This window comes from Bacillus sp. FJAT-29937 (genome assembly GCF_001509555.1).
Taxonomy (GTDB): domain Bacteria; phylum Bacillota; class Bacilli; order Bacillales; family Cytobacillaceae; genus Cytobacillus.
Genome location: NZ_LMAS01000003.1, coordinates 174,114 through 231,784, shown reverse-complemented (window position 1 = coordinate 231,784; position 57,671 = coordinate 174,114). Strand labels below are relative to the sequence as shown.

The 57,671-nt window shown below is 38.8% G+C and carries 52 protein-coding genes and 3 other annotated features (2 of these 55 cut by a window edge); of the genes, 7 read left to right on the top strand and 45 right to left on the bottom strand.

The genetic code is table 11. The annotated features are described in order from the left end of the window. From AR328_RS07425 to zapA, 6 genes are all read right to left on the bottom strand, one after another. On the bottom strand, nucleotides 1-1,596 hold the 5' portion of the coding sequence (locus AR328_RS07425; RefSeq protein WP_066292634.1) for an AMP-binding protein. It extends 108 nt beyond the left edge of the window; the window shows 1,596 of its 1,704 coding nt (coding positions 1-1,596); it begins with the start codon at nucleotides 1,594-1,596; its stop codon lies beyond the left edge, outside the window. 314 nt (nucleotides 1,597-1,910) lie between these two features. After that, the gene (locus AR328_RS07420) at nucleotides 1,911-2,318 is read right to left on the bottom strand and encodes a DUF350 domain-containing protein (protein WP_066292632.1); all 408 of its coding nucleotides are present in this window, start codon (nucleotides 2,316-2,318) and stop codon (nucleotides 1,911-1,913) included. Between the two features lie 18 nt (nucleotides 2,319-2,336). Beyond that, a complete protein-coding gene (locus AR328_RS07415) occupies nucleotides 2,337-4,691 on the bottom strand; it encodes an endonuclease MutS2 (protein WP_066292628.1) in 2,355 nt (784 codons plus the stop codon). Between the two features lie 67 nt (nucleotides 4,692-4,758). Then, a complete protein-coding gene (gene polX / locus AR328_RS07410) occupies nucleotides 4,759-6,477 on the bottom strand; it encodes a DNA polymerase/3'-5' exonuclease PolX (RefSeq protein WP_066292625.1) in 1,719 nt (572 codons plus the stop codon). Nucleotides 6,478-6,582: 105 nt separating this feature from the next. After that, nucleotides 6,583-7,125: a CvpA family protein gene (locus AR328_RS07405; RefSeq protein ID WP_066292618.1), complete on the bottom strand. Its 543-nt coding sequence runs from the start codon at nucleotides 7,123-7,125 to the stop codon at nucleotides 6,583-6,585. A 3-nt stretch (nucleotides 7,126-7,128) separates the two neighbouring features. Then, nucleotides 7,129-7,392 carry a cell division protein ZapA gene (zapA, locus tag AR328_RS07400; protein WP_066292615.1) on the bottom strand — a complete coding sequence of 88 codons (264 nt, stop codon included), beginning with the start codon at nucleotides 7,390-7,392 and terminating at the stop codon, nucleotides 7,129-7,131. Between the two features lie 126 nt (nucleotides 7,393-7,518). On the opposite strand from zapA, the gene rnhC reads away from it, so the two are divergent. Continuing rightward, nucleotides 7,519-8,460, top strand: coding sequence for a ribonuclease HIII (gene rnhC, locus AR328_RS07395; RefSeq protein ID WP_066292613.1), 942 nt, complete (start codon nucleotides 7,519-7,521; stop codon nucleotides 8,458-8,460). A 36-nt stretch (nucleotides 8,461-8,496) separates the two neighbouring features. Here the strand turns inward: rnhC and pheT are convergent, their stop codons facing one another. The 3 genes from pheT to AR328_RS07380 form a co-directional block, all read right to left on the bottom strand. Next, nucleotides 8,497-10,911 (bottom strand): phenylalanine--tRNA ligase subunit beta, encoded by a 2,415-nt coding sequence (gene pheT / locus AR328_RS07390; protein WP_066292611.1) that lies wholly within the window; start codon nucleotides 10,909-10,911, stop codon nucleotides 8,497-8,499. A 46-nt stretch (nucleotides 10,912-10,957) separates the two neighbouring features. After that, on the bottom strand, nucleotides 10,958-11,995 hold the full coding sequence (gene pheS / locus AR328_RS07385; protein ID WP_066292609.1) for a phenylalanine--tRNA ligase subunit alpha: 1,038 nt from the start codon (nucleotides 11,993-11,995) through the stop codon (nucleotides 10,958-10,960). 55 nt (nucleotides 11,996-12,050) lie between these two features. Then, nucleotides 12,051-12,353: a binding site (T-box leader), on the bottom strand. A 77-nt stretch (nucleotides 12,354-12,430) separates the two neighbouring features. Continuing rightward, nucleotides 12,431-13,183: a TrmH family RNA methyltransferase gene (locus AR328_RS07380; RefSeq protein WP_066292605.1), complete on the bottom strand. Its 753-nt coding sequence runs from the start codon at nucleotides 13,181-13,183 to the stop codon at nucleotides 12,431-12,433. Nucleotides 13,184-13,302: 119 nt separating this feature from the next. Here AR328_RS07380 and sspI point away from each other — a divergent pair, with 119 nt between their 5' ends. Further along, complete coding sequence (sspI, locus tag AR328_RS07375; RefSeq protein ID WP_066292599.1) at nucleotides 13,303-13,509, top strand: small acid-soluble spore protein SspI; 207 nt, start codon at nucleotides 13,303-13,305, stop codon at nucleotides 13,507-13,509. A gap of 51 nt (nucleotides 13,510-13,560) precedes the next feature. On the opposite strand, the gene AR328_RS07370 is transcribed toward sspI, so the two are convergent. Both AR328_RS07370 and AR328_RS07365 read right to left on the bottom strand, forming a co-directional pair. Next, nucleotides 13,561-14,646, bottom strand: a complete 1,086-nt coding sequence (locus AR328_RS07370) for a M42 family metallopeptidase (protein WP_066292596.1) — start codon at nucleotides 14,644-14,646, stop codon at nucleotides 13,561-13,563. Nucleotides 14,647-14,719: 73 nt separating this feature from the next. After that, nucleotides 14,720-15,211 carry a dUTP diphosphatase gene (locus AR328_RS07365; RefSeq protein ID WP_066292594.1) on the bottom strand — a complete coding sequence of 164 codons (492 nt, stop codon included), beginning with the start codon at nucleotides 15,209-15,211 and terminating at the stop codon, nucleotides 14,720-14,722. 137 nt (nucleotides 15,212-15,348) lie between these two features. Here AR328_RS07365 and AR328_RS07360 point away from each other — a divergent pair, with 137 nt between their 5' ends. Beyond that, nucleotides 15,349-15,765: a sigma-w pathway protein ysdB gene (locus AR328_RS07360; protein ID WP_066292592.1), complete on the top strand. Its 417-nt coding sequence runs from the start codon at nucleotides 15,349-15,351 to the stop codon at nucleotides 15,763-15,765. A gap of 1,003 nt (nucleotides 15,766-16,768) precedes the next feature. Here the strand turns inward: AR328_RS07360 and AR328_RS07355 are convergent. The 24 genes from AR328_RS07355 to citZ form a co-directional block, all read right to left on the bottom strand. After that, nucleotides 16,769-17,338 carry a TVP38/TMEM64 family protein gene (locus tag AR328_RS07355; RefSeq protein WP_066292590.1) on the bottom strand — a complete coding sequence of 190 codons (570 nt, stop codon included), beginning with the start codon at nucleotides 17,336-17,338 and terminating at the stop codon, nucleotides 16,769-16,771. Between the two features lie 69 nt (nucleotides 17,339-17,407). Beyond that, on the bottom strand, nucleotides 17,408-17,680 hold the full coding sequence (locus AR328_RS07350; RefSeq protein WP_066292587.1) for a DUF1294 domain-containing protein: 273 nt from the start codon (nucleotides 17,678-17,680) through the stop codon (nucleotides 17,408-17,410). 54 nt (nucleotides 17,681-17,734) lie between these two features. Next, a complete protein-coding gene (gene rplT / locus AR328_RS07345) occupies nucleotides 17,735-18,094 on the bottom strand; it encodes a 50S ribosomal protein L20 (protein ID WP_066292585.1) in 360 nt (119 codons plus the stop codon). Nucleotides 18,095-18,119: 25 nt separating this feature from the next. After that, nucleotides 18,120-18,320 carry a 50S ribosomal protein L35 gene (gene rpmI, locus AR328_RS07340; protein WP_066292584.1) on the bottom strand — a complete coding sequence of 67 codons (201 nt, stop codon included), beginning with the start codon at nucleotides 18,318-18,320 and terminating at the stop codon, nucleotides 18,120-18,122. 15 nt (nucleotides 18,321-18,335) lie between these two features. After that, nucleotides 18,336-18,839 carry a translation initiation factor IF-3 gene (gene infC / locus AR328_RS07335; protein ID WP_066292582.1) on the bottom strand — a complete coding sequence of 168 codons (504 nt, stop codon included), beginning with the start codon at nucleotides 18,837-18,839 and terminating at the stop codon, nucleotides 18,336-18,338. A gap of 151 nt (nucleotides 18,840-18,990) precedes the next feature. Further along, nucleotides 18,991-19,119: a sequence feature (ribosomal protein L20 leader region), on the bottom strand. 189 nt (nucleotides 19,120-19,308) lie between these two features. Next, entirely contained in the window at nucleotides 19,309-21,240 is a 1,932-nt protein-coding gene (gene thrS, locus AR328_RS07330; RefSeq protein WP_066292580.1) for a threonine--tRNA ligase, read from the bottom strand. 45 nt (nucleotides 21,241-21,285) lie between these two features. Further along, nucleotides 21,286-21,509: a binding site (T-box leader), on the bottom strand. Between the two features lie 62 nt (nucleotides 21,510-21,571). Next, on the bottom strand, nucleotides 21,572-22,444 hold the full coding sequence (gene ytxC / locus AR328_RS07325) for a putative sporulation protein YtxC (protein WP_066292577.1): 873 nt from the start codon (nucleotides 22,442-22,444) through the stop codon (nucleotides 21,572-21,574). Nucleotides 22,445-22,649: 205 nt separating this feature from the next. Continuing rightward, a complete protein-coding gene (gene dnaI, locus AR328_RS07320; protein ID WP_066292576.1) occupies nucleotides 22,650-23,579 on the bottom strand; it encodes a primosomal protein DnaI in 930 nt (309 codons plus the stop codon). Beyond that, nucleotides 23,579-24,994: a replication initiation and membrane attachment family protein gene (locus AR328_RS07315; protein ID WP_066292571.1), complete on the bottom strand. Its 1,416-nt coding sequence runs from the start codon at nucleotides 24,992-24,994 to the stop codon at nucleotides 23,579-23,581. Before AR328_RS07315 ends, dnaI begins: the two co-directional genes overlap by 1 nt. Before the next feature lie 80 nt (nucleotides 24,995-25,074). After that, entirely contained in the window at nucleotides 25,075-25,536 is a 462-nt protein-coding gene (gene nrdR, locus AR328_RS07310; protein ID WP_066292568.1) for a transcriptional regulator NrdR, read from the bottom strand. Nucleotides 25,537-25,687: 151 nt separating this feature from the next. Then, a complete protein-coding gene (gene speD / locus AR328_RS07305; protein ID WP_066292566.1) occupies nucleotides 25,688-26,068 on the bottom strand; it encodes an adenosylmethionine decarboxylase in 381 nt (126 codons plus the stop codon). A 302-nt stretch (nucleotides 26,069-26,370) separates the two neighbouring features. Then, complete coding sequence (locus AR328_RS07300; RefSeq protein ID WP_066292563.1) at nucleotides 26,371-27,402, bottom strand: glyceraldehyde-3-phosphate dehydrogenase; 1,032 nt, start codon at nucleotides 27,400-27,402, stop codon at nucleotides 26,371-26,373. Nucleotides 27,403-27,578: 176 nt separating this feature from the next. Further along, nucleotides 27,579-28,178 (bottom strand): dephospho-CoA kinase, encoded by a 600-nt coding sequence (gene coaE, locus AR328_RS07295; protein WP_066294595.1) that lies wholly within the window; start codon nucleotides 28,176-28,178, stop codon nucleotides 27,579-27,581. A 19-nt stretch (nucleotides 28,179-28,197) separates the two neighbouring features. Then, complete coding sequence (ytaF, locus tag AR328_RS07290) at nucleotides 28,198-28,833, bottom strand: sporulation membrane protein YtaF (RefSeq protein WP_066292560.1); 636 nt, start codon at nucleotides 28,831-28,833, stop codon at nucleotides 28,198-28,200. A 147-nt stretch (nucleotides 28,834-28,980) separates the two neighbouring features. After that, on the bottom strand, nucleotides 28,981-29,811 hold the full coding sequence (mutM, locus tag AR328_RS07285) for a DNA-formamidopyrimidine glycosylase (RefSeq protein ID WP_066292556.1): 831 nt from the start codon (nucleotides 29,809-29,811) through the stop codon (nucleotides 28,981-28,983). A gap of 310 nt (nucleotides 29,812-30,121) precedes the next feature. After that, nucleotides 30,122-32,758, bottom strand: a complete 2,637-nt coding sequence (gene polA, locus AR328_RS07275) for a DNA polymerase I (protein ID WP_066292549.1) — start codon at nucleotides 32,756-32,758, stop codon at nucleotides 30,122-30,124. Between the two features lie 279 nt (nucleotides 32,759-33,037). Then, nucleotides 33,038-33,973 carry a protease modulator HflC gene (hflC, locus tag AR328_RS07270; protein WP_066292546.1) on the bottom strand — a complete coding sequence of 312 codons (936 nt, stop codon included), beginning with the start codon at nucleotides 33,971-33,973 and terminating at the stop codon, nucleotides 33,038-33,040. Next, nucleotides 33,970-34,935 carry an FtsH protease activity modulator HflK gene (gene hflK / locus AR328_RS07265; RefSeq protein ID WP_066292541.1) on the bottom strand — a complete coding sequence of 322 codons (966 nt, stop codon included), beginning with the start codon at nucleotides 34,933-34,935 and terminating at the stop codon, nucleotides 33,970-33,972. The genes hflC and hflK overlap by 4 nt, the downstream gene beginning before the upstream one ends. Before the next feature lie 348 nt (nucleotides 34,936-35,283). Next, nucleotides 35,284-37,059, bottom strand: a complete 1,776-nt coding sequence (pnpS, locus tag AR328_RS07260) for a two-component system histidine kinase PnpS (RefSeq protein ID WP_066292538.1) — start codon at nucleotides 37,057-37,059, stop codon at nucleotides 35,284-35,286. 2 nt (nucleotides 37,060-37,061) lie between these two features. Next, the gene (locus AR328_RS07255) at nucleotides 37,062-37,772 is read right to left on the bottom strand and encodes a response regulator transcription factor (protein ID WP_066292534.1); all 711 of its coding nucleotides are present in this window, start codon (nucleotides 37,770-37,772) and stop codon (nucleotides 37,062-37,064) included. A 173-nt stretch (nucleotides 37,773-37,945) separates the two neighbouring features. Continuing rightward, complete coding sequence (locus AR328_RS07250) at nucleotides 37,946-38,422, bottom strand: MaoC/PaaZ C-terminal domain-containing protein (RefSeq protein WP_066292531.1); 477 nt, start codon at nucleotides 38,420-38,422, stop codon at nucleotides 37,946-37,948. Nucleotides 38,423-38,441: 19 nt separating this feature from the next. After that, nucleotides 38,442-39,380: a malate dehydrogenase gene (gene mdh / locus AR328_RS07245; RefSeq protein WP_066292529.1), complete on the bottom strand. Its 939-nt coding sequence runs from the start codon at nucleotides 39,378-39,380 to the stop codon at nucleotides 38,442-38,444. Between the two features lie 126 nt (nucleotides 39,381-39,506). Next, nucleotides 39,507-40,778: an NADP-dependent isocitrate dehydrogenase gene (gene icd / locus AR328_RS07240; protein ID WP_197414440.1), complete on the bottom strand. Its 1,272-nt coding sequence runs from the start codon at nucleotides 40,776-40,778 to the stop codon at nucleotides 39,507-39,509. A gap of 194 nt (nucleotides 40,779-40,972) precedes the next feature. Then, entirely contained in the window at nucleotides 40,973-42,091 is a 1,119-nt protein-coding gene (citZ, locus tag AR328_RS07235) for a citrate synthase (protein ID WP_066292526.1), read from the bottom strand. 712 nt (nucleotides 42,092-42,803) lie between these two features. Between citZ and ytvI the strand changes: the two genes are divergently transcribed. Beyond that, entirely contained in the window at nucleotides 42,804-43,922 is a 1,119-nt protein-coding gene (gene ytvI, locus AR328_RS07230; protein ID WP_066292524.1) for a sporulation integral membrane protein YtvI, read from the top strand. A 47-nt stretch (nucleotides 43,923-43,969) separates the two neighbouring features. Here ytvI and AR328_RS07225 read toward each other — a convergent pair whose 3' ends face one another. The 8 genes from AR328_RS07225 to dnaE form a co-directional block, all read right to left on the bottom strand. After that, nucleotides 43,970-44,356: an FxsA family protein gene (locus tag AR328_RS07225; protein ID WP_066292517.1), complete on the bottom strand. Its 387-nt coding sequence runs from the start codon at nucleotides 44,354-44,356 to the stop codon at nucleotides 43,970-43,972. Nucleotides 44,357-44,368: 12 nt separating this feature from the next. Continuing rightward, entirely contained in the window at nucleotides 44,369-46,129 is a 1,761-nt protein-coding gene (gene pyk, locus AR328_RS07220; RefSeq protein WP_066292515.1) for a pyruvate kinase, read from the bottom strand. Between the two features lie 16 nt (nucleotides 46,130-46,145). Beyond that, nucleotides 46,146-47,105: a 6-phosphofructokinase gene (gene pfkA / locus AR328_RS07215; protein ID WP_066292513.1), complete on the bottom strand. Its 960-nt coding sequence runs from the start codon at nucleotides 47,103-47,105 to the stop codon at nucleotides 46,146-46,148. A 237-nt stretch (nucleotides 47,106-47,342) separates the two neighbouring features. Further along, a complete protein-coding gene (accA, locus tag AR328_RS07210; protein ID WP_066292506.1) occupies nucleotides 47,343-48,320 on the bottom strand; it encodes an acetyl-CoA carboxylase carboxyl transferase subunit alpha in 978 nt (325 codons plus the stop codon). Then, nucleotides 48,314-49,183, bottom strand: a complete 870-nt coding sequence (accD, locus tag AR328_RS07205; protein WP_066292498.1) for an acetyl-CoA carboxylase, carboxyltransferase subunit beta — start codon at nucleotides 49,181-49,183, stop codon at nucleotides 48,314-48,316. The genes accA and accD overlap by 7 nt, the downstream gene beginning before the upstream one ends. A 150-nt stretch (nucleotides 49,184-49,333) precedes the next feature. After that, nucleotides 49,334-49,897 carry a GntR family transcriptional regulator gene (locus tag AR328_RS07200; protein ID WP_066294593.1) on the bottom strand — a complete coding sequence of 188 codons (564 nt, stop codon included), beginning with the start codon at nucleotides 49,895-49,897 and terminating at the stop codon, nucleotides 49,334-49,336. A gap of 69 nt (nucleotides 49,898-49,966) precedes the next feature. Beyond that, nucleotides 49,967-51,205 carry an NAD(P)-dependent malic enzyme gene (locus tag AR328_RS07195; protein ID WP_066292494.1) on the bottom strand — a complete coding sequence of 413 codons (1,239 nt, stop codon included), beginning with the start codon at nucleotides 51,203-51,205 and terminating at the stop codon, nucleotides 49,967-49,969. A gap of 514 nt (nucleotides 51,206-51,719) precedes the next feature. Further along, nucleotides 51,720-55,082 carry a DNA polymerase III subunit alpha gene (dnaE, locus tag AR328_RS07190; protein WP_066292490.1) on the bottom strand — a complete coding sequence of 1,121 codons (3,363 nt, stop codon included), beginning with the start codon at nucleotides 55,080-55,082 and terminating at the stop codon, nucleotides 51,720-51,722. A gap of 197 nt (nucleotides 55,083-55,279) precedes the next feature. Between dnaE and AR328_RS07185 the strand changes: the two genes are divergently transcribed. Together AR328_RS07185 and ytrI are read left to right on the top strand one after the other, a co-directional pair. Then, entirely contained in the window at nucleotides 55,280-55,615 is a 336-nt protein-coding gene (locus AR328_RS07185; protein ID WP_066292488.1) for a YtrH family sporulation protein, read from the top strand. Beyond that, nucleotides 55,612-56,112 carry a sporulation membrane protein YtrI gene (gene ytrI / locus AR328_RS07180; RefSeq protein ID WP_066292483.1) on the top strand — a complete coding sequence of 167 codons (501 nt, stop codon included), beginning with the start codon at nucleotides 55,612-55,614 and terminating at the stop codon, nucleotides 56,110-56,112. The genes AR328_RS07185 and ytrI overlap by 4 nt, the downstream gene beginning before the upstream one ends. A 71-nt stretch (nucleotides 56,113-56,183) precedes the next feature. On the opposite strand, the gene AR328_RS07175 is transcribed toward ytrI, so the two are convergent. Then, a complete protein-coding gene (locus AR328_RS07175; RefSeq protein WP_066292480.1) occupies nucleotides 56,184-57,119 on the bottom strand; it encodes a DHH family phosphoesterase in 936 nt (311 codons plus the stop codon). A 129-nt stretch (nucleotides 57,120-57,248) separates the two neighbouring features. Here AR328_RS07175 and AR328_RS07170 point away from each other — a divergent pair, with 129 nt between their 5' ends. Beyond that, nucleotides 57,249-57,545: a YtpI family protein gene (locus AR328_RS07170; RefSeq protein WP_066292477.1), complete on the top strand. Its 297-nt coding sequence runs from the start codon at nucleotides 57,249-57,251 to the stop codon at nucleotides 57,543-57,545. A 74-nt stretch (nucleotides 57,546-57,619) separates the two neighbouring features. Here the strand turns inward: AR328_RS07170 and AR328_RS07165 are convergent, their stop codons facing one another. Next, nucleotides 57,620-57,671: the final stretch of a CBS domain-containing protein gene (locus AR328_RS07165; protein ID WP_066292473.1), read on the bottom strand. Its footprint extends 1,265 nt past the window's final position; only the last 52 of its 1,317 coding nucleotides appear in the window; the start codon falls outside the window, past its right edge; the stop codon is at nucleotides 57,620-57,622.

The window sequence follows — 57,671 nt, the reverse complement described above, 5'->3', positions numbered from 1 at the left end:
GTAAAGTCTTGGAACTTTGTAAGCTGCAAGATATTTTCGGGCAAACTCATTTAATTCTTCTTTATTTGCGGTTGTTCCTTCTTTTAGGACAATATAAGCTTTGACTGTTTCTCCACGATATGGATCCGGTATTCCAGCTGCTACAACCTCTTGTACGGCAGGATGTTCATAAAGGACTTCTTCTATTTCACGCGGATAAATATTATAGCCGCCAGCAATAATCATATCCTTCTTACGGTCAACCACATAGAAATAGCCTTGATCATCCAAATACCCAAGATCACCCGTTAATAGCCAGCCGTCCTTTAAGGATTCAGCTGTATCCTCCGGGCGATTCCAGTATCCCTTCATGACTTGTGGTCCCTTAACGACGATTTCTCCAACCTCACCGGGCGGAAGAAAATCTCCTGTTTCTAATGACAGAATGGCTGCATCTGTATCTGGCCACGGCACACCGATACTTCCCTTCACACGCGGACGGTCCCAGAGAAAATTAGCATGAGTGACCGGTGAAGATTCAGTTAAACCATAGCCTTCAACAAGCTTGCCTCCTGTTACCTCTTCGAACTTTTGCTGTACCTCTACAGGAAGAGCTGCTGAACCGCTTATACATGAATCAATAGAGGAAAGATCATATTTCGCCAAATCCGGATGATTTAATAGTCCAATATAGATGGTTGGAGCTCCAGGGAACAGCGTCGGCCGTTGTTTTTGAATCGTCTTTAGTGTTGTCTCTACATCGAATTTAGGCAGCAAAACCATTTTGTGAGCTTCCATAACAGATAAAATTAACACCGTTGTCATTCCGTACACATGGAAAAACGGCAATAAGCCTAGAACAACCTCTTGCCCTTGTTTACATTTATAAAGCCAAGCCTTACACATAGACGCATTCGCAACTAGATTGCGATGTGTCAGCATAACCCCTTTTGGAAATCCAGTCGTTCCTCCAGTATATTGTAATAACGCTAAATCTTCTGCGAAATCAAATTCATATTCCTTTAGTTTTTTTGCTGGCTGCTTCAAAATTTCGGTTAATAAATGGTTGCTTCCTTCATGCTTCACATTTACCACAATTCCATATTGCTTCTTTTGTATAAAAGGATAAACTAGGTTTTTCGGGAAAGGCAGGAAATCTTTGATAGCGGTTACAATTATATGCTGCAAATTAGTTTGCGGCTTAACCTTCGCTGCCCTTGGAAACAAAATATCCATCGTAATGATGGCCTTTGCCCCTGAATCCTTCATTTGATATTCAAGCTCCCGCTCCGTATAAAGGGGATTGGTTTGTACGACAATTCCTCCAGCCATTAGGATCCCATAATAACTGATGACAGCCGGCGGAATATTCGGCAGCATAATGGCAATCCTATCACCTTTCTCAATTCCGAGTTCCTGAAGATAGGAAGCAAGCTTTAAAGAGGATTCATAAATGGCTCGATAAGTAAATTCTTTTCCCATGAAATGAATGGCAATTTTCTCTGGATGATCATCAGCCGCTTTTTTTAAATAATCTTGAACAGGCTGATTTGGATATGTCAAAGTTGAGGGTATTTCTTCCGGATACGTTTGAAGCCAAGGCTTATTTAGCAACAATATATTCCCTCCTTCTAAAGTATTAAATCTTTAGAACATTCCAATTGTTCATTCTTATTATAATATAATGAAGTTTACATGACAATTAGAATAATAGATTAATGTATATTTTTAACATGTCCGTATAAGCAATTAATTTTATGTATCAAATACATCAGATCACAAAAAAAATCGCCATATGATTATGGCGATTAGAAAACTATATCGAAAAAACATTAAGCAATAAATAATAAGTAAATGGCACCGATTACAACAAACAACCCACAAAGAATAAATAATACTTTCGCTAATTTCTCCACTTATATCCCCGCTCCTTAAGATAAGCCTGCTCCAATAATATAGGACAAACCTATCGAAATAACCATGGATATGAATCCAACAGCTTTATTATTTTTTTCAATTTCATCATCAATTTTAAATTTCGGTGTAAGGAATTCGAAGATAAAATAACCAGTTAACAATAGAAAGAAGCCGAATACTCCCCAGCTTATCATGGTGAAAAGTGAATCATTTATCATGATGGAATGTCTAAAAATATTGGCAATCCCGAATATCTTTCCCCCTGTTGCCATAGCAACCGCTACATTCCCATTTTTGATTTCTTCCCAGTTCCGATATTTCGTGACCAATTCGAAAACAGCTAAAAATACAATCATACATAAAATGACAACACTATAATAACCCGCTGTTTGTACAAATTGATTTTCCCAAAATTGGTTCATTTCTTCTCTCCCAATCCGTTATTTAAATTCAACAACTGTTACACCTGATCCGCCTTCGCCCGCTTCACCGAATCGGATTTTCTTCACTGAACGGTGGTTTCTTAAATATTCCTGCACACCCTGTCTAAGTGCCCCAGTTCCTTTTCCATGTATGATGGAAACTCGGGGATAGGCAGCCAGCAGTGCATCATCAATATATTTCTCCACACGAAGCAGAGCATTTTCATATCGTTCGCCACGGAGGTCTAGTTCGAGACTAACATGAAAGTCTTTCCCTTTTACAGTTGCCATTGGTCTTGTTTCCACTGGTTTCGGACTCTTAATGAACTCCAAATCCTTTTCATTCACCTTCATTTTCAGGATTCCAATTTGAACTTGCCATTCTTTGTCAGATGTCTTATCAATCAGCGTTCCTTTTTGGTCAAAGCTTAAAACCTTTACTTCATCCCCAGGCTTAAACACATGCTTATCTTTACTTGTCATTTGTTTTTTCGACTTTTTAATTTTCGGCGCTGCTTCTTCCAGACGTTTCTTCGCTTCAATTAATTCGTGCTCTTTAATCTCAGCTGCTTTTTCGATTCGCATTTTTCTTAAATCACGGATGACTTTTTCTGCTTCGGCCTTCGCTTGGTCGATAATAGCTTCGGCTTTTTCTGCCGCTTTTTCATGTAAAGCATCTTTTTGCTCATAAAATTCGATCATTTGCTTTTGCAAATCTTTATGAAGCATTTCAGCACTTCTTAAAAAGTCATTCGCTTCTTCCTTGTCTGCTTCAGCCTGTTTTCTGCTCTCCTCTAACGATGCGATCATATTCTCAACCTGATTGCTGTCTGCACTTATATAGGAGCGGGCTGTATCAATCACATCATCTTGAAGCCCAAGCCTCTTGGAAATTTCAAATGCATTGCTTCGGCCGGGAACTCCTATCAGCAGCTTATATGTTGGGCTAAGTGTATCAATATCAAATTCTACACTCGCATTGATGACGCCTTCCCGATTATAGCCATATGCTTTTAATTCAGGATAATGAGTCGTTGCGATCACTCTTGCTCCTCGTTTATATACATAATCTAATATGGAAATAGCAAGGGCCGCTCCCTCTTGAGGGTCTGTTCCTGCACCTAATTCATCAAAAAGGACAAGACTGTTAAAGTCCACCTTCTTTAGAATGTCTACAATATTCACCATATGTGAAGAGAAGGTACTAAGACTTTGTTCGATGGATTGTTCATCGCCAATATCCGCATATACAGCATCAAAGACAGCTATTTCAGACCCATCTAAGGCCGGGATTTGCAGTCCGGCTTGAGCCATTAGCGTACATAAGCCAACTGTTTTTAGAGTGACGGTTTTCCCGCCAGTATTTGGACCTGTTATTACGATGGTCGAAAAGTCTTTCCCTAATGAAATGTCATTCGCTACTACAATGTCCGCTGGAATAAGCGGATGGCGCGCCTTAAATAAGGATATTCTCCCCTCATTGTTTACCTTAGGCTTTGATGCTTTCATCCGGTTGCTGTATCGCGCTTTTGCAAACATAAAATCTATTTCTGTTAGAACTTCAACAATTGTTTCTAGCTCCGAACCATTTTCCGCTACCTTGCTTGAAAGTTCTATTAAAATTCGTTCAATTTCCTGCTGCTCTTTCACACGAATTCCCTGGAGCTCATTATTTAATTGAACAATCGATTGAGGTTCAATAAATAAGGTTTGGCCAGAAGAACTTTGGTCATGGATAATTCCTCCATAATGCCCTTTGTATTCCTGTTTGACCGGTATAACAAAGCGATCATTTCGAATCGTAATAATGGCGTCTGAAAGCATTTTCTGCGCACTTGAAGAACGAATCATGCTTTCCAGCCTTTCTCTAACCCGGGACTCTTTCGTGCGCAATTGATTTCGAAGAGACCTTAGCGTATCACTCGCACTATCCAATACTTCTCCGTTATCGTCAATTGCATTTTTGATCGTTGTTTCCAAATCAGCTAAGACGATAATACGAAAAACATAGCTGGCTAATATAGGTAAATTCTCATTTTCATCTACGAATTCTTCAATAAATCGTTTAATTTGTCTGCTTGCGTGAACAGTGCTTGCTACTTGTGTTAATTCATGTGGGCTTAGCATCCCGCCAATGATTGATCTTTTGACATGAGGCCGTATATTATATATTCCGCCTAGCGGGACGTTGCCTTTCATTCGAAGCACCTTTACGGCTTCATCTGTTTCTTCCTGCCACTGCTGAACTTCTTCAAAATCGACAGATGGCATTAAATGTTCTGCTTTTCTTTTTCCTAACTCAGATGATACGTGCTCGAGCAATTGTTCCTTTACTTTATTAAACTCCAGCACTTTAAAAATTCTTTCCTGCATGAGGATGTAACCTCCTATTTGAAATGCAAAAGGGTTGCTGAAGCTAGCAAATTGGCTAGCTTCCTATCTATCCCTTATTGTTTAAAAAATCCAGCAGCTCCCCGGTATCCATAGCGTTAAGAACACTGCTTTTCTTAATCCAGCCTTTCTTTGCTGTCGATACACCGATAGACATGTGGGTTAATGTGTCCATCTTATGGGCATCTGTATTAATCACTATTTTCACACCGGCGTCTTGTGCTTTGCGAATATACTGAGGTGCAAGATCTAGCCTGTTTGGATTTGCATTTAATTCCAAGACCGTATTCGTTTCTTTCGCAAGTTCTATTAAAAGATCTATATCTACTTCATAGCCATCTCTTATGCCAATTTTTCTGCCAGTTGGATGTGCGATGATGTCAACGTGCGGATTCTTCAAGGCTGTTTTTAACCGTTCCATTATTTTCGCTTTCGGCTGTGTGAAGGCAGAATGAATGGATGCGATGACGATATCCATTTCCGCAAGCAGTTCATCATCATAATCTAATGTTCCGTCAGGTAAAATATCCATCTCAACACCAGATAAAATAGTTATATCATCGTAGCGTTCATTTAGCCGCTTAATCTCTTCTTTTTGCTTTCTTAAGCGTTCAGAAGTTAATCCATTTGCCACCTTTAAATATTGTGAGTGATCCGTTATGGCTACATATTTATAGCCTCGTGCACGGCTGGCCTCAACCATTTCCTCAATCGTATGGGCACCATCACTCCAAGTCGTGTGCATATGGAGATCGCCATTAATATCGGAAAGAGTGATTAAAGCCAATTCAGCAGAGTATTCATCTACTTCCTTTCCATCCTCCCTGATTTCAGGTGGGATATAAGGGAGCCCGAAATGCGCATAAAACTCCCTTTCAGTTGTAAAAGTGGCAACTTCTCCGGTTTCAATATTCTCTACCCCATATTCACTTATCTTTTCCCCGCGTTCTTTCGCAAGCTGGCGCATTCTTACATTATGTTCCTTCGATCCGGTAAAATGATGAAGCGTAGTGGCAAATTCCTCAGGCTTTACTAGACGAAAATCAACGGATATATCATAGCTATGTTCTAGAATAACTGAAACCTTTGTGTCTCCTGCCGCTATCGTCTCCTTAATAAGTGGAAGGGCTAATAGTTTTTCTTTAACGGCCGCTGGTTTAGTTGTTGCAATGATAAAATCTAAATCCTTAATGGTTTCTCTCATTCTTCTTAAGCTGCCCGCTCGTGAAAAGTTTTCAACCTCATCCATATCATTTAAAATCGATTCGATAGAATCTGCAATCGGAAGCATATAAGCGAGTGGCAGCCGTTCTGGCCTTCCTCCCGCTTGACTTAATGCAGCAAGAATCTTTTCTTCTGATTTTTCCCCAAATCCTGCAAGGGCCCGTACTTGTTTATTCCGGCAAGCCGTCTCCAAGTCTGCTGCATTTTCTATTCCTAGCTCTTTATGCAGCTTCGCAATTTTCTTGCCCCCAAGACCAGGCAATTGAAGCAGCGGAATTAATCCTTTAGGCACTTCTTTCTTCAGATCATTCAAAACAGTCGAATGGCCTAACTCTATATACTCCTCAATGACCGCAGAAGTTCCCTTTCCGATCCCAGAAATTTTTGTAAAATCTTCTATTTCGCTCAAACTCTGTTCATTTGCCTCTAATGCAGCAGCCGCTTTACGGAAAGCAGCTATTTTAAAAGGGTTTTCTCCCTTTAGCTCCATATAGATTGCAATCGTTTCTAAGAGCCGAATAACATCTTTTTTATTAATTTCCATCTACCTGAACACCTACTTTTTTGGAAAACTTGTATTGTGAATATTGTTTCCTATAATAATCAGTTTTTATCTGCTTAAAAAGAAAACTTCTCTGCTTTAGAGAAGTTAAGAAGCTATGTATTCAATCCACATCTCCTTTATAGCCTGAGAAAATATCGGAGTATTATTAACAATTCCTTTTGCCATAAAGGAGTCATTTATGGCATTTTGAATGGCATCTACTGGTACTAATGCTGCTATGTATAATAGAATAAACATGATAAGATATATTTCTATAAATCCTAATATTCCGCCTGCCCAAACATTTAATTGCTTTAAAACCGGCAAATTTGCAACGAAATCAAGCATACTTCCTATCATTTGCAGGACAATTTTTACCGCAAAAAAAATCACGACAAAGGCAATGGCGCGATAGTAGGCATCTTCAAGATTGACTTGATCAAACAGCATTCGCATTGTTGAATTGCTTTGGAAATGTGGGTAAGGAACCCATAAGGTTAATTTAGGGGCCAGCTTTTCAAAATACATACGAGCAACAATAAATGCAATAATAAAGCCGACTAAATGGATCAATTGCAGAATAAAGCCTCTCTTTAAGCCAACGAAAAAACCTATTATTAATAAAATGAGTATGGCAAGATCTAGCATGACTTATTCAGTCCTTTTCTCTTTTAATTCAATTTCAAGCTTTTCTAGACGATCCTTCAGCTTGATATAATCATTAACGGCATTGACAGCCGTTAAAACGGCTAATTTGCTGCTGTCGAGATAAGGATTCTTGGAACTGATTTCACGCATTTTATCATCAACCGTTGAGGCAACAAGACGAACATGGCTATGACTCTCAGTACCGATAATTGTATATTGCTGACCATATATATCTACACTTGTACGGTTTTTTTGTACATCTGACAATCGTCATGCCTCCATTCCTTTAGAATCCTAATCCATATCATAACATGAAACATAAAAACGTGGGAAGTAGAAGCATGTCAAAAAAACACAGAATTTGTAAACGCCTATTGGAAAGGGGCAGAATTTATGAGCAATATTGTTCTGGTTAAAGCTTTAAATGAAATTGCTGAGATGAAATTATATTACCATCGCTTTTTATCAGATAAAAATCCGCCAGGGAGTATCTTTGCCGCGAAAACGCCAACCTGTGCCATTACTGCCTATAAATCCGGAAAAGTATTATTTCAAGGAAGCGGAAGCGTTGAGGAATCAGCCAAATGGGGCGAACCTAACAAACCTTCTAGTTCTATCAAAAAGGAAAGCACACAGTTAAATCACTTGCCTAAAAATATTAGCTCACTATCTGTTATTGGCTCAGATGAAGTGGGGACGGGGGATTATTTTGGACCTATTACTGTAGTGGCAGCCTATGTGAATAAGGATCAAATTCCCTTGCTGAAGGAATTAGGCGTAAGGGATTCGAAAGACTTAAATGATGAAAAGATTGTGGGCATTGCCAAGGTAATTAAAGATATTGTCCCTTATAGTTTATTAACATTACACAATGAAAAATATAATAAACTTCAGCAATCAGGGATGTCACAAGGGAAAATGAAAGCTTTGCTTCATAATCAAGCGATTGGGCATCTATTAAAAAAAATTGCTCCACAAGCTCCAGAAGCAATCTTAATTGACCAGTTTGCTAAAGAGGAAGTGTATTATTCATACTTGAAAAAGGAGTCGGTCGTACAGAGGAAAAATGTTTATTTTAGCACGAAAGCGGAGGGCATTCATCTGGCAGTTGCAGCTGCTTCGATTCTCGCAAGATATGCGTTCATCAAGCACTTTGACAATTTGAGCAAAGCCGCCGGATTTAAAATTACAAAAGGGGCTGGGGCAAAGGTTGATGAAGCAGCTGCGAGGCTTATTCATGAAAAAGGAATTGAATGCCTGCCAGCCTTCGTCAAGCTTCATTTTGCCAATACGGAAAAGGCGAAGCGATTAGTAGCTTCGAAGTATCGAAAATAAAAACTGGGGATGCCGCAAATGGCATCCCCTAGTTGTTTATCCTCTTAATACAGCTCCAGCTTTATCCTTCACTGCCTGTAATACTTTATCATGGGCTTTCACAACATCTTCATCTGTTAAGGTACGCTCAGGATCAAAATATTTAAGCGAGAAGGCAATCGATTTCTTCCCTTCCTCCATCCGGTCGCCCTCGTATAAATCAAATACTTGAACTTCCTTCAATAATGGTCCGCCTGCTTCCGTAATAATACTTCCTAATTCACCGGCAGCCACAGCCTTATCGACAACGAGCGCGATATCACGTGTGATCGATGGATAGCGCGGGATGGCCTGGTAATGTAAAGGCGCGGTCTCCGCTTCTAAAATAGCCTTTAAGCTTAGTTCAAACACATAAGTCTCTTTTAAATCGTATTCCTTTTCCACTGTTGGGTGTGTTTGACCAACAAAACCAGCTACTTCGCCATTTAAGATGATGTCTGCTGTTCTGCCAGGATGCATGCCATCCCGTTCAGCTTGACGATACTCAATTGCCTTATCTAGACCAAGACTAGCAAATAATCCTTCAAGAATTCCTTTCACAACATAGAAATCAACTGGCTTCTTTTCTCCTTGCCACGGATGACTTTGCCATAAACCTGTTATGGCACCAGCAAGATGTTCACGTTCCTCTGGCAGTACGTCCTTGCTTTCAGAAAGGAATACATCACCGATTTCATAAATAGAAAGACTATCATTTTGTCTTGCAGCATTATATTTTAATACATTTAACAGCTGTGGAATGATGCTTAGTCGAAGTGTGCTATGATCCTCACTCATCGGCATCGCCAAGCGAATTGGCTCCCGCGTTTCTAATGCATATTGTGTTGCTTTCGATCCGCTCGTCAATGAATAAGTGATCGCCTGGTATAGCCCTGCTCCTTCAAGGTATCTGCGGACAATTCTGCGCTTATTTTGATAAGCTGTTAGATGACCCGGTGTTGAAGAACCAACTGGAAGAGTAGACCCTAGATTATCGTAGCCATAAAGTCTCGCTACTTCTTCAATTAAATCCTCTTCAATGGTGATATCCCCGCGGCGCGTTGGTGCTGTAACGATAATAGAATCTCCGTCCACATTAGTTTCAAACTGCAGACGAGCAAAAATGTCTTCAACGTCTTTCATTTCTAATGATGTTCCCAGCACACGATTGATTTTATCTATTGTAACAGAAACAACGGCCGGTTCAACTGTAAGTGTATTTGCTTCTGCAGAACCTGCTAATACTTCTCCATCTGCATATTTTTCCAGCAGAAGTGCAGCCCTTTCTGCTGCTGCTCTTACTCTGTTTGGATCAACGCCTTTTTCAAAACGAGCGCTTGCCTCACTTCTTAATCCGTGATCTTTCGATGCTTTTCTGACTGTAGCGCCTTTAAAAAATGCAGATTCAAGAAGGACCGTTTTTGTATCGGATTGTACCTCAGAGTCCAAGCCTCCCATAACACCAGCAAGAGCAACTGGCTCTTTTCCATTTGTAATAAGAAGGTGGTCTGAAGTTAATTCTCTTTTTACTTCATCTAATGTTTGAATGATTTCTCCATCCTTCGCACGGCGAACGAGAATTTGCTTTGACCCAAATCGGTCATAGTCGAAAGCATGAAGCGGTTGGCCATATTCAAGCAAAATATAGTTCGTAATATCAACCACATTATTATGCGGACGAATGCCTGATGCCATCAATCTTCCTTGCATCCATAGAGGAGATGGCTTGATTTGTACATTTTTAATGACTTTTGCAATATATAGCGGGTTATCTTCAGGTGCTTCCACATCAACGCGAATATAATCAGAAGCATTTTCTGATGACTCAGCATGCTCTGTTTCAGGAAGCTTTACTTCTCTTCCTAAAATCGCAGCGACTTCATAAGCAACTCCAAGTAAACTTAAGCAATCAGAACGATTCGGAGTTAAGCCAAGCTCTAACACTTGGTCATCTCGATGTAATAGTTCGATTGCATCTGTTCCAACTTCAGCTCCTTGATGGAATACATAAATACCTTCTGAATATTCCTTTGCCACAAGCTTGCTTTCAATGCCAAGCTCTTGAAGGGAACAGATCATGCCATTCGATTCTTCTCCGCGAAGCTTTGCCTTTTTGATTTTGAAGTTGCCTGGAAGAACGGCGCCAACTGTTGCAACTGCAACCTTTTGCCCTTTATCAACATTGGGAGCACCGCAAATAATTTGCACAGGCTCTTCACCGCCAATATCAACTAAGCATTTATTTAATTTATCTGCATTCGGATGCTGCTCTCTTTCAAGAACATGCCCAACGACAACACCGCGAATTCCTTCATTTAGGATTTCTACGCCTTCAACCTCAATACCGCTTTTCGTAATTCTTTCTGCAAGCTCTGCAGGGGTAACACCTGATAAATCAACATAATCCTGCAGCCATTTATATGAAACAAACATGTTTTATCCTCCTGTATCTCATTTTCTGACCTTTAATTGCTATTATCTATTCATTAATAGAGAATTGTTTTAAGAAACGAACATCATTTGTATAGAAATGGCGAATATCATCGATGCCGTATTTCAGCATGGCAATCCGCTCTACTCCCATTCCGAATGCAAACCCGGTGTATTTCTTTGAATCAAAGCCTGACATTTCAAGTACATTTGGATGAACCATTCCAGCTCCTAATATTTCAATCCAGCCGGTTTTTTTGCAGATGTTACAGCCACTCCCACCGCATTTAAAGCAGGACACATCAACTTCTACAGAAGGCTCAGTGAATGGGAAGAAGCTTGGGCGTAAGCGGATTTCTCTGTCTTCTCCAAATAATTTCTTCGCGAACAATTCTAATGTTCCCTTTAAATCACTCATCCGAATGTTTTCGTCGACAACAAGGCCTTCAATTTGCATAAACTGATGGGAATGTGTAGCATCGTCATTATCACGACGGAACACTTTTCCAGGACATATGATTTTTACAGGACCTTTCCCACTGTGCTTTTCCATTGTTCTCGCTTGTACAGGAGACGTTTGGGTACGAAGAAGAATGTCTTCTGTAATATAGAAGGAATCCTGCATATCGCGAGCTGGGTGATCCTTTGGCAAGTTTAATGCTTCGAAATTATAATAATCACTTTCTACCTCGGGTCCTTCAGCAATCGTATAGCCCATCCCAATAAATAAGTCTTCGATTTCCTCTACGATGCTTGTAAGCGGGTGATGATTACCCGTTTTCACTGGACGGCCAGGTAACGTAACATCAATTTTTTCACCAGCCAATTTTTGTTGAACAGCTGCCTCTTCTAACTGTGATTGTTTTGACTCAATTCCAGCTGCAATTGCATCGCGTACTTCATTTGCAAGTGCTCCCATGATTGGACGTTCTTCGGCAGATAATTTCCCCATGCCTTTTAATACTTCTGTAATCGGCCCTTTTTTTCCTAAATAGGATACTCGAATATCATTTAGTTCTTTTAAATTAGACGCTTGACTGATTTTGTCCAACGCTTCGCTTTGCAGTTCTTTTAAACGCTCTTGCATCTAAAAAATCCTCCTTTAATTCTGTTTTTTTCCAAAATAAAAAACCTCCATCCCATAAAGGGACGAGGTTTTGGATTCGCGGTACCACCCTTTTTAACACAAAAAGCATGTATGAATCGCTTTATGTATTCGCTTCATTCGGATAACGGCAATAAGCCGGAACATCTTTACATCGAAAAGCGGAAGCGGCTCGCCGCTGGAGCTAGACAGTAATCTAACTCAAGAAAGCTTTACAATGGTCCCGATGCCAACTCAGGAGGTGAAATTTCCCTTGCTTTCCCTTTGAAAATGCTCTCAGTCACGGCATCTTCTCCCTGAAAAGTTCGTGCAAGCTACTTTTCTCCATCATTGTTTTATAACAATATAATTTTCCTGTTATTATAGTATATTCTTCACATAGTTTCAAACGATTTTCCGAAAAAAAGCGCCCAATTACTAATTCCTTAAGTAATAAAGCAAAATTCCTGTTGCAATCGCTACATTTAATGATTCACTTTTTCCGTAAATCGGAATGTATAGATTGTCGGTCGTTTCAGCTAAAATCGTTTTTCGTACACCGCTTCCTTCATTGCCGACAATTAAGGCGTATTTCCCCACAGTCTTGATTTCCGTATACTCCTTTGCATTCTCTAATGCGGTTCCGTACACAGGGATTTCTTTCTTTCGTAGCTTACTGATCCAATCCGATAAATTCCCTCTGACAATTGGGAGATGAAAATGGCTGCCTTGTGCGGAACGCAGCACTTTCGGATTGTAGATATCTACACTGCCATCTCCAATAATGACAGCATCCACACCAGCGGCATCAGCCGTACGAATCATTGTGCCCAAATTACCTGGGTCTTGAACTGCATCAATCAGCAAATATTTATCTCCATCTAATTGATCAGAGTGAAACTCAGGCTGACGGCAAATGGCGATGACGCCTTGAGGTGTTTCCGTATCAGATAAACTTTGAAAGATGTCCTTTGTTACCGTTGTCACTGGAATATCCCCATAGTTCCAAGATGGAGGCAATCCTGTATTTTCACTGATTACAATTTCTTCGATCCCGCTGCTAGATAATGCTTCTTCTACAAGATGAAAGCCTTCCACTAATAATGTTTTCGTCTTGTCTCTTTCCTTTTTGGTTAATAGTCTCTTCCATTGCTTCACTTGAGGGTTATTAGCAGAGTGAATATACTTCACACTTCTCACTCCTTTATTTGTTTGCTCCAATTTTCTTATTATAGCCCAATTAAAATACATAATAAATCCAAAAAATGAAATCATAATAACGATTTGAATTTTTGAAAGGAGTGCGGTCAATGAATCTAAACTTAAGAAATGCTATTATACACAATGTTTCAGGCAATTCACAGGATGAATTAAAGGATACAATTGTTGATGCTATTCAAAACGGAGAGGAAAAAATGCTCCCAGGATTAGGGGTATTATTCGAAGTGATTTGGAAAAATTCCTCCGAGCAAGACAAACAGGAAATGCTTCAAACATTGGAAAGTGGATTGAAATAAATAGTTTAAGCGAAAAAAGATGACCACCAACGGCGGCCATCTTTTTCTGCTTTAATTTAGAGTAATTTGATCAACTGTTTCTCTATCAAGGCGCTTAATAACTTCTGAAATTAATTTAACAGCATTTTCATAGTCATCACGATGAAGCATGGCAGCATGAGAATGGATATAGCGTGTCGCAATCGTAATAGAAAGTGCAGGAACCCCATTATGTGTTAAATGAATAGCACCTGAATCTGTTCCACCGCCTGGCACCGCATCAAACTGATATGGAATATTCAATTCATCAGCTGTATCCGTTACTAAATCACGCAAGCCTTTGTGGGAAACCATGGACGCGTCATAAAGAATGATTTGCGGGCCTTTGCCCATTTTGCTTAATGCTTCTTTTTCTGTGATGCCAGGAGTGTCTCCTGCGATCCCTACATCCACTCCGAAAGCAATGTCTGGCTCAATTTTTTGCGCAGATGTGCGGGCACCACGCAGTCCAACTTCTTCTTGAACTGTTCCTACTCCGTAAACAATGTTTGGATGGTCAGCATCATTAAGGGATTTAAGAACGTCAATGGCAATTGCACAGCCAATACGGTTATCCCATGCTTTAGCCAATAACATCTTTTCATTATTCATCACAGTAAATTCAAAATATGGAACGACCATATCTCCAGGTCTCACGCCCCACTCCTTCGCTTCTTCCTTGCTGGAAGCACCGATATCAATAAACATATCCTTAATGTCTACCGGCTTTTTCCTTGCTTCTGGAGAAAGGATATGCGGAGGCTTCGAACCGATGATTCCAGTTACATCCCCTTTGTTAGTCACAATCGTTACACGCTGAGCAAGCATTACTTGTGACCACCAGCCGCCAACGGTCTGAAAACGCAAGAAGCCTTTATCATCAATGTTTGTAACCATGAAGCCTACTTCATCTAGATGGCCGGCAACCATTATTTTCGGGCCGTCCTCTTTCCCGACTTTTTTGGCAATTAAACTGCCAAGTCCATCAGTTGTTACTTCATCGGCATATTCACTTATGTATTTCTTCATGACCTCTCGGGGTTCACGCTCATTCCCAGGAATCCCTTTTGCATCAGTTAAATCCTTTAGCATCGTTAACGTAGCATCTAATTTCGTCATTATTTCGACTCCCTTAATAAGTATTCGGTTTTATTATACTAAAAACATTCCAATAACAAAAAGAAAATACCATTTAGTACCCTTGCCGCTGTCTTTCATAATTAACTTCATTTTTATCAATATATGCTTTCTCTATTTCTTTAGCATTGAAGCCTAATAGCTCCCCTAATTGAATGTAGGCATGAACAAGTTCTTTATAATCCTCTAATGCCTTGCTGTTTTTGAAAATACTTACTAGCTCAAACACATGCAAAAATTGATCACTTATAGAAGTTTTTGCTTCTTTCTGTCCTAAATATTCACTTTCCTGTGAAAAACCGCACTCTATTCCAAGTGAAAGAATAAAATGAACACCATCCACAAACTCTTCTAAAACAGTTTCCCGAGGGGATGAAGGCTTTAAACTCCAAAACTTGAAGCATCTCGTTTCATTCGCAAGTTCTCCTAATTCTACGAGCAGTGCCAGCACTTTACGATCAATTAAATTTTCATTCTGCAGCTGATGCTTTGTTTCAATATGTTCATCCAGTCCTTTTTGCATAGTAAATAATTTTTGATAATTCATTTTGCACCATCCTAATCATTTTCCATTGATTTTTTTAAAAAATAGATATAAAAAAATTATAACAAAATCGTAAAAAGTTGAAACTTTTTTGTAAGGTTATTCGTAATGTAGAGAAAATACAATTGGAGGGGCTTGTTATGATGTGGCTAATACGCTTCCTGCTATTTGCACTTATTATATTTCTCATCTACAGCGTGTTCAAATATTTACTAAATCCGAAACGGAAGCTCGAACTGGCCCATGAGCAAAAACGGTATTATTTCTTAGATGATTCGGACAATGTGCGCAAAAACTTTTTGATTACTTATAAAGGGGTTTTGTTTGAAGGTGAAAAATATTTAGGGACAACTGATAACGCTTTTGAGGTCATCTCTATCTTTATTTGGCCAAGAAACCTCGCCTCACTGAAAGGAATGGTTCGAGAAGATTTACAATTTATCGAACGTAAAGTTTACGAAAATTATCCGAATGCAAAAATCGACTGGAAGAGTCCGATAAAAGAGTTTATGGAAAAGAGTAAGACACCAGAAACACCTTTTAGTGAACACAGCTAAAAAACGTTCGGAAATCTTAAATTTAGATACTCAATTATGGGGTAGTTAGTCCATTATGGAAACTAATTTGCAGACTCTCATCCTTCTGGAAATGGCGATGGTGATTGGTATGTATAAACGGAAAGATAGAGCTTTCATACATTAAGTGTTTTAGTTTTCTATCTAGGTGTTGCTTTTTATTGGTTTTCATTTACTTTTTGGTCTGTTAAAAAAGCGTATGACTAAAAGAGATTAAATACAGTTGGGTTATTGTTTTTATGTTTTTTAGATGGTCAAATCTTTCTTCATTTGCAGTGCCGTTTTGAGTACCAATTTTATTGATCTTTGCTGCTGATACCCACCTCTAGGATTGAGGGGGGCGCACTTATCGGTTTGGGGATAAGGTTAAGCACCTGAGTTGAAAAATAGAAGGAAAAATTCCGCTTATTTAGTAATTATTATTAAAAAAGGCTTAATTAGACGGAGAGATTCCGCCTATTGACTCGTATAATACGAAAAAGGGGGATTTTTCTTTGCATAGTCGGAAATTTTCCCCTTATTTACCCCGAAAAGAGCTCCATTCTGCATCTAACCGGAAAATCTCCGCTTATTTACTTTTGCTGTTTACTCTATTAAGGACAAGGCAACCAAATTAAAATGAGTGAGTTTTATCTCAAAAATCCAAGAGACCCTCATTTTAATGGATTACGGTGAACCGTATCACAAGTAAGTGAGACTTTAAATAAATAAGGGTTTTGTGTTCCTAATAAAAGACTTGCCTATTACTATGGAGAGTTTTACTTTTTCATACCAATAACGATGCCAATACGCCTGTCATATTGGCACGTATTTTAAGAAAAGCACCATAAACGGAACCCTTTCGAATGGCTAATGGGTGCGTTTAGTTGAAGAACGAATTAATAAATGGACTACACATTTTAGATATGTCTAATATGTGTGGTCCATTTATTATTAACTGTATTAACTATCTAACCTAAATATAAAATTTTCCAACGTTTTTTCTTTATACCGCTTTAAAAAATTCCCTCCATTTAATCACAGTCACTTTTTCCCGTAATATGAAAACGAGGACCCCAAGTGAGAGTAAGATGATGAGAATCATAGATGGCGTAAACCTGCTTATAAATTCTCCAAACACTGTGTAAAAAATGGCTAAAGGCAGATTTGTAACCCATGAATTCTTGACATAATCCTGAAAGCTTTTGTTCCGCTCAATTAGACAAAAATTCAGTAAATGATAATGAATAAAGGGGATAAGCCTCAATACAGCAATTTGACCTACACTAAGATTCCGATACTCCCCAAACCAGCGTTTTTTTAAGTTTGATAGTTTCGCATGTGTTTTCGGCATCCGGCTAATAAGAAAATAGAAAAGAATACTGCTTAGTATGAGACCAATTAACGAGAATAAACTGCCAAAAAGGCTGCCAAATAATATTCCTCCCGTTACACATACGAGGGGAACAGGAATAAAGAAAAATTGTCTTAAAATATGAACTAAAATAAAGGCAATGGGAGCTAAAATTCCGGCTGTTTCAATCATCACGAATAGCAATGATAATTGATCACTCATCTTCACTCACCCTCTTATGCTTAAAATCCTTGCTGTCTTCTTTTACAGCTTATTGAGGGGTTCCGGCAGTTATGACAAAATATTAAATGCATATAGAAGGAGACCTATTTCAAGAAAAGATAGCACCGGCAAACCGTATTTAAACTGGACATGCTTTGTTTTGTGACGGAAGGTTTTCATTCCTAGCGTCATGCCAATAGCACCGAAAAAAATAGCTACAAGCCATAATGTATTTTCGCTTATTCTGTATTGATGATTTTTTGCTTTATTCTTATCGATTTTCATCAAGTAAAAACCCGCTATATTAATAATGATAAACAAAGTAATAAATATCTTTAGCATGATTTATACCTCCACAATAGAAAAGCCATCCTCTAATCGAGAATGGCTGATATATTACTTGCTTAAGTTTTGTTTTGCAACTGTTGCTAATTCAGTGAACGCTTTTTCGTCAGCGATTGCTAATTCAGCAAGCATTTTGCGGTTTACTTCGATGCCAGCAAGCTTTAAACCGTGCATTAAACGGCTGTAAGAAAGACCGTTCATGCGAGCTGCTGCGTTAATACGAGTAACCCATAGTTTGCGGAAATCGCGCTTTTTGTTGCGACGATCACGGTAAGCATACATTAAAGATTTCATTACTTGTTGGTTAGCAACTTTATATAATGTATGTTTTGAACCGAAATAACCTTTAGCTAATTTAAGAACCTTTTTACGACGTTTGCGAGTAACTGTACCGCCTTTTACACGTGGCATATGATTTCCCTCCTAATATCGGATATTACTTAAGATTTACTAATAAGAAACGGATGCGTTTGTAATCGCCTGAAGAAACAAGAGTTCCTTTGCGAAGCTTACGCTTTTGTTTTTGAGATTTATTAGCGAACAAGTGGCTTGTGTAAGCGTGGTGACGCTTAAGTTTTCCAGATCCTGTTCTTTTGAAACGCTTAGCAGCGCCGCGGTGAGTTTTCATTTTTGGCATTTGGAATTCCTCCTCTTACTTTTCGTTTTTAGGTGCTAGCATCATGAACATACTGCGGCCATCCATTTTCGGATGTGATTCTACAGTAGCTACTTCTGTGCAAGCCTCAGCAAAGCGAACTAATACACGATGACCAATTTCCTTATGGGTAATGGCACGTCCTTTAAATCGAATCGATGCTTTAACTTTATCGCCTTTTTCAAGGAATTTAATTGCATTGCGAAGCTTTGTATTAAAATCATGCTCATCAATTGTTGGGCTTAGACGAACTTCTTTAACACTGATAATCTTTTGATTTTTGCGAGCTTCTTTATCTTTCTTCTGCTGCTCGAACTTGAACTTTCCATAGTCCATGATACGGGCTACAGGAGGTTTTGCATTCGGTGCAACAAGAACAACATCAAGATTCACTCGTGCAGCAATTTCAAGTGCTTCGATTTTTGACTTGATTCCTAATTGCTCGCCGTTTTGGTCAATAAGACGAACTTCACGGGCACGAATGCCCTCGTTTAACAACATATCTTTGCTAATAGTTAGACACCTCCAAGGTTAATATGCGAACACAACATTTGGGTCAAGAAGGCATTAGACGCCTATTGCACCGGACGAAAGCTACATTCGCAAGAATACATAACATATCTGTTCCAAAGAGACGCAGATCTGTTTAAATCCAATAAAAAAAGTGTGGATGACAACACCCACACTTTACGTACAAAATTTAAACAACAATGTTTACGTAAAACCTGCCAACTGCTCTTTGCGTCAATCAGGTGAGAAGCGGGTGCTTCTTCTTTTCCTCAAATTGTATTCAATTTACCTTAGCAACTATATCACAAAAGATGTTTTCATGTCAAACGTTCATTTCAGTTGCAACGAAGAAAATTGTAACAAAAGTATCCGAAACATGCAATACATTTTTGTGATTTTCCAATAAATGAGCAGAGCATCTCAATTTTTAGAGCTTTAGAATGTCGCTGATATAACCCAATTATCGTTTAACTTCTTCCTTCAATCCAGCAATAAAATCTGTAAATGGAACTGTTTCAGATTTCTGCTCTCCATATTTTCGGACATTGACTGCTTTTTCAGCAACTTCATTATCGCCGACTACTAGCATATACGGAGTTTTTTGCATTTGGGCTTCACGGATTTTGTAGCCAATTTTCTCGTTTCGGTCATCAAGCTCGACACGGAACCCTTCAGCTTTCAGTTGTTCAAGTACTTCCTTTGCATAGTCGTAGTGAACGTCTGGCGAAACAGGGATGACTTGAACTTGAACAGGTGCAAGCCATGTTGGGAATGCTCCTTTATACTCTTCAATTAAGAAGGCAACAAAGCGCTCCATTGTTGACACAACGCCACGGTGAATAACGACTGGACGATGATGTTTGCCGTCTTCTCCGATATAAGATAAATCAAAACGCTCAGGCAATAAGAAGTCTAATTGAACGGTTGATAATGTCTCCTCCTTGCCTAAGGCAGTTTTCACTTGAACATCTAATTTTGGACCGTAGAAAGCAGCTTCTCCATCCGCCTCAAAATAATCAAGACCGATTTCATCCATTGCTTCTTTCAGCATCGCTTGAGCCTTTTCCCACATTTGGTCATCATCAAAATACTTCTCTGTGTCTTGCGGGTCGCGATAAGACAGACGGAATGAATAATCCTCAATGCCAAAATCTTTATACACATCAAGCACCAATTGGACAACACGCTTAAATTCTTCTTTAATTTGGTCGGGACGGACAAAGATATGAGCATCATTCAGAGTCATTCCACGTACACGCTGAAGACCAGATAAGGCACCTGACATTTCGTAGCGATGCATCGTTCCAAGCTCAGCAATACGGATTGGAAGCTCACGATAGCTGTGAATGCCATTTTTGTAAATCATCATGTGGTGCGGGCAGTTCATCGGACGAAGAACAAGCTGCTCATTATCCATTTCCATGACAGGGAACATATCCTCTTGGTAATGATCCCAGTGGCCAGACGTTTTGTATAGCTCTACGCTTCCCATCACTGGTGTATACACATGGTCATAGCCTAAACGCACTTCCTTATCAACAATATAGCGCTCAACGATGCGGCGAATGGTTGCTCCTTTTGGAAGCCATAGCGGCAGGCCTTGTCCCACTTTTTGAGAGTTTGTGAAAAGGTTTAATTCTTTCCCGATCTTACGGTGATCACGTTCTTTTGCTTCTTCAAGTAAGCGCAAATGCTCAGCTAAATCTTCTTTTTTAAAGAATGCTGTACCGTAAATTCGCTGAAGCATTTTATTGTCGCTGTTTCCGCGCCAGTAAGCACCAGCAATGCTGAGCAGCTTAATTTCCTTAAGCTTGCCAGTAGATGGCACGTGAACGCCTCGGCATAGGTCAACAAACTCTCCTTGCTCATAAAGTGTTACTGTCTCATCCGCTGGAATCGCTTCAATCAGTTCCAATTTATATTCATCATCAATTTCCTTAAACAATTGAACAGCTTCATCTCGGCTGACTTCCTTGCGAACGATATCAATGTTTTCATTGATGATTTTTTTCATTTCTTTTTCGATTAGCGGAAGATCTTCTGGAGTCAAGGATTGCTCCATATCGATATCGTAGTAGAACCCGCCTTCGATAACTGGACCTACACCAAGCTTAACATTTTTATATAAACGCTTAATCGCTTGTGCCATTAAGTGAGCAGAACTGTGGCGAAGAACTTCTAATGCCTCTGCACTATCCTGAGTTACGATTTCGACTGCTCCATCCTCCTCGATCGGACGGCGCAGGTCGAACATTTCCCCATTGAATTTTCCTGCGATCGCCTTCTTCTTAAGTCCAGGACTGATAGAAGCAGCGATATCTTCTGTTGTCGTCCCTTTCGGAAACTCCTTTACAGCCCCATCTGGAAACGATACATTAATTAAATCTGACATTGTAAATCCTCCTATTTGGATAAAAATAAAAAAACCCGTCCCTAAAAAAGGGACGAGTTGTTATTAACACGTGGTTCCACCCTACTTCTCATTTCACAGAAATATGCGTAAAATGACTTGTAGCAATTTAACGGCTTGTCACCGTCAGCCCATTTCCGAGCTGAAGTTCAAAGGTGGTAAGCATTCAATTCGTGTTAGGAAGGTTCCAGCCTTGCCTTCCCTCTCTTGAAACCGTAAACGAATACCCATGTCCTTATCATAACTTATACTTATTGCATTTCATATTATGTACGTATTATAGTTTGTTATTTCAGGAAAATCAAGGGCACCTTTATATTTTTTCATCAACTGTATACGTTTGCCTATTTTTATTTTTATAAAATTCACTAGTTGAGCTAATCACGAGTCTTTCCTCAAAAATATTTTGAATTGTTCTCACGAGCGCCTGCTCCTTATCCTCGGTATAAAGATAAATAATGGCAGGTGCAATAGAGAGCAATGGGGCAATCGTAACGGAATCCACATAAACCGGGTGATTGATTAAAAGTCTTCTGTCGATCATATGTGCTAAATCCGTTCGTTTCATTTCTTCATAGTTTTCATTAAAAAAATGAATGCCATCATCAATAAGTAAATGAATGTAGTCTAGCTTCGCTTCTCTCCCTGTTAAGAAATCCCTTAAAGTTTGAATAAACATTTGGTACTCTTGCTCCATTTTATATTCATCTATTGAAATTTCTACATATTTGGCCATCTGATCCATTATTGGCCGTAACCTAAATTTCACAAAGGAATCGAAGGAAAAGTTAATATTCTCATGGAAGATTTCATTAATCGTATTTTTAATATTTCCCTCCATATCTACATTACTTAGAAAAGAGGAAAGGTCCTTCCTATTTCCTTCGAGGATGGAATGAATGATTTCAAGAATTTGCTGCTGTTCCTCCTCGTCCTGATAGTAATAATGTTCAGCTATAATTCTACGAAACCAATTATCTTGTTTACTAGTAATAAACTTATAGAAAACATCTTTGATCATTTCTAAACCCTTTTTCATTTGTGGTTCGATATGGATTCGAACTATATGGTGATCTTCAATTTGAAGAATATTTTTATTGGAAAGTGCGGAAGAAGCTAAATAATATTGTAAGTATCTAAATAGACTTTTAGCATCTTCGGTCTTCTGGAAAGTGATTTCGATCAACCAAATCCCCCCTTTATATAGTATTCTGTTTTAAATGTATATGGGGAATTTGGACAAAATAGAAGTGCTGAAAAGAATTCATATGTATGATGAGGATAATAATTTTACCTTAGGAAAAAAACAGAGCCATCCCGATACAATCAGGACAGCTCCGTTATAATTAAAATGTTTTCCGGCGAAAACTCTTATTCCGCCTTATCAGCATCTAAACTCTGCGGTTCCGTCCTTCCACGACGACTGGTTCCGCTAAATATCTGATCCTCTCTATGATGCGCCGGGCTTTCATTTTCTCTTCTTCTCCTCGCTGGCTGTAGGATAAATGATGCTCCAAACCTTGAAAGTCAAAATTAGAAGTAAAGAAAGTCGGCAGGCTTTCGAGCATTCGAAATTGCAGGATCGGTCCCATGACCTCATCTCTCGTCCAGCTGGACATCGTTTCCGCACCAATGTCATCAAACATGAGGACAGGCACTTTTTTGATCGTCTCAATCTTTTCATTAAGAGTAGAATCAGCAATCGAGCTTTTTAGTTCCCTCAAAAGTTCAGGGACATACACGATCATGGACGAAACTTCTTTTTTTGCCAATTCATTCGCAATAACACCTAGTAAATAGGATTTACCAACTCCAAATTTCCCATAAAAATATAATCCCTTCTGTTTGGAGCCTGGTTTATAATTCATAATAAAAGAAGCAGCCTTCTGTACAGCATCGATTCTTTCATCATCCGCATAAATGGAATCAAAGGAAGCTTCAAGAATGTCTCTTGGTACGTGCAAGCTTTGAATTAATTTTTCATTTTTGCGTTTCTCATCGTCCATAACCTTTCGAGGACATTTGTCGTAATGTAATTCAATGCTTCCTCTTCCTACGACAAGCTTTGGATGGTAGCCCTTCATGAAATTGACACATCCATCTAAGCTAGGACATTTATTGCATTCCTTGCTCTGATTTGAGTATTCATAAAGCTTTACCATGCTTATTTCAATCATTCTCTCAGTTAATTCATCTTGATGGCTTTTGAGAAAGGCCTTTACGTCTGGATTATTTAATGTTTCCCTTCGCTGCATTTCATATCTTTTTTGAAAATCCTCTCTGCCAGCCAATCGTTTTAATGTATCATTAATTCTTTCCATTAGTCAGCCTCTTTTCCTGAACGCAGCTTCTTTAAAGTTTCTTCTAGTTCTCGCTTCTTCAGTTCAAGATCTTCGTCTTGTTTCTTCGTTGAATCTGGAGCAGGGGTACTTATTTCGTCAAACCAGTCAGGAAGCAATTCCGTTCGAATCGGTTTATTTTTTCCTGTATATTTAGCTGATTTTTTCTTCCCATCTGCCCACTCCATATATTGCTTATGCTCATTTTTAGCTAAATCCATCGCAGCTTTTGCCGTCTGAATTTTCTTCCTTGCCCAGTGGCTCGCGATTTTTTCAACATAGCTTTTCGTCATTTTCATATCCGATTTCAACATGACATATTGAATCAGTACATTGACAACCCCTGGGGAAAGCTTTTGGTTAAACATAACACCTTCAATTATTTGCAGATCCCCTTTTGAAGGCTCCGCCCCTCCAGAAAGATCCGTTAACACTTGCCTTGGTGAAGTAATTTCTAAAGCACGAAGCAATTCCTCTTCTTTTGTTTCGGGCTCCTTTATTTGCGTCCGCTGCGCCATTGGCTGTGTTCGATCTACTAATGATGGAAGCTGATCATGATGTTGAAATTGGTACCAATCCCGAGCAGACTTTCTCAACTCTTCTATGTTGATTTCATTATCTTCTGTAATGGCGCTGATGACAATGTTTTTCATTTGGATTGCATCTATACCATACAAAAATGCAAGATTGCTGACCGCATTTTTAACTTTTTTTGTGAAAGCCTCTTTCGGAATCAGGGACTCATTTAATCCAGCTTGAAGAAGCTTAAAATTAAATGTATCAGGAATGATTTGTATACGATCCTGTTCATCTCTTCCGATAAAACTTTTCCCTTCAGAAGCTTGCATCATCTCTTCAGCTTCTGAATCATAAGAAATAGAATCCATATGACTTGTCATAAAAATATCCTGAAATGACTTGGTAACTTCATAGTAATTTCCCTTAGAATCCACCTTATCTTCTGAAAAAAACCGTTTTAATCTCGAATATTGATTTTTACCAATTTTTTTATACAAATATATATTTAACATTCCATCTAAAAAAAATTGTTCAGGAGTTAAAGGCGGGATCAATTCGTAAATAAAGGATCTCGCATCATCATCTTTTTTTTCATAAACCTTCATAAGCCCAATTCCTTCTAGCTTTATACGGGCTTTGTAAATCTCATTTAACCTTAAATCCATGAAATTCATCAGACTGTGATGTGAATTAGAGCTGGACCATAATCTATTTTCTTCCAGTTCCGACCATAATGTCATATATAAACTAAAACAAGTAGATCCGATTAAGGGCTGATACAATAAAGTTAGCACTTTTCGGTCATAATCATGCAAAAGCCCGCTAGCAGCTACTACATATCGATCAATTGGAACCAATTCCTGCCAATGCTGAACCATTTTATCAACCTTTCAATACAATAATAATCATTCACCAAAAAAGAGCTAAAGATTCCTTTAGCTCAAAGAACGTGTCCCTTTTATTCCTTTTCTTTCTTAATCAATTCTTTCAATTCATCAATAAAGACATTGATATCTTTAAACTGCCGATAAACAGATGCAAATCTTACATAAGCGACATCATCGATTTTCGCCAGCCTGTCCATTACCATTTCACCAACAGCTTCACTTTGAATTTCAGAGACACCATTACTGCGGAGTTCCTTTTCAACACTGGAAGTAATTTCTTCCAGCTCTTTCAAGGCAACAGGGCGTTTTTCACAAGCCTTAATAAGGCCTCGTAATATTTTATCACGGCTAAATTCTTCCCTTGTTCCTTCTTTTTTGACGACAATAAGCGGAATTTCCTCAACCTTCTCAAAGGTCGTGAACCGATATCCGCAGGCTTCACATTCCCGTCTGCGCCGAATAGAACGGTAGTCATCAACAGGACGAGAATCAAGTACACGTGTATTGTTATTTTGACATGAAGGACATTTCATTCAATCAGCTCCGGATTCTTTTCATTCAAAATGCTCGGGTACTTTTATTGTACTATTTTTTAGATAAAAGCCCAATAGTAATGAGTGAGAAAATGGGCAAATAAAAAGAGGTGTATTAAATACACCTCTGGATTTTCATGCCTTTTTGTTATTATAAAGCATTAGCTTGCGCTTGTTTAACTTGAACTGGACCCATCCCGCGTGGAATTTCGATATTCTCACACGTTTCTGCACCTAACGCCTCTGCAATGTAGTTCGCAGCAATGCTAGGGTCAAGATCACCACACGTATATACATCAATACTGGCATAACCATGCTCAGGAAAGCTGTGAATAGTTAAATGCGATTCAGAGATGATAACAACTCCGCTCACACCCTGTGGTGCAAACTTATGAAATGCCACCTCTCGGATTTCAGCACCTGATTTCAATGCTGCATCTACAAAAGTACGCTCAATAAAATCCATATCATTTAACTTTTCAAAATCGCATCCCCATAGTTCTGAGATTACGTGACGACCCATCGTTTCCATATTCAAATTTCCCCCTTTAACAATAATAATGACATTCTACATTTCCAGATAACTACCACGGGGGAAAGTTAGTCCAAAGAGGTCCTAACCCTTTAAGTAGCCACTATAAACAAAATAATAGAAGTTCACGAGGACTAGTATACTTTGTTTATTTTCTTTTTGCAATACAGTTCTATAAATTTGTTAAAGGGTTATCTTTTTCCTCTCTTATAATATGGTCCTTAAGAGGATACATCCGATTTTGCAAATAAATTAGGCATACCGAAATTGGCATGCCTAATAAAGCTGCAAGACGAATTTCTTTAACCTACATTTACTGCAGATGGTTTAAGAAGCTCCTGTGCAACATATTTTGTTAAGTCGACAACTCGGCATGAGTAGCCCCATTCATTGTCATACCATGCTAAAACTTTTACTTTATTCGTTCCGATAACCATTGTAGATAACCCATCAATGATAGCAGAATGCGGATTTGTGTTAAAGTCGATTGAAACTAACGGCTCATCAGTAATATCTAAAATTCCGTTAAGTGCGCCTTGGGAAGCTTGTTCAAATGCTGCATTGACTTGGTCAACCGTTACATCAGATTTAAGATCCACAACAAGGTCAACTAGAGAAACATTTGGTGTCGGCACACGTAATGCCATTCCATGAAGCTTGCCTTTTAGATGTGGAAGCACTAATGTTAACGCTTTAGCTGCACCTGTAGATGTTGGAATAATCGATTGTGCACAAGCACGTGCACGGCGTAAATCCTTATGCGGATTGTCGATATTGTTCTGGTCGTTCGTATAAGCATGGACAGTAGTCATTAATCCATTTTCAATGCCAAATTGTTCGTCAAGTACTTTCGCAACCGGTGCTAAGCAGTTAGTTGTGCAAGATGCATTTGAAATAATATCATGCTCTGCAATGTTTAAAGATTCTTCGTTCACACCCATTACGATTGTCACGTCTTCGTTTTTCCCTGGAGCTGTTAAAATAACCTTCTTAGCACCAGCTTCTAAATGAAGAGCTGCTTTATCACGAGAGTTAAATTTACCTGTTGCTTCAATGACAATATCAATATTTAATTCTTTCCAAGGCAGTTCCTGCGGGTTACGATTGCTTAATAATTGTACACGCTTACCGTTTACAATAAGAGCGCCGTCTTCTGGAATAACTTCCCCTTCAAATCGGCCGTGATTTGTGTCATACTTAATTAAATGTGCCAATGTTTCAGCTGGGTAGCTTGCATTTACTGCAACCACATCAAGTTTATCATCAAGAATGGCTTTTCTAAATACCATTCGTCCAATTCTTCCAAAACCGTTAATTGCAATTTTCGCTTTCATTTTACGGCCCCTTCCGCATAAGTGTTATACTTTATATCGTATTCATATGTAATTAGTATAACATATTAATAGACATTTGTAATGATTAAAGTGTGGAAAATTAATGTTTTATAATTCTGATTAATTAACCTATTACTCATGATTAACAATTGCAAAGAAAAAGAGCCCTTAAGGCTCTACATAGCATTCCATTTTTTCAATATTTCTATAAGCTGCTTCTCTGTTTCCGCTATAGTACCATTATTATTAATCACTTCATCAGCAAGCTGAACCTTATCCTTAAGAGGCATTTGCGAGTTAATTCTTGCTGTCGCATCTTCTTTGGAGAGATGATTGCGATTCATTAATCGTTCTAATTGAACATCCTCATCCACATACACTAAAATCGTTTTATCAACCATATAGGCAAGCTTGCTTTCGAATAATAACGGAATGTCAAGAATGACTAGTTTTTCCCCTTCTTCAATGGCATGATCTTTCTTCAGCAACATTCTTTTTCTAACTGCAGGATGAACGATGCTGTTAAGCTTCTGGCGCTGCTGTTCATCATGAAAAATGATAGATCCTAGCTTTCCTCTATCAATCGACCCGTCTTCAAGCAGGACCTGACTCCCAAAATGGGCAATGATCTCATTATAGGCTTCTTCTCCTTTTTCAACAGCTAAGCGTGCTTCTGCATCTGCATCAATGACTAATGCTCCTTTTTCAATTAAGATGGAGGAAACTGTGCTCTTTCCACTTGCAATTCCTCCAGTCAGGCCAACAACTATAGACATCTCATTTCCCTTTCTTGTGTTATATTTTCCAAATCCCAATTAATATTAATAATATCCCCGGTACAAAGGAAAACTTCTGTATCCAATCACTTTTTGAGAAAACGGCCCCTACTTTTAGGCCCAGATATACAAACAGTGAACTCATGACAGCCACTGCTATGGCTAAATAATACGGTGAGTAGCCTAACATAGCAGCACCAAACCCAGCACCGAAAGCATCAAGGGATAGAGCAACCCCAAGCATTAGTGCTTCAATCCCCGTTATCGTGCCCGACTTGTCAAAATCAGCAGACATTGGTTTTTGTAAAATTTTAATAACTAAACCAAGCGATTTAATTTCAAAATTGACAATCGTTTTTTCGTGTGGCAGAACATCCTTTGACTTTTCGGAACGTAAAAATTGAAATAGTACCCACGCCCCAAGGACGATAAGAATAATTCCACCAATACTTTCCGCGAAAGCAGGTGAGAAAAAACTAATAATGAAACGGCCGATTGTCATCGCAATCACTAATGCAATTGCTGAACAGCAAGCGATGATTCCAATTGATTTCAATGGTATTCTCATTTTTCTTAATCCATAAGTTAATCCTACACTAAAGTTATCTAGACTAACAGCAAATGCTAGTATAAGAAGTGATATTGTATGCATCATTTGGATAGGACTCCTCCCTCGTAGCAACACGTATCCTGTTGCTGCCCATCAATCGCTAAGATAGTATATGGGAGAAGCCTATCCATTGTTATTGAAAAACTTTTTAAGAACTTGGGAACGAAAAACTCGCCAGTATTGGCGAGTTTTTCAGTCTTTTTTTTGACATGAAGGACAAAATACAGTTCCTCGACCGCCGGAAATAATTCTTTCAAGCTGACTGCCGCAAACTTTGCAATCTTCCCCTTTTCTGCCATACACTAAAAGCTCGAGCTGAAACATGCCAATTTGACCCTGGGAGTTAATGTACGACCGTATTGTACTTCCCCCTTTGTCAACAGCTTCAGACAAGGTAGCTATTATTTCTTTATGAAGTCTTGTTAATTCAGAATTTGTTAAAGTGTCAGCAATTCTCTCCGGATGAATCCCTGCCCGGAATAATGCTTCATCAACATAAATATTGCCGAGACCAACGACTACCTTTTGGTCTAGGAGAACGGCTTTAATATTTCTTTTTGTCTTTGAAAGTTTCTCAGCTAATTCTTCCTTTGTAAATCCATCAGAAAAGGGTTCTGGACCTAATTGAGAAAGGGGAAGACGAGTAAATTCTTCGCCCTTCAAGTATAGATGCATCGTACCAAATTTCCGGACATCCTTATAGCGAAGTTCAGTTCCATCTGTGAAATGAAAAATAACATGAGTATGCTTATCCACTTCATCCGTTTGCTGAAAAAGCCCGTATTTTCCTTCCATTCGCAAATGGGATATGAGCGCAAAATCCTTCGTATAAAGAATAAGAAATTTCCCTCTTCTGCCTGTCCCGGTAAATGTCTGCCCGACCAATGCATCCTTAAACTGTACAACTTCTTCCGGATGCTTTACAATCTTCGGCCAGAAGACTGATACATGGTCAATCGTCTTGTTCATAATTAATTCATCCAAAGTTCGGCGGATCGTTTCCACCTCTGGCAATTCAGGCATCGAACCACCTCCTGCTTTTTAATGCTTATCTATTTGTCTAGCACCAGCGCTTCCGCTCTTCTATTTGTCTAGCTCCAGCGCCTAGCCCCTCGAGGTCACAAGCCAATCCTCCCAGAAAGGAAAGACCACCTTTCCTGGAGGCTCGTCTTGTGCTTGTCGGGGCTGGACAAGGCGCTTCCGCTTTTCTATTTGTCTAGCTCCAGCGCCTAGCCCCTCGAGGTCACAAGCCAATCCTCCCAGAAAGGAAAGACCACCTTTCCGGGAGGCTCGTCTTGTGCTTGTCGGGGCTGGACAAGGCGCTTCCGCTTTTCTATTTCGCATCAAACCATGTAGGCCCATAAGAGTAATCGACCTTTAATGGCACTTTTAATTGAATGGCATTTTCCATTACTTCAGGGACGATTTTCTTTAATTTCTCAATTTCATCCTCTGGCGCTTCAAAGATTAATTCATCGTGAACTGAAAGCAAGAGCCTTGAATTCAGGTTTTCTTCTTTTAGACGATTGGCCATATCAATCATTGCCTTCTTAATAATGTCGGCAGCACTTCCTTGTATCGGCGTGTTCATCGCAGTGCGTTCGGCAAAGCTGCGAAGGTTAAAGTTTCGGTTCGTAATTTCCGGCAAGTATCTTCTGCGATGCAGCAGGGTGGATACATAGCCTTTTTGTTTCGCATCATATACGATATCTTCCATGTACTGTTTCACACCTGGATAGCTTTCTAAATATCGATTAATGAATTGACCTGCTTCTTTTCGTGTTATTCCTAAACTTTGAGAAAGCCCGTAATCACTTATGCCGTATACAATCCCAAAGTTAACTGCTTTTGCATGGCGTCGCATATTCGAAGTAACTTCCTCTGCCGATACGTGAAAGACCTCCATAGCGGTAATTGTATGAATATCCATATCATGGTTAAATGCATCAATCAGCTTCTCGTCACCAGCAATATGAGCAAGTACTCTTAGCTCGATTTGCGAATAATCAGCTGCAAAGATTATCCAGTTCTTTTCAGAAGGAATAAATGCTTGGCGAATCCTTCTTCCTTCCTCCAGTCGGATAGGGATATTCTGAAGATTAGGATCTGTTGAGCTTAACCTTCCAGTTTGAGTAAGAGCCTGATTGAATCTTGTGTGAACTTTCTCGTTATCTTTATTCACAATTTTTAATAAGCCTTCAATATACGTAGACTGAAGCTTTGCAAGCTGGCGATAAAGGAGGATCTCCTTAATAATTTCATGATCCTGCTCAAGCTTTTCAAGGACATCGGCAGAAGTGGAGTAACCCGTTTTTGTCTTTTTAAAAACAGGAAGACCTAACTTATCAAATAAAATAACTCCCAGCTGTTTAGGCGAATTAATATTAAATTTTTCTCCAGCTAATTCATGAATACGCCCTTCAATATCAACTAGCTTCGACAGAATCTCATTGCCCATTGCCTCTAGCCGCTCAAGATCCATTTTGATCCCTGTCGATTCCATATCAGCTAAAATAAGAGAAAGCGGCAATTCCAAGTCATAGAATAGTCCATCCTGATGATTTTCTTTAAGCTCCTGATCCAGCTTATCGTTCAAGGATAATAGGGCATCAGCCTTTCTAGATAGATGCTCCGCAAGCTTCCGCTCCTCAGGGATGCTTCGCTTTGCACCTTTCCCATAAAAAGCTTCATCTGATTGAATGGAAGTATAGCCATGTGCTTTTGCAATAGAGCTCACATCTTCAATCGTTTCAGATGGATTGATTAAGTAGGCGGCAATAAGTAAATCAAATGTAATTCCTGATAAATGGATTCCATGATGACGCAGGGAAACCTCAGATCTTTTTCCATCGTAAACGATTTTCTGTTTACTTTCGTCTTCAGCCCATTGTTTAAAAATCGGGGATGCAATCGCCTTCTCAGCTGAAATAAAGAATATTCCTTTTTCATTTCCTACTGAAAATCCAATAATATCAGCATAATGGTAATTATCTTCTAATATTTCTACATAAAAAGAATTGACGTCAGAAAAAATATCCTCTGTTATCTCTTCAACGATCGTAAACTCTATTTCCTCTAAATCTCCTTCTTCAACACCGTCCGAGTCACCAAGCTTGTCTAATAAAGAGTTAAACCCAAGCTCTTTATAGATTTTGATAACCTCGTCTTTTTCAAATCCTTCATATTCAATTTCATTCAGTTGAATGTCAATCGGGGCTTCTCTTGTAATTGTGGCGAGCTCTTTACTCATTATTGCCTGGTCTTTAAATTCCTCCAGCTTTTCCTGCAGTTTTTTCCCGCCTACTTTATCGATTGATTCGAGCAGGTTTCCCAATGTTCCATGCTCTTTTAATAATTTCAAAGCTGTTTTTTCTCCGACTCCTGGAACTCCAGGAATATTATCCGAGCTGTCTCCCATTAATCCTTTCATATCGATAATTCTTTCTGGTGTGATTCCATACTTATCAGCAATGTGAGCTGGGGTGTATTCCTCTATATCGGTAATCCCTTTTCGGGTAATGGCAACCGTTGTTTTCTCTGAGCTTAACTGAGTTAAGTCTTTGTCTCCTGAAATCACCTTTACTTCAAAGTCATCCTTCTCTGCCTGAAGTGAAAGTGTTCCGATAATATCATCTGCTTCATAGTTTTCCAGTTCATATCTTGGAATCTGATAAGCATCCAGCAGCTCTCGAATGAACGGAAATTGCTCTGATAATTCGGGTGGCGTCTTTTGTCTTCCGCCCTTATATTCACTGAAAGTCTTATGGCGGAAGGTTGTTTTTCCTGCATCAAACGCAACAAGAATATGAGTAGGTTTTTCATCTTCCAGTATTTTTGATAACATCATCGTAAAGCCATAAACTGCATTTGTATGTATGCCTTTATCATTATTCAGCAGCGGCAAAGCAAAAAAAGCCCGATAAGCAATGCTGTTCCCATCAATTAACACTAATTTTTTCTTCAAGTTCATTCCACCTCTTTTTTACCATTCACATAAAAAAACCGTTATTTCCTTTCTTCATTTTACCATGAGCAAACAAAGAAAGAAAAATAACGGTTCTTAATCAATTTCGGCTCGGCGAAATTGCGCCCAGATTTTTATCGAGCTGGCTCGATAATTTCCCCTAAAAAATCGAAAGGCTCGCCGGAGGCTTAACTTCATTCAGCTGGAGTTTGAATTACCACTGAACTAGATACCTTTTTTCATTCATCCCCATTTATAGAAATGGCAGATTAATGCTGAATGAAGTTAATTTGTGTAGCCCATCAGTAATCGGGCATATGGTGAATCTGATGGCAGAACGATAACCGTTTCGCCATTAACAGTCTTTTTATAGGATTCTAATGTTCTGTATAAGGAGTAGAAGCTAGGATCCTTTGAAAATGCCTCATTATAAATTTTCGCAGCTCCTGATTCCCCATCAGCTCTAATTTCCTCTGCATCCGCCTGTGCTTTTGCCAAAAGCTCTCTTACTTGTTTATCCGTATCAGCGATGATCCGGTTTTTATTGGCGTCTCCTCTAGATAAATATTCCTGTGCTGTTGATTCACGTTCAGATATCATCCTCGTATAAACCGACTGTTCGTTTTCAGTTGGCAGGTCAGTACGTTTCATTCGCACATCTGTGACCACAATCCCGTAATTATCCTTTGCCAAAAGCTCGTTTACCTTTTCCGTGATTCGATCATTTAATGACCCGCGGGAGGATTTCTCATCATTTATTATCTCTTCATAATTTAGCTGACCAAGCTCTGTACGAGTAGTGGAATAAATAAATTCCTCCATTCTTGTTTCAGCACTTTCAAGCGTTCTCGCATTGGCAATCATCTTCTTCGGATCTTCAATTCGCCAAACCGCATAGTTATCTATAATAATTCGCTTTTTATCTTTCGTATTAATTTCAGCCTCTGAAACATCATATGTTAGCTGATATTTGGGCAAGGTAGAAACACTTTGGATAAATGGAATTTTATAGCTTAATCCAGGCTCACTTTCAATTCTGACAACCTCGCCAAATTGGCGAATCACTTTATACTCTCCCTCTTTTACAATAAAGAGGTTACCAAGAATGATGCCAATAATTATTAGCAAAATAACTAGGAAAATACCGCTTTTAATGTAGTTTCGCCATTGGGTGTTTCTGCCGCTGCGCTCATTAATATCAATTACATTGTTATCACTCATTGTTTATTTTCACTTCCTTCCTCTGTTTGTACAGGCTGTTCTTTCTCAAGAGGCCTGATTGGGAAGTATTTCAATGTGTTTCCATCATCGTTCATAATATAAATTTCTGCATCTGGAAGAACTTGTTCAAGTGTTTCAATAACAAGTCGTTCTCTTGTAATGTCTGGATTATTCTTATATTCTGCGTAAATTTTATTGAATACAGCTACGTCACCTCTTGCCCTTTCAAGCCGCGCTGCTTTTTCCCCTTCCGCTTTAAAAATTAACGCATCCTTCTCACCTTGTGCTTCATTCATTCTTTTATTTACATACTTTTTCGCTTCGTTTTCTTTCGTATTGGCCGTTTCTCGCGCATCGGTCACATTTGTAAATGCCTTCCGAACTTCATCATTCGGCAGCTCTACATCTTGAAGCTTTACAGCCAAAATAGATAAACCAATATCATACTTATCAATTAAAGAGCTTAATAAATCTCTTACATCTGCTTCAATTTTTGCCTTTCCTGATGTTAAGGCATCATCAATTTTGGAATTTCCAATAATACTCCTTAAAGAAGCAGAGGTTGCATCATATAGAATTTCTTCTGGATTATTTGAATTATATAAGTATTTTTCTGGATCGGTAATTTTCCACTGTACAACTAGATCAGCGAGGACGATGTTTTCATCTCCTGTAATCATTTTGGTCTCTTCCGGAAAATCCTTCATCTTTCCGTCTTTTTCTTCAAATCCAAATTGAAGACTGAATGTTTCCTTTGAAAGTTTCTCTACGCTTTGAATTGGCCATGGCAATTTGAAATGGAGACCAGGTTCTGTAATTCCTTCCTCCACTTTCCCAAAGGTTAAAATAACAGCTTGATCGGATTCATCCACCGTATACCAAGTAGTTAAGGCGGTGATGCCCAAAATAATAATAAGCAGCACGAGGCCAGTTACTGTATAAATTCTTTTTAAGCTGACCATACTCTCTCCCCTTCCTGTTACACTTTCTTTACAATTAATACGTCTCATTTACCTAAAAGTTTCATATAAATAAAGAAAAGTTTAAGCGCCTCGGTCACCCCCGACAAGCACAAGACGAGCCTCCCAGAAAGGCGCTTTTCCCTTTTTGGGAGGATTGGCTTGTGACCTCGAGGGGGTAGGCGCTGAAGCTAGACATTGCAAAAAAGACGAAAGCGGGGTATGCTTTCGCCTTTTTTGTCTTCCTTTGGATGAAGGGGTTCTTCATACATGATTCTAGCAAGCAAATATTAAGTTAACATTTGCTAATTGTAAAGAACATGTAAAATAACCAATCCCCTTCTTCATCCATCAATGACCTTTAGGAAATTTCTTATTCAGTTCAATAAAAAATGTTGTCCCTTCCCCTATCTTACTTTCAACGGAAACATTTCCTTTATGCGCTTCGACTAAATGCTTGACGATAGCTAACCCTAAGCCTGTTCCACCGGAATTCCGGCTCCGGGCTTTATCGACACGATAGAATCGCTCAAATATTCGCGGGATTTCTTCCCTTGAAATTCCGATTCCTGTGTCCGCTATTTTAATGAAAACCTTTGATTGAGATTCTCTTAATGATATTGTAACACTTCCGCCATTTGGCGTATAGGTAACAGCATTACTGATTAAATTCAAGAAAATCTGTTTGAGTCGGTCGGCATCACCCTCAATGAGGATTGGATCGTTTTCTTTCTCGATCCTTAAGCTAATTTCTCTTTCCGAAGCTTTTTGTTCTAAAATCGCGATCACTTCTTCAAGAGTATCGGCAATATTGTATGGCAGAATAGACAGATTGAAATTTTGCTGCTCAATCTTCGATAAATCTAATAAATCGTGAACAAGAGACTGCAGCCGGTCGCTCTCCTGCAGAATAATTTTCAAAAACGCTTCTAATGATTGCTTATCCCCCATTGCACCATCTAAAAGTGTTTCAGAAAAACCTTTAATGGACGTAATCGGCGTTTTCAATTCATGTGAAACATTTGCAACAAAGTCCTTCCTTACTTGCTCAAGCTTCTTAATATCTGTAATATCATGAAATACTAAGAGGATGCCTTTCCACACATCATTCTTTCCGATAATTGGCACTCCATATACTTCAAAATATCTCCGTCCGCTTTCTAATGGAATTATTATTTGCTTCTTTACCTTCTCTTCAGTCATAAATATTTCTTCTATTAGAGAAACTATTTCGCCATACTTCATTACTTCATAATAAAGCTTATTCATATACTCAATGGGATTTACATTGAAAATTTCTTTATACGTTCGGTTAAGCATACTGATAAATCCTTTGCCATCAATCAATATCAAACCGCTTCCCATATTTTCTATAAGAGCTGATAGCCGGTCCTGCTGCATTTCTTGAGTTTTTCTCATCTCTTGCAGATTTCTGGCCAGCTCATTAATTGAAGCACTTAGCATACCGGTTTCATTATTATGATCTTCATATGTACGAGCGCGGTAATTTCCCTTCGCCAGCTCCATCGCTGTTTTCGTTGCAGCCTCAATTGGTTTTGTATATCTTGCTGTCATTTTTGATCCTAATAATAAAATGACAAGAAAGGAAAAGCACAAAATGATCGATAGCAGCTTCCATATCTCTTTATAAACATTATTTATTTCGGTCATATGGGTACTTAGAAAAATATAGCCCTCTTTTTTGCCTGATAGCAAGACGGGATTCCAATAATAATGTAAATCGTACACTCCAGTATCTTTAACTAAGTGATGACTCACATTCTCATAAGTAATCATTTCATAAATAATCGATTGATGCTGCTGATTACTCAAATAATCCTTTAATGGGCCACTATCATGAATAATGGCACCAAACATATCAACAATAGTTACTCGTGCATCAAGCATTCTGCTGTATTTATTGATTTCATCCTTATTAATTGATTGAATACCGCCTTCATCTTCAATAAAGTTCGATAACAATACACTTTCCTTTTTCAGCCGCTCATCAAAAGCATTCAAGTAATAGCTTTTAAAAAGCTGTCCTAATAGAACACCAAGTCCAATTAAGACAGCAAATATTAAGGTGATTAAACCAAACAGAAGCCGTGAGCGAAACTTGGCCATTCTCATTTAGGCTCCTCAAGCTTATATCCTAATCCGCGAATCGTTTTAATGTAAATCGGCTTTTTCGTATCAGCCTCGATTTTCTCCCTTAAATGACTTATATGGACATCCACAATCCGAGTGTCTCCAGCAAAGTCATAGTTCCATACAGCACTTAATAGTTGGTCTCTTGTTAATACTCGTCCCTTATTCTTCGCTAAATATAAGAGGAGTTCAAATTCCTTCGGAGTTAATTCAAGCAGCTCATCTTCAAAATAAGCTTCATATTGATCTGGGAAAATCTTTAGGCCTACAATTTGGATATACTCTAATTCGTCTGCACCCTCTTCCATTGACTCTGATAAAATCTGCGTCCTTCTCAAAATAGCCTTGACCCTTGCTACAACTTCTCTCGGACTAAAGGGCTTTGTCATATAATCGTCAGCACCTAGCTCCAGCCCTAAAACTTTATCAAATTCATCATCCTTAGCAGTCAGCATTAAAATGGGTGTCATCACCTTTTCTTGGCGAAGTTCCTTACATACTTCAATTCCATCCATTTTTGGAAGCATAAGATCAAGTACAATTAAATCAGTCTTTTCTGAGATGGCCAGATTTTTTCCTGTTTCTCCATCCATGGCAGTGATGACTTCATACCCCGCCTGTTTAAGATTGTACTCCAATAATGTAAGAATGGACTGTTCATCATCAACTACTAAAATTTTCTTTCCCATGCTAGCCTCCGTTTAAATCGGTATTCCCCCAAAATATCGTGATAAAAACCCCATACTTCATCCTATTACTAATATATACCGACAGCGAAAATGTAACAAGAGCAACAAACATTTCAAAATTCTGAGCAAAAGAAAAAAGACATATGCCTCTCATATGTCTTTTAGAAGATTAATTAGAAATTTTCAAGGGTGTCCCCATCCATTGCTTGAATCCGATGGGGCGGGCACACAAGTAATGTTCCATTAATGACCGATTCATCATCTTCATTTGTGCCTTGTACCTTAATTTGAATGGTATGGCTGCTTTTACTCACTTCTGTAACCTCAAAGAGGAACTGAATAGTTCCATAGTGAAAAACAGGTTTAACATAATCAATTTCTTGCTTTAAAATATGAGATCCCGGGCCAGGCAAATACTTAGAAATGGCTGAATTTATAATGCCATTCAACATAATGCTTGGAACAATTGGCTTTTTATAAGGTGTTTGTGATGCATAGTCATGCTGAATATAAAGTGGGTTTGCGTCATTAGTAAGACCTAAATAGAGGAGTAAATCCTTATCTTCAATTTTTTCTGTTAACGTTAATTTTTCCCCTACATTTATTTCTTCAATTTTTCTACCAAGTTTCCGCTTTTTCCCCAGTAACATTTTTAGGCACCTCCATCAATCATGCCAAAACATCCATTACGCTTCTTACAGCTTCAGCAGATTTATCAAGTGCTGACTTTTCATCTTCAGTCAGTTCAAGCTCAATCACTTTCTCAATTCCGTTAGCTCCAAGGATTGTCGGTACTCCTAGATAGATTCCTTCATACCCATACTCACCTTCTAGGTAAGCAATGGATGGAAGAACACGGCGCTGGTCTTTCAGAATCGCTTCACACATTTCAACGAGAGAAGCTGCAGGGGCATAATAGGCACTGCCATTTCCAAGAAGATTAACGATTTCTCCGCCGCCTTTACGAGTACGCTCAACGATCGCATCTAAACGGTCTTTCGGAATTAATGTTTCTAGTGGGATTCCTCCCGCATAAGAATAACGTACTAAAGGAACCATGTCGTCGCCATGTCCGCCAAGAACGAAACCAGTAATATCTTTAACGGAAAGATTTAATTCTTGTGCAATAAATGTGCGGAAACGCGCTGTATCCAGAACACCTGATTGCCCGATGACACGGTTTTTAGGGAACCCTGATTCTTTAAAAATCGTATAGGTCATGGCATCAACAGGGTTTGTTAACACAACGATAAAGCTGTTAGGAGAGTATTTCACAATTTCCTGTGCTACACTCTTCATGATTTTTTGGTTTGTTTGCACTAAATCATCCCTGCTCATTCCTGGTTTGCGTGCAATACCAGCTGTAACGACAACAATATCAGAATCAGCTGTTTCTTCATAATTCGAAGTTCCAGTTATATTGGCATCAAAGCCTTGAACCGGACTTGCTTCAAGCATGTCTAAAGCTTTACCTTTTGTCGGGTTTTCCATTTGTGGAATATCCACTAATACTACATCTCCAAGCTCTTTTTGAGCAAGTAAGAATGCAGTTGTTGCCCCAGTAAATCCACTGCCAATTACGGAAATCTTTTTGCGTTTTAAAGACATTAGAGTTCCTCCCTTGGAATGTTAAAGGTTTTTAAATATGTAAAAAAAGAGGCTGCAACTAGACGGGACCAAGTGCTTATTAGCCTCCTGAACCTTCATGAACAGCCTCCATTTTATATATATATATTACTCCATATTTTTAATTAATTCATCCCCAAATTCTGAACATTTAACTTCTGTTGCACCTTCCATTAAGCGGGCAAAATCGTAAGTAACAACTTTAGATTCAATTGTCTTTTCCATTGATTTTACGATCATATTTGCTGCTTCATTCCATCCTAAGTGTTCTAACAATAATACACCAGACAGAATAACAGATGAAGGATTCACTTTGTCTAAGCCAGCATACTTTGGAGCAGTTCCGTGTGTTGCTTCGAAAATGGCATGTCCAGTTACATAGTTAATATTGGCTCCTGGAGCGATTCCAATGCCTCCAACTTGAGCAGCAAGTGCATCAGAAATATAATCACCATTTAGGTTCATTGTCGCAACTACATCAAACTCTTTTGGACGTGTTAGGATTTGCTGTAAGAAAATATCTGCGATTGCATCTTTAACGATAATCTTCCCAGCAGCTTCTGCATCTGCCTGTGCTTTGTTAGCAGCTTCAGTGCCTTCTGCATCCTTAATACGATCATATTGAGCCCAAGTGAATACTTTATCCCCATACTCTCTTTCAGCAAGCTCATAACCCCAGTTTTTAAAGGCACCTTCAGTAAATTTCATAATATTGCCTTTATGCACTAGTGTTAATGATTTACGTCCTTCTTTAATAGCATACTCAATTGCAGCACGCACTAAACGGCTCGTTCCTTCTTCGGAAACTGGTTTAATTCCAATTCCGGATGTCTCAGGGAAACGAATTTTATTCACGCCTAGTTCATTTTGAAGGAAGGAAACTAATTTCTTTACTTCCTCTGAACCGCTTGCATATTCAATTCCTGCGTAAATATCTTCAGTATTTTCACGGAAGATGACCATATCTGTATCTTGCGGGCGCTTAACAGGTGATGGAACACCTTCAAACCAGCGAACTGGACGCAAGCATACAAATAGGTCTAATTCTTGGCGAAGCGCTACGTTTAGGGAACGAATACCGCCGCCAATTGGAGTCGTTAATGGGCCTTTAATAGCAATTAAATATTCGTTAATAACGTCTAGAGTTTCAGATGGAAGCCATTCGCCTGTTTGATTAAAAGCCTTTTCTCCAGCTAATACTTCTTTCCAAACAATTTTGCGCTCGCCTTTATATGCTTTCTCAACAGCAGCGTCTAATACTCTTGAAGATGCAGCCCAAATATCTGGACCTGTTCCATCTCCCTCGATAAAAGGAACTACTGGATTATTTGGTACATTTAATACACCATTACTTACTGTGATTTTTTCACCTTGCATGATTATTCCCTCCATTTTTTGAAAAGCGTTGACATGTCCCTTTGGCCATTCGCCAATTTAGGGTGTCAACCGTATCTATCAGAATCAAAGGTTAGATGGCTTAGTGCCCCTAACCTTTATCTGCTCTATTATTACAGAACCTTCCACTTTGGAAATATTCCTGTATTCCTGGCACTATTTTGTCTGTGACCTAAAGATTATCCTCTTTGCTCGATTGGAACATATTTCTGCATGCCAGGGCCAGTGTAATCTGCGCGAGGGCGGATTAATCGGTTGTTATCATATTGTTCTAAAATATGAGCCAGCCAGCCAGAAACACGGCTTACTGCAAAGATTGGTGTAAATAAATCATGGTCAATACCTAAGCTATGGTATACAGAAGCAGAATAGAAATCAACATTTGGCGGAAGATTCTTCTCACCAGTTACAATATTTTCAATTTTTGTAGACATATCAAACCAATGCGGTTCGCCTGTCAGTTCAGTTAGTTTTTTAGACATTTCTCTTAAATGCTTAGCACGCGGGTCGCCTTTGCGATAAACGCGATGTCCAAAGCCCATAATTTTTTCTTTCTTTTCAAGCTTGCCGCGAACATATGGTTCAACGTTTTCAAGTGTGCTAATGTCAGTTAACATTTTCATAACTGCTTCGTTGGCCCCACCGTGCAATGGACCTTTTAAAGCGCCGATTGCTGCTGTAACACCAGAATAAACATCTGATAATGTCGCTACACAAACACGAGCAGTAAATGTAGAAGCATTCAACTCGTGGTCTGCATGAAGAACAAGTGCCTTATCAAAAGCTTCAATGGCAATCGCTTCAGGCTCTTTTCCTGTTAACATATATAAGAAATTCGCAGCAAAGCCAAGATCTTTTCTTGGTGCTATTGGGTCTAGACCTTTTCTAATTCTTGAAAATGCTGTCACGAGTGCAGGCATTTTTGCTTGCAGACGAATAGCCTTGTTATAATTAGATTCTTTATCCATCAAGTCGGCTTCTTCATCGTATAATCCTAATAGAGAAACAGCTGTACGTAAAGCAGCCATCGGGTGAACTTGATCAATCGGATACATTTTAAAATGCTCTAATACTTCCTTTGGCAGTTCCATATTTTCTGCTATTTGATTTTTTAATTCTTCTAATTGTGATTGATTCGGAAGCTTTCTATGCCAAAGCAAATATATTACTTCTTCAAAACTTGCATTCACAGCCAAATCATCAATATCATACCCCACATATGTTAATGTATCATCAATGATAGAGCTGATAGATGATGTTGTAGCAACTACCCCTTCAAGACCGCGTGTAACTGTCATACTGACTCTCTCCTTTACATAATAAGATTTCCCCAAACCCTTTGATAAAAAGGCAACCTATTAAATCTCTTATTCCATGAATAGAATTAATCAATATCACATGAGCGATTGCTCGGTAAACAAACAGAATGAAAATGCTTACATTTCCATTCTATAATAAATATATAGAAATAATAAGAAATATAAATATATTTTTGCTTTTATTTCTTTAAGGACTTTGTAAAAGGTTGCGTTTTCAAGTCCTATTATAAACAATAATCTGACACTTGTGAATGGAAACGCATCGAAAAATAAGAAATAATTATTTTTTTTTTGCAAATCAATAAGTTTTACTTATTAAGCATTATTAATATTTCTTATATTTTGGTAAAGATAGGAAAGGTTGTTAATCGTAACCAATAATTACGCGGCCAAACTATATAAATTTTTCCATTATTATAGAATAATTTATCGGATCCATACGAATCGTAAACCTCCCTACTACAAAAATTATTCTAACATAACTTCAGTATTATTAATAAAATTACCTCTTATTACAATTTTATCCTTTCAAAAGATCAGTGTGCTAATAAGATGATATCATATTTTGAAAATGGTAGAATATTCTGCAGATAAGTGTTTTTTTATTTTAATTTCTTTAATAAAGAAACTTTCTTCTGTAATTTAAGTAAATAATATTAGTTTTTATGCAATGTCAAAAGGAGGTACTTGCTTGAACCCAGTATATTTTTATCGAACGTTAAGGTTATTATTTGTTATCGGCTTTACTTTATTAATTCTTGTCGGTTTTTTCTATATTTCAAAAGTGACATACCCTTTTTTAATTGGTTTCGCCATTGCTTTTCTTATTAACCCGCTCGTTAACTTCCTCCAGAATAAATGGCGAATGCCTCGTACACTTGCGGTGCTCATTAGTATTGTTCTGATTATCGCTATATTTGCGGGTCTGATCACCCTATTAATAGCAGAGATTGTATCAGGGGCAGATTACTTGGCGAAAGTTGTCCCAGATCATTTGGAAACACTTATTGATTATGTTGAACAATTCTTTGCAGGACAAATAATTCCTTTTTACAATCAAATAACGAGTCTGTTTAATAGTCTTGATACCGGGCAGCAAGGTACGATTATGGAAAACATTGAGAATGTCGGCAAGAAAATTGGATCCACTTTAGGGACATTTATTCAAAACTTCTTCGGCAAAATACCGAATATTTTATCTTGGTTTCCGAATGCAGCGACTGTCTTGATTTTCTCGTTGCTTGGCACATTTTTTATTAGTAAAGATTGGTACCGGCTTTCTGCACTGGCCGGTAAACTCCTTCCAAACCGGGCGAAGACAAGTGGAAGAACCGTTTTTGCAGATTTGAAAAAAGCACTTTTTGGATTTGTGAAAGCTCAAGCAACACTTATCTCCATCTCTACGGTCATCATTCTAATTGGATTATTAATTTTAGGAGTTGATTATGCAATAACGATTGCACTGATTGCAGGAATTGTTGACATTATCCCTTATCTGGGAACTGGATTAATTTTTGTGCCTTGGATCATTTATGAAGCGGTTGCTGGTGACTTAGGTACAGCGATTGGATTAGGTATTTTATATACAATCGTTCTCGTTCAGCGTCAAATTATGGAGCCAAAAATTCTTTCATCCAACATCGGACTTGATCCTTTAGCTACTTTAATTGCCTTGTTTGTTGGATTTAAGTTAATTGGATTTTTAGGATTGATTGTTGGCCCTGTTACTCTAGTCATTCTTTCCACTTTGCATAAGGCGAATGTGTTCCATGATTTATGGTTATTTATCAAAGGGAGACCCGAGTCTTAAATACGTGCAGAAAAAGGCCATTCCAATGCGGAGTGACCTTTTTCAAATTATCTAATAATCGTAAATGTATTTCTATCCATCCATTTCCGAAACCATTTTATCATCAGTTTCTTAAATAAGCTTTTTGTTGGAGGAGCTAGAAAGAGTAAACCAGCAATATCAGTTATAAAGCCCGGAATGAGAAGCAATATTCCACCGATTAACACACTTATTCCGTCGAGAATTGCCTCTCCCGGCATACGGCCATAGCTCATCTGTTCCCTTGCTCTCCTAATCGTTTCAAGCCCCTGTTTCTTTGCTAAATAAGCGCCCAGCACTCCTGTAAATAAAATGATTCCAATGGTTGGCCATACCCCTATAAAGTTACCTGAGAGGAGGAGGACCCCAATCTCCGCAGCAGGAACTACAATGATTAATAAAAATAAATATCTCATGGTGTCACCATTTTAGAGAACACTTGCATGTCCGTTATAAATAACACCCCGATTGGAGTCGACTGTAATTTCCTGCCCATCCGTCAATAAAGTTGTTGCATTTTCTACTCCAACGATTACTGGTATGCCAATATTAATTCCAACTACAGCCGCATGGCTCGTCAGCCCGCCTTCCTCTGTAATAAGCGCGCTGCACTTCTCGATAGCCGGCACCATTTCTCGATCCGATCCAATTGTAACTAAAATGGAACCTTCTGTTACTTTAGCATTCGCTTCCTCTGCATTACGGGCAATAACTACTTTTCCAAAAGCAGACTTTCGCCCAATCCCTTGTGCCTTTACTAAAATATCCCCCACGACATGGATTTTCATCAAGTTTGTTGTTCCTGCTTCACCTACCGGAACACCTGCTGTTATGACAACTAAATCACCTGAAGACACAATCCCGCTATTTAAGCTTTCTTCTACCGCGGCATCTAGCATGTCATCTGTTGTTGATGCCTTTCTTCCCATTTGCGGATAAACTCCCCAAACGAGCGCAAGACGGCGAGAAACATAATCATTTGAAGTAACAGCGACAATCGGTGCTTTAGGACGATACTTAGAAATCATCCTTGCTGTATGGCCGCTTTCAGTAGGTGTGATTATGGCATGAACATCAAGGTTAAGCGCCGTATGTGCAACAGATTGACCAATAGCATCAGTAATATTATGATCATTGTCTTTACTGCGTGAGGAGAGAATTTCTTTATGTGCTAAAGCTGACTCTGCACGAGAAGCAATATTATGCATTGTTTGGACAGCTTCAAATGGATATGCGCCTGCAGCAGTTTCCCCAGAAAGCATAATAGCATCCGTACCATCAAAGATGGCATTTGCTACATCACTTGCTTCAGCTCGAGTAGGACGCGGGTTGCGCTGCATGGAGTCAAGCATTTGTGTCGCTGTAATGACAGGTTTTCCTTGTGCATTGCATTTTTTAATTAATTGCTTCTGCACCAAAGGAACTTCTTCCGCAGGTATTTCAACTCCAAGATCTCCTCTGGCAACCATTATTCCATCAGACACCTCAAGAATTTCATCGATTTTATCGACTCCCTCTTGGTTTTCAATTTTAGGTATGATCTGGATATGTGAAGCCTGATTGTCTTCTAAAAGCTGTCTAATTTCAAGAACATCAGATGCTCTGCGAACAAATGATGCTGCAATAAAGTCAACTCCCTGTTCAATTCCAAAAAGGATGTCCTGAGCGTCCTTTTCTGTTATCCCAGGTAAATTTACAGATACTCCTGGAACATTTACACCTTTTTTATTCTTTAATATTCCGCCATTTAAAATGATCGTATGAATTTCTTTTGAAATCTTATCAATCTTTTTCACTTCAAGAGCAATCAAACCATCATCAAGCAGAATCTTAGATCCTATCTCTATGTCATTAATTAACTCGTCGTATGTAACAGAAAACTTCTCCGTTGTCCCTTCCACTTCATTCATAGAAACAATAATTTCATTTCCTGCTTTCAATTCAATGGCATCGTGTCTCATATTATGTGTACGAATTTCGGGACCTTTCGTGTCTAACAGAATGGCGATCGTTTTTTCCGCTCGTCTAGCTGCCTCCCGAATATTTTCGATACGCTGTCCATGCTCCTCGAAATTTCCATGTGAAAAGTTTAAACGTGCCACATTCATCCCAGCTTCAATTAACTGCGTTAATTTTTCAACACTCTCACTGGCTGGTCCAATCGTACATACGATCTTTGTTTTTCGCATGATGTTTCCTCCTCTATTAAATCGAAAGTTCCTTTGATAATCTATAAATGCCAAGATCCACTGCATGCTTCGTTTCAAGGACTTTATTAAAATCATGGTCAACAACGAGGTTGTTCTCTATTCCGACAGCACGTCCCCCTTTGCCTTCAAGCAAGAGCTCTACCGCATGTGCGCCAAGGCGACTGGCGAGAACACGGTCAAATGCTGTTGGAGAGCCGCCGCGCTGCATATGTCCTAGGACAGAAACACGTGTGTCAAAATTCGTGGCTTCCTCGAGTTCCTTGGCAAAATCCATTCCCGTTGTCACACCTTCTGCCACGATAATAATACTATGCTTCTTACCCCTTGCATGTCCCTTTATTAGTCTCGCAGCAATTTCATCCATATTATATTTTTCTTCTGGAATAAGAATGGTTTCTGCTCCGCCGGCTAATCCCGCCCATAGAGCAATATCACCTGCATTTCTACCCATGACCTCAATAATAAAGGTGCGTTCATGAGAGGTAGCAGTATCACGAATTTTGTCTATGGCGTCAATAACCGTGTTAGTAGCCGTATCAAAACCAATCGTATACTGAGTTCCTGCAATATCATTGTCTATCGTTCCCGGAACGCCAATACATGGAAATCCTTGTTCAGATAATGCTCTAGCACCATGATAGGATCCATCCCCACCAATAACGACCAATCCTTCAATCCCAAATTTCTTTAACTGTTCTAATCCTCTTTGTTGGCCGTCTTTTGTTTTGAATTCCTCACATCGTGCAGAGTATAGGATTGTCCCCCCGCGATGGATGATATCTCCTACGGAACCGAGCTCCAGTTTGTTAATATTCCCGCTTATTAGCCCCGAATATCCTCCTAAAACGCCAAAAACCTCTATATCATGATAAATAGCTTTTCTTACTACGGCACGAATTGCCGCATTCATGCCCGGGGAATCTCCTCCACTCGTAAGCACACCAATTCTTTTCACACTTCCACCTCAAATTCTTATTATCTAAATAAGATTACTGCCAATACAGTATAAGTGAAATCAAATTCAATAATTAAAAAGGGAAATACTAGAAATCACAAATAGGTATACATCTAAAATACCATGAAGACAGTGCTATCACAACTGAATAAGTTTATGCAAGTTTATATAAAAAAGTCTTACATCATGTAAAATTCCAATGCTATAAAAAAAAGAACATGCTGTAATAGCACGTCCCTATTTTACCCCGATAAATTCCTTTAAATTAGAAAACTCACCAATGGATTTATACTTATCATAGCGATGAATCGTTAATTGGTCTTCTGTAAATCTTTTCAGTTCTTTCAAAGATTTATACAGAATTTCATCTATAAAATGTGCCTGCTGCTTTAAATCTTTATGTGCTCCGCCTTTAACCTCAGGAATAATTTCATCAACGATTCCTAACTCTTTAAGGTCTGGAGCTGTTATTCTCATGCTTTCAGCCGCTCTTTTCGCTTGAGTGGAATCCTTCCATAAAATAGCAGCAGCACCTTCAGGCGAAATAACCGAGTAAGTTGAATTCTCAAGCATATGAATATGATTTCCAACACCTAGCGCCAACGCGCCGCCGCTTCCGCCTTCTCCGATAACGATGCAAACGACAGGCACCTTTAAACTAGCCATTTCAAATAAATTTCGGGCAATGGCTTCACTCTGCCCTCTTTCTTCGGCTGCCTTACCAGGGTAAGCCCCCTTCGTATCAATGAAACAAATAATCGGGCGTCTAAACTTTTCTGCCTGTTTCATTAGCCTAAGGGCTTTGCGGTATCCCTCTGGGTGAGGCATGCCAAAGTTCCTGCGGATGTTTTCCTTCGTATCCTTGCCTCTCTGATGACCAATCACAGTTACAGGAAGCCCTTTATATTTGGCAATCCCGCCAACAATCGCCTCATCATCTGCAAATGTTCGATCTCCATGGCATTCAAAGAAATCAGTGAACAAAAGTGAAATATAATCCAATGTCGTAGGACGGCCCGGGTGTCTTGCGATTTGTACTCGATCCCAAGGCTTCATGTTTTCATAAATCTCATTTTCTAATTTTTCTAACCTTGCTTCTAGTTTTTCAATTTCTGCAGATAAATCCACATCTGCGTTTTTAGTAAATTCCTTAAGCTCCGATATTTTATTCCTTAGCTCAATAACCGGTTTCTCAAATTCAAGGACTCCTACCATTCAAGGTCACCTCCTTGTTCATGTATAGATAGAATAGTCGCAATTTGCCCTTTCAAATCCAGTCTCGAAATGACTGCATCTAATTGTCCGTGTTTTAATAAAAATTCTGATGTCTGGAAATCTTCAGGCAGTTCCTCTCTTATTGTCTGCTCAATGATTCTTCTGCCTGCAAAGCCAATTAATGCCCCTGGTTCTGCTAGATTATAATCACCAAGAGAGGCAAAGCTCGCTGATACACCACCAGTAGTTGGGTGTGTCATAATTGAAATAATTAACCCGCCGTTATCACTGAATCTTTTTAAAGCCACACTAGTTTTTGCCATCTGCATTAAGCTTAATACACCCTCTTGCATCCTGGCTCCGCCTGAAGCTGTGAAGATAATGAAAGGGACAGACAATTCGTCAGCTTTTTCAATGGCTAGCGTTATTTTTTCTCCAACAACCGACCCCATGCTGCCCATACGAAACGTTGAATCCATAATGGAAACAACAATCTGATGGCCATTAACCGTGCCAATTCCAGTGACAACCGCTTCGTTAATACCAGTCTTTTTCCTGTCTTTTTCAATTTTTTCAATATAATCAGGGAAATTCAATGGGTTTTCAGAAATCATCCCCGCATTCAATTCTTCAAAGCTGCCCTCATCAAGAAAGCTGTCTACCCGCTCACCTGAATCCATAGAATGATGATATTGGCAATGCATGCAAACTTTTAAATTTTTCATTAATTCTTTCGTATACATGATCTTTTTGCAGTTTGGACACTTTGTCATTATTCCTTCGGGAACATCCTGCTTGGCTGCTTCCGAAGGAATTGTCGCGTATTTCTTCTTTTTTGGTTTTGTAAAAATCTCCTTAAGCAAGGTGAAACCTCCCGTTCTATATATAACAGCGTTTCTTTTCATAACAGCAGTGGTCAGACCACTTATGACTAAAATAAATGAGTGAAGGAAAACTTGTCTATCTTTACCACTATAGAATAAAAGAGCTACAAAATTTGCAAAAAACTGTCGTTAATCATTCGACAATTTCCTAAGCTCTTTATAGGCTTTCCTAACCTCAGATTCTTTTCTTGTTAATAGTTTATTGATTACATTCATATATTCTTGCTTGTCTGCATCCACATTAAATATTTTTAAGGAATTATAATAGTCTTTCAATATTGTCCATAATCGCAGAAGCAAATGATTATCTGCAAGCTGTGCCATTTTCAGGAAAAACTCTTCATCTGTAAAAGATGAAGTTTCCACCCATTTTTTCAAGGCTTGCAAGTGTATATCTGTTGATTTGATGAGAACAAGCGACAAGCAATCCATTTCAATTAAAGACTTTGTCTCAGCAATGTTTGCTTTTGCTTTTTCATCTTGAAGAATAAAGGTACTGATCAATTGAACAAGCTGATGTCCTTCAAAGTCGCGAATAAAGGTTCCCTCTCCTCTTCTAGTTTCAATTAACCCTAGAAGTTCAAGTGCGCGCAGCGCTTCACGAACGGAAGAGCGCCCAACTATTAGGCGCTCGCACAATTCTCGTTCAGAAGGTAATTTATCGCCAGCTTTTAGACCCTCTTGTTCGATCATCAGTCTAAGCTGTTTAACAACTTCAACATATATCTTAGAACCTTGCTGACTTGGATCCACGTTAAAGACTCACTCACTTTTCCCTATAACTGCGAGTTTTCGTGTTTTCTCTTTGACAGCTTCAGGGTCAACTTTAATTCGAGCTACCCCTGTCTCCATCGCTGCTTTTGCCACTGCGGCAGCAACTTCTGGTGCGACTCTAGGGTCAAAAGGACCCGGAATTACGTAGTCTGCGTTTAGTTCATCTGCTTTTATAAGATTGGCTATCGCTTCAACTGCTGCAATTTTCATCTTTTCATTAATGTGTGTAGCTCTTACATCTAAAGCACCGCGGAAAATACCCGGGAAGGCAAGAACATTGTTTACCTGATTAGGGAAATCAGATCTTCCCGTTCCAATGACGGCTGCACCAGCTGCCTTTGCTTCATCAGGCATGATTTCTGGAATCGGATTCGCCATAGCGAAAATAATCGGATCTTGATTCATTGAACTTACCATTTCTGCTGTCAAAGAGCCAGCGGCAGAAACTCCAATGAAAACATCTGCACCTTTAATGACTTCTGCAAGACTTCCTTGAACTTTATCGCGATTCGTAAACTTTGCAACATTTGTTTTTATATCATTCATTCCATTCGGACGGCCTTCGTAAATCGCACCCTTAGTATCGCACATAATGATATCTCTAACCCCATATGTGTAGAGAAGCTTAATGATGGCGATCCCAGCAGCGCCGGCTCCATTTGCAACAACCCGAATTTCGTTCATTTTCTTACCTGTAATCTTCAATGCATTAACAAGTCCGGCAACCGTTACGATAGCGGTTCCATGCTGATCATCATGAAAAACAGGGATATTTGCTTCCTTCTTTAATCTTTCTTCTATTACAAAGCAATTAGGGGCAGCAATATCCTCTAAATTAACGCCTCCAAAAGTAGGCTCTAGTAATTTAACCGTTTCAACGATTTTATCAATATCTGTTGTATTTAAACAAATCGGAAATGCATCTACACCAGCAAAGCTTTTGAAAAGAACGGCTTTTCCTTCCATAACAGGGAGTGCAGCTTCGGGACCAATGTTTCCAAGTCCAAGGACAGCTGTACCATCTGATACGACTGCCACCATATTGCCTTTCATTGTATATTCGTATACAGATTCAGGCTTATCATAAATTTCTTTACAAGGCTCTGCAACTCCAGGTGAGTATGCAAGACTTAAATCTCGTGCATCTCTAACAGGTACTTTAGACTTTGATTCAAGTTTTCCTTGGTTAACTCTATGCATATGAAGAGCTTCTTCACGTAAGGTCATGCTCATTCCACTCCTTTGGATAGCTTAAACGTTATGTAAAACCAGAAAAGCGTAAGCGCCTTCGGAACAATCAAAGGACAATTGTTCCTGCGATGTTCATTCGCAGAAGCTTCCCTTTGTGCTCACCCCCGACAAGCACAAGACGGGCCTCCCGGAAAGGTGTACTTTACCTTTCTGGGAGGATCGGCTTGTGACCTTGAGGTCGACAAAAACGCGACGTCCTGTCGCATTGTCGACACTAGTACGTCCTGTACGGCGGGGGTAGGCGCTGAAACTAGACAGAAATAAAACTTGGCGTCTGCAAGTTTTATTGCAGATGCCCTCGTTTTCTTTATGCGATATTCTAAGCAGTCAGCTAATTAATTTCTAAATTATCTTTTCTTTTAAGATATTATCTTTCTATCTATCGTTTGAAGATACCTTTAAACCTCGTGGTGGTCAGACCATTTTCTCTTTTAACAAATATACCATATTTGTTGATGTTGTAAAGTAATAACATGAGTAAGGTAAAATACTATTTTTTTAGAATTACGTGTTGTTCCCCAAGGATTTCCTTTAATTTCTTAATAAATTCTTCAGCAGGATTAACTAAATCTTCCTCTCCCAGTCGAATCCTTTTTTTCGTGCTTTCATAATATAAAATAACTTGAACCTTTCCTTCATTTTCATTAAACAATTTCTTGAGATAATGAAGAATATCCGGATTTTCATTTTTTTTCGTAATCTTTAAATATAGGACAGGGTCCTTCTTCTTTTCCTTTTCGATAGCCTCATTGACTTCTTCACATCTTTGAACAATAAATTGACGCCTTCCATCCTTTTCTTCCAGCTTCCCCTCAATCAAAAGAATATTCCCTTCCTTTAGCAATACGGAAAACTTCGTATATGTATCAGGAAAAACAACTGCTTCCATTTCGTCTGTTTGGTCATTGATCGTTAAAAAGGCCATGGCAAGATTTTTTTTCGTTCTAATTTTTTTCACATTTGTCAAATAAACAACTGTACGGACACGGTTTGTACTAGGCTGCAATTGATAAAGTTGTAATGCATTCAACAATGGCAGATGCACCTCATATGAAGCAACAGGATGGTCTGATAGGTAAACCCCTAGTACCTCCTTCTCAAAAGCCAGTTTATCCTCCGAACGAATCGGGTCTATTTGTGTATACTTTGGCTTTGGAAAAAAATCACCTTCTGAAAAGAAATCAATTTGTTCATCCTCGATCTTCAGTAAATTTGCATGTTCAACTGCCGGATCAAGACTTGCAAGCAGAACAGCCCGATCTTGACCAAATTCATCAAAGCTTCCGGAATGAACTAAAGCCTCTAGCACCTTTCGATTAATCGCTTTTGCTGTCACTCGGATGGAGAAATCAAATAAATCATCAAACCGTTTATTCTTTCTTGAACGAAAAATTTCCTTAAGAGCGGATGCACCTATTCCTTTAATTGCAGCCAAGCTATATCTAATAGCCTCTTTTTCAACTAAGAATGAGTATCCGCTATTATTGATGGAAGGAGGTAGAATCTTAAGATTCATTTGCTTCAGCTCCCTCACATATTGAGAAATCTTATCCTCATTTCCGATAACAGATGTGAGCAATGCCGCCATAAAATGAAGGGGATAATGTGCCTTTAAAAAGGCAAGCTGATAAGAAATAAAGCTATAGGCAACAGCGTGGCTGCGGTTAAAGCCATAATTGGCAAAACGAACGATTAAATCATATATATCATTGGCCGTTTTTTCATTATAACCATTCTTTAAGGCTCCGTTTACAAAATGAGTTCTTTCCCTATCGAGAATTTCCTTTTGTTTTTTACTGACAGCTCTCCTTAGCAAGTCAGCCTCTCCAAGTGTGAACCCCGCCAACTTGGCTGCAATTTGCATAATTTGTTCCTGGTAAACAATCACCCCATATGTATTTTCAAGAATGGGGATTAAATCAGTGTGGGGGTATGTAACCTTTTGTTTACCATGCTTACGATCAATAAAAAGTGGAATATTTTCCATTGGGCCTGGTCTGTACAAAGCATTTACGGCAACGATATCTTCAAAGCTGGAAGGCCGGAGCTTTTTTAGTACCTTTCTCATTCCTTCAGATTCCAGCTGAAAAATTCCAGTTGTCTCCCCTCTGCTTAATAATTCAAAGGCAGCTGAATCATCAAGGGGAATTGCTTTAATATTTATTCTCTTACCGGTTTTTTTTTGAATGGACATTAAAATATTTTCAATTAGGGATAGATTTCTTAACCCAAGGAAATCCATTTTCAATAAGCCGATTTCTTCTAAATGCTCCATTGAATACTGTGTCAAATAAACCCCGTCATGTCCATTTTGAATCGGGATAACATTCACTAATGGTTTTTCACTAATAATGACCCCTGCCGCATGGGTTGAAGTATGTCTTGGAAGCCCCTCAATCTTAAGCGCCGTTTCAAACAGCCTGCGATTTAAGTCCGATTCACTAACAAACATTCTTAACGACTCAGATTCTTTATAGGCATCCTTTAAGGAAATCCCTAATTTAGAAGGAATTCTTTTCGATAGGCTATCTAATTCTTTCGGATTTAGCCCGAATGCACGTCCTACATCCCGTAATGCCGCTTTTGCTGCTAAAGTACCGAATGTAGTAATTTGAGCCACATGAAGCTCACCGTATTTCTGTGAAACATACCTGATCACTTCATCCCTGCGATGATCGGGAAAATCAATATCAATATCCGGCATTGAAATTCGCTCAGGGTTAAGGAAACGTTCAAAAAGCAGCTTATGCTCAATCGGATCAGCATCCGTTATATATAAAACATAGGCTACGATAGATCCGGCAGCCGATCCCCGGCCTGGTCCTGTTAATATGCCATTTTCTCTTGAAAACTTCATAAAATCCCAAACTATTAAGAAATAGTCGCTAAACTTCATTCTTTTGATGATTTGAAGCTCATAGGCCAGCCTTTGCCTATGCTCTTCTGTTACGTTTGAATATCTTTCTTCAAGGCCTTTCAGGCACACAGCCTCAAGGAGTTCATCTGCAGAGCCATTATTTTCTACCGGATACTTCGGGAGGTGCTGCTGATTAAGTTCGAGCATGACATTGCACTGGTCCGCAATTTTTAATGTGTTTTCAAGGGCATCCGGAAATTCTGCTAATAGCTCAGCCATTTCCTCTGCCGTTTTTAAATAGTACTCGTCGCTCTTTAAATGCTCCCTCGTTTCATCCTTAAGCTTTTCCCCGTTCTTAATGGCCAAAAGACACTCTTGTGCAAATGCATCCTCTTTTGATAAATAATAGACTTGGTTTGTTGCTGCTAGGTCAATGCCTGTTTCCTTTGATAAACGTATTAGATTAGAATGTATTATCGTTTCCTCAGCAAGCTGATGATTTTGGAAAGACAGATAATAATCGCCCTTCCCAAACAATTCCTTATATATACTAGCTGCTTCCGACGCCTTCTCATACTCATCATTTGCTAAATATTGTTCAATTTCCCCTTCCAGACCAGGGCTAATACCAATAAGGCCTTCTGAATAGCCCTTTAGCCATTTTGCTGGAATCCCTTCAGAAGATTTCGTTTGAACAACACTTGTAATTTTTAATAGATTTTGAAAGCCAATCTGATTTTTTGCCAGGAGAACAATGGGATAGGCTGAAGTGGGCTGTAATTCACTTACAGCATCAACCGTTAACCCCATAATCGGTTTAATAGATTGTTTCAAACATTCTTTATAAAAGGCAACCGCCCCGTACATAACATTGCGATCAGTCAAGGCTAATGCCGAAAAACCCTTTTGCCTTGCATCTTTGACGAGCTGCTCAACAGCAGCTGTGCTAGTCAATAAACTATACGCACTATAGACGTGAAGGTGAATAAATGACAATTTGTTCACACCCTTAATTCTTCTCTTCTTAATATTATAGGACTGTTTATGAAAAAAGGAAAATACGTTCTCTTTTTAATCAAAAATTTGATGAAGAGGATTAAACATATTTCAGTTAGTTTGTCCATAGAATGGTAGAAAACGTTTTAGCGTAAATAGCGTAAGCGTCTCTATTTCTGCGGTAAGGAAGGATGAATATGAAAATCCAGCCCTATTTTACAACATTAATTGATAGTTATTTTATTGCCCTCGGAGTAGTCATTGGTGGTTCAATTATTGGGTGCTTGGCCGCTTTTCTAACAGGAAAACCACCTTTAACGGAAGCTTATCGTATATCCAATATTATTAGAATTTGGGCTATTGTAGCAGCAATTGGCGGAACATTTGATACACTTTACAGTTTTGAGAAAGGTCTTTTTGATGGGCAAACGAAGGATTTATTTAAACAATTCTTACTGATTCTTGCCGCTTTTGGAGGAGCTCAAACAGGCGCAATGCTTATCAACATGCTAACCCAGGAGCATATCTCATGAGGATGCCACCGTACTTTTCTAGACCTGCCTGGCAGCGCTTCTTTGCTGGAATGGCGATTGGCGGGATTATCAGCTGGTTTTTTTTTCTGTATATATTTGGGGAGTGGAATGAAAAATACAGCAAGGAAATCAAAAAGCAAAGAGAAGAGATTGCTGATCTTAAGAATGATATTAAAATCTGGCAGGAGGACTACAAAGAACTGAATAAATTAAATAGTCAAAAGCTTATCGTTCAAGAAATTAAAGTAAAAATCCAAAACAGCGATAAATATAAACTAGATTCATTTAGTGTTTTTGAAATTGAAGATGAGATAAAAGAAGATATCAAAATGATGTCGGCCAAAGATATTGAGACGGTTTTTAACAGCAGTGATCTAATCGTAAGGATTATTGAGAATAAAGTTTTTAAGGTGAATGATAAGCGTTTTCGGGCTGAAGTGAAGCAAATGAAAATATACACTACGTTATCGATTAAGGTTAACATTATGCTAGATTAGGTAAATAGATAAGCCAAACCCCTTCAAGATTTTGTTGAATGGGTCTGGCTTATTATTATTTTCACCGCTTTCTAGTTCACACAAGCTTCTTCTAAGTCCTTGATGACCATGTCCTTATCATCCCATGAATAAATGGATGCTCCAGCAGCAAGCGGATGTCCTCCGCCATTATATTTTCTGGCAATTTCATTTATGATTGGACCTTTAGAACGGAGACGAACTCTAATTTGATCCTCTTCCTCAATAAAGAATACCCATGCCTTAATGCCTTTAATGTGCCCAAGGGCTCCTACTAGGAGAGAAGCCTCTGATGCCTTTACTTGAAATTCCTCTAATAATTCTTTTTTTAGAACCATTGATACAGCGCCATGTTTTTTGATTTCAAAGTTTTGCAGGACAAATCCATTTAGCTTCACAACGTTTGGCGATAGTTCATACATTTTATCAAACAGCTCTGGCCGTGAGAAATTATAGTGAATAAGCTCACCGGCATAGGCAAAGGTTTTATCAGATGTGCTTGGGAATAGAAAACGGCCTGTATCTCCTACAATTCCCGCAAATATTAATCTTGCAGCTTCATCCGACATTTTTAAGCCCTTATCCTTGCCAAAAAGATAAAATTCGTAAATCATTTCACTGACAGAACTGGCATCTGTATCAATCCACATCATATCCCCATATGGGTCAACATTTGGGTGATGGTCAATTTTTATTAATTTATCCCCTAAAGGGTATCTGTCATCACAAATCCGTTCGGCGTTTGCCGTATCACAAACAATGACTAAAGCGCCTTCATATGCATCATTTGGGATTTGATCCAGTCTGCGCAAGTAGTAAAGCGTTTCCTCTTCCTTTCCAACGGTATAAATGGTCTTTTCGGGAAAAGAGGCTTTAAGAATCTCAGCTAGGCCTCCCTGAGATCCGTATGCATCTGGATCTGGACGAGCATGCCTATGGATAATGATCGTTTCATAATCTTTTATCGTGTTTAATATTTTCTCTTTCATGATCTGCTCCTTTATGATCAATAAATTTATTTTACCTTGTAGGAAAAGAAAAAGAGTATGCTCTGGCATTTTTTTTGATAAAAAGTTAAAATAGCCTCAGAGCAATGAAAAATGGAGGTTAAGTCAATCATGCCAGTGTTAGTTATTTTAATTACCATCGCACTTTCATTTTATCTATATTACAAAGTAAAATTTGTACGCTGCAAGAAACCAGCTGAAAAGAAGTGGATTTCTTCTAAATCAAGTATGTCTCTAGGTGTTTTTATCGGATTATATGGCCTAAACCAGTTTTTCCTAAATGGAAATACAGCTACTTATATTATCGGTGGAATCTTTTTTCTATTAGGGGCCTATAATATTTTTGCCGGCCTTAAAGCCTATAAATATTATTTGCCGATTGCTGCAAATGAAGCAAAAGAATCATAATTTTTTAAAGCCGCTCCTTGATGGAACGGCTTTTATTTTTTGTCTGGCTATAGCGCCAAGTGCTTCCGCTTTTCTTATCTCTCAATCAATTGACACATCATCATCGCCTTGCCAACGAGAACCCCT

Bases quoted from the DNA above. Each gene is read 5' to 3' on its own strand.
- polX (WP_066292625.1), bottom strand. From the start codon at position 6,477: ATGGAAATTAATAAAAAAGATGTTATTCGGCTCTTAGAAACGATTGCA.
- AR328_RS07200 (WP_066294593.1), bottom strand. From the start codon at position 49,897: ATGATCGAACAAGAGGGTCTAAAAGCTGGCGATAAATTACCTTCTGAA.
- thrS (WP_066292580.1), bottom strand. From the start codon at position 21,240: ATGTCAGATTTAATTAATGTATCGTTTCCAGATGGGGCTGTAAAGGAG.
- AR328_RS07360 (WP_066292592.1), top strand. From the start codon at position 15,349: ATGATGTGGCTAATACGCTTCCTGCTATTTGCACTTATTATATTTCTC.
- AR328_RS07370 (WP_066292596.1), bottom strand. From the start codon at position 14,646: ATGACGAAATTAGATGCTACGTTAACGATGCTAAAGGATTTAACTGAT.
- hflC (WP_066292546.1), bottom strand. From the start codon at position 33,973: ATGAGTGATAACAATGTAATTGATATTAATGAGCGCAGCGGCAGAAAC.
- pheS (WP_066292609.1), bottom strand. From the start codon at position 11,995: ATGCAAGAGCGTTTAAAAGAACTGCAAAGCGAAGCGTTGGACAAAATC.
- AR328_RS07195 (WP_066292494.1), bottom strand. From the start codon at position 51,205: ATGACCTTACGTGAAGAAGCTCTTCATATGCATAGAGTTAACCAAGGA.
- AR328_RS07185 (WP_066292488.1), top strand. From the start codon at position 55,280: ATGAAAATCCAGCCCTATTTTACAACATTAATTGATAGTTATTTTATT.
- polA (WP_066292549.1), bottom strand. From the start codon at position 32,758: ATGAACTTGAAGAAAAAATTAGTGTTAATTGATGGGAACAGCATTGCT.
- hflK (WP_066292541.1), bottom strand. From the start codon at position 34,935: ATGGTCAGCTTAAAAAGAATTTATACAGTAACTGGCCTCGTGCTGCTT.
- mutM (WP_066292556.1), bottom strand. From the start codon at position 29,811: ATGCCTGAATTGCCAGAGGTGGAAACGATCCGCCGAACTTTGGATGAA.
- speD (WP_066292566.1), bottom strand. From the start codon at position 26,068: ATGGAAACGATGGGTCGTCACGTAATCTCAGAACTATGGGGATGCGAT.
- AR328_RS07315 (WP_066292571.1), bottom strand. From the start codon at position 24,994: ATGGTTCAGCATTGGCAGGAATTGGTTCCAATTGATCGATATGTAGTA.
- AR328_RS07250 (WP_066292531.1), bottom strand. From the start codon at position 38,422: ATGTTACTGGGGAAAAAGCGGAAACTTGGTAGAAAAATTGAAGAAATA.
- AR328_RS07255 (WP_066292534.1), bottom strand. From the start codon at position 37,772: ATGGGAAAGAAAATTTTAGTAGTTGATGATGAACAGTCCATTCTTACA.
- sspI (WP_066292599.1), top strand. From the start codon at position 13,303: ATGAATCTAAACTTAAGAAATGCTATTATACACAATGTTTCAGGCAAT.
- AR328_RS07225 (WP_066292517.1), bottom strand. From the start codon at position 44,356: ATGAGATATTTATTTTTATTAATCATTGTAGTTCCTGCTGCGGAGATT.
- AR328_RS07415 (WP_066292628.1), bottom strand. From the start codon at position 4,691: ATGCAGGAAAGAATTTTTAAAGTGCTGGAGTTTAATAAAGTAAAGGAA.
- AR328_RS07355 (WP_066292590.1), bottom strand. From the start codon at position 17,338: ATGAGTGATCAATTATCATTGCTATTCGTGATGATTGAAACAGCCGGA.
- dnaI (WP_066292576.1), bottom strand. From the start codon at position 23,579: ATGGAAAGAATTAATGATACATTAAAACGATTGGCTGGCAGAGAGGAT.
- AR328_RS07365 (WP_066292594.1), bottom strand. From the start codon at position 15,211: ATGAATTATCAAAAATTATTTACTATGCAAAAAGGACTGGATGAACAT.
- AR328_RS07175 (WP_066292480.1), bottom strand. From the start codon at position 57,119: ATGAAAGAGAAAATATTAAACACGATAAAAGATTATGAAACGATCATT.
- AR328_RS07350 (WP_066292587.1), bottom strand. From the start codon at position 17,680: ATGCTAAAGATATTTATTACTTTGTTTATCATTATTAATATAGCGGGT.
- pnpS (WP_066292538.1), bottom strand. From the start codon at position 37,059: ATGGCCAAGTTTCGCTCACGGCTTCTGTTTGGTTTAATCACCTTAATA.
- ytaF (WP_066292560.1), bottom strand. From the start codon at position 28,833: ATGATGCATACAATATCACTTCTTATACTAGCATTTGCTGTTAGTCTA.
- AR328_RS07420 (WP_066292632.1), bottom strand. From the start codon at position 2,318: ATGAACCAATTTTGGGAAAATCAATTTGTACAAACAGCGGGTTATTAT.
- rpmI (WP_066292584.1), bottom strand. From the start codon at position 18,320: ATGCCAAAAATGAAAACTCACCGCGGCGCTGCTAAGCGTTTCAAAAGA.
- AR328_RS07300 (WP_066292563.1), bottom strand. From the start codon at position 27,402: ATGAAAGCGAAAATTGCAATTAACGGTTTTGGAAGAATTGGACGAATG.
- rnhC (WP_066292613.1), top strand. From the start codon at position 7,519: ATGAGCAATATTGTTCTGGTTAAAGCTTTAAATGAAATTGCTGAGATG.
- pyk (WP_066292515.1), bottom strand. From the start codon at position 46,129: ATGCGAAAAACAAAGATCGTATGTACGATTGGACCAGCCAGTGAGAGT.
- AR328_RS07405 (WP_066292618.1), bottom strand. From the start codon at position 7,125: ATGCTAGATCTTGCCATACTCATTTTATTAATAATAGGTTTTTTCGTT.
- accA (WP_066292506.1), bottom strand. From the start codon at position 48,320: ATGGTAGGAGTCCTTGAATTTGAGAAACCGGTTATTGAGCTAAGGAAT.
- coaE (WP_066294595.1), bottom strand. From the start codon at position 28,178: ATGTCTATAGTTGTTGGCCTGACTGGAGGAATTGCAAGTGGAAAGAGC.
- infC (WP_066292582.1), bottom strand. From the start codon at position 18,839: ATGTTGTTAAACGAGGGCATTCGTGCCCGTGAAGTTCGTCTTATTGAC.
- mdh (WP_066292529.1), bottom strand. From the start codon at position 39,380: ATGTCTTTAAAACGCAAAAAGATTTCCGTAATTGGCAGTGGATTTACT.
- ytrI (WP_066292483.1), top strand. From the start codon at position 55,612: ATGAGGATGCCACCGTACTTTTCTAGACCTGCCTGGCAGCGCTTCTTT.
- pheT (WP_066292611.1), bottom strand. From the start codon at position 10,911: ATGTTTGTTTCATATAAATGGCTGCAGGATTATGTTGATTTATCAGGT.
- AR328_RS07170 (WP_066292477.1), top strand. From the start codon at position 57,249: ATGCCAGTGTTAGTTATTTTAATTACCATCGCACTTTCATTTTATCTA.
- nrdR (WP_066292568.1), bottom strand. From the start codon at position 25,536: ATGAAATGTCCTTCATGTCAAAATAACAATACACGTGTACTTGATTCT.
- citZ (WP_066292526.1), bottom strand. From the start codon at position 42,091: ATGACAGTTACACGCGGTCTTGAAGGGGTAGTTGCTACAACATCATCT.
- rplT (WP_066292585.1), bottom strand. From the start codon at position 18,094: ATGCCACGTGTAAAAGGCGGTACAGTTACTCGCAAACGTCGTAAAAAG.